53 protein-coding genes (1 of these 53 cut by a window edge) are annotated in these 56429 nt (G+C 72.3%); 30 read left to right on the top strand and 23 right to left on the bottom strand.

Annotation, left to right across the window (positions count from 1 at the left end; all coding sequences use genetic code 11):
* Nucleotides 1-40: 40 nt before the first annotated feature.
* The 5 genes from R4Z62_RS14200 to R4Z62_RS14180 all read left to right on the top strand — a co-directional run bounded on the left by R4Z62_RS14200 (nt 41) and on the right by R4Z62_RS14180 (nt 6249).
* The gene (locus tag R4Z62_RS14200) at nt 41-805 is read left to right on the top strand and encodes a redox-sensing transcriptional repressor Rex (RefSeq protein WP_064534457.1); all 765 of its coding nucleotides are present in this window, start codon (nt 41-43) and stop codon (nt 803-805) included.
* Nucleotides 802-2601, top strand: coding sequence for a glutamyl-tRNA reductase (locus tag R4Z62_RS14195; RefSeq protein WP_491519961.1), 1800 nt, complete (start codon nt 802-804; stop codon nt 2599-2601). The genes R4Z62_RS14200 and R4Z62_RS14195 overlap by 4 nt, the downstream gene beginning before the upstream one ends.
* A complete protein-coding gene (gene hemC / locus R4Z62_RS14190) occupies nt 2598-3557 on the top strand; it encodes a hydroxymethylbilane synthase (protein ID WP_064534459.1) in 960 nt (319 codons plus the stop codon). The genes R4Z62_RS14195 and hemC overlap by 4 nt, the downstream gene beginning before the upstream one ends.
* Nucleotides 3554-5263, top strand: a complete 1710-nt coding sequence (locus R4Z62_RS14185) for a bifunctional uroporphyrinogen-III C-methyltransferase/uroporphyrinogen-III synthase (protein WP_491519960.1) — start codon at nt 3554-3556, stop codon at nt 5261-5263. The genes hemC and R4Z62_RS14185 overlap by 4 nt, the downstream gene beginning before the upstream one ends.
* A gap of 281 nt (nt 5264-5544) precedes the next feature.
* Nucleotides 5545-6249 carry a ricin-type beta-trefoil lectin domain protein gene (locus tag R4Z62_RS14180; RefSeq protein WP_381736833.1) on the top strand — a complete coding sequence of 235 codons (705 nt, stop codon included), beginning with the start codon at nt 5545-5547 and terminating at the stop codon, nt 6247-6249.
* Nucleotides 6250-6337: 88 nt separating this feature from the next.
* Here R4Z62_RS14180 and R4Z62_RS14175 read toward each other — a convergent pair whose 3' ends face one another.
* Entirely contained in the window at nt 6338-6727 is a 390-nt protein-coding gene (locus tag R4Z62_RS14175; protein WP_491519959.1) for a VOC family protein, read from the bottom strand.
* Between the two features lie 82 nt (nt 6728-6809).
* Between R4Z62_RS14175 and R4Z62_RS14170 the strand changes: the two genes are divergently transcribed.
* Both R4Z62_RS14170 and hemB read left to right on the top strand, forming a co-directional pair.
* A complete protein-coding gene (locus R4Z62_RS14170) occupies nt 6810-7766 on the top strand; it encodes a helix-turn-helix transcriptional regulator (protein WP_064534463.1) in 957 nt (318 codons plus the stop codon).
* 122 nt (nt 7767-7888) lie between these two features.
* Nucleotides 7889-8881, top strand: a complete 993-nt coding sequence (gene hemB, locus R4Z62_RS14165) for a porphobilinogen synthase (protein WP_491519958.1) — start codon at nt 7889-7891, stop codon at nt 8879-8881.
* Here the strand turns inward: hemB and R4Z62_RS14160 are convergent.
* Entirely contained in the window at nt 8845-9075 is a 231-nt protein-coding gene (locus R4Z62_RS14160; protein ID WP_382843155.1) for a hypothetical protein, read from the bottom strand. The two genes, hemB and R4Z62_RS14160, sit on opposite strands and share 37 nt — an antisense overlap.
* A gap of 193 nt (nt 9076-9268) precedes the next feature.
* Nucleotides 9269-10027: a DUF4232 domain-containing protein gene (locus R4Z62_RS14155; RefSeq protein ID WP_491519957.1), complete on the bottom strand. Its 759-nt coding sequence runs from the start codon at nt 10025-10027 to the stop codon at nt 9269-9271.
* 236 nt (nt 10028-10263) lie between these two features.
* Between R4Z62_RS14155 and R4Z62_RS14150 the strand changes: the two genes are divergently transcribed.
* From R4Z62_RS14150 to R4Z62_RS14140, 3 genes are all read left to right on the top strand, one after another.
* Complete coding sequence (locus R4Z62_RS14150; RefSeq protein WP_491519956.1) at nt 10264-11673, top strand: helix-turn-helix domain-containing protein; 1410 nt, start codon at nt 10264-10266, stop codon at nt 11671-11673.
* Between the two features lie 82 nt (nt 11674-11755).
* Nucleotides 11756-12658 carry an SAM-dependent methyltransferase gene (locus R4Z62_RS14145; protein ID WP_491519955.1) on the top strand — a complete coding sequence of 301 codons (903 nt, stop codon included), beginning with the start codon at nt 11756-11758 and terminating at the stop codon, nt 12656-12658.
* 34 nt (nt 12659-12692) lie between these two features.
* On the top strand, nt 12693-13595 hold the full coding sequence (locus R4Z62_RS14140) for an SAM-dependent methyltransferase (protein ID WP_491519954.1): 903 nt from the start codon (nt 12693-12695) through the stop codon (nt 13593-13595).
* Between the two features lie 21 nt (nt 13596-13616).
* Here the strand turns inward: R4Z62_RS14140 and R4Z62_RS14135 are convergent, their stop codons facing one another.
* Genes R4Z62_RS14135 through R4Z62_RS14125 form a run of 3 tightly spaced genes read right to left on the bottom strand, consistent with a single transcriptional unit; the run spans nt 13617 to nt 15491 of the window.
* Nucleotides 13617-14393 (bottom strand): DUF4253 domain-containing protein, encoded by a 777-nt coding sequence (locus tag R4Z62_RS14135; RefSeq protein ID WP_381736825.1) that lies wholly within the window; start codon nt 14391-14393, stop codon nt 13617-13619.
* A 34-nt stretch (nt 14394-14427) separates the two neighbouring features.
* A complete protein-coding gene (locus R4Z62_RS14130) occupies nt 14428-14667 on the bottom strand; it encodes a DUF397 domain-containing protein (protein ID WP_355483426.1) in 240 nt (79 codons plus the stop codon).
* Nucleotides 14664-15491: a helix-turn-helix domain-containing protein gene (locus R4Z62_RS14125; RefSeq protein WP_355483428.1), complete on the bottom strand. Its 828-nt coding sequence runs from the start codon at nt 15489-15491 to the stop codon at nt 14664-14666. The genes R4Z62_RS14130 and R4Z62_RS14125 overlap by 4 nt, the downstream gene beginning before the upstream one ends.
* A 112-nt stretch (nt 15492-15603) precedes the next feature.
* Between R4Z62_RS14125 and R4Z62_RS14120 the strand changes: the two genes are divergently transcribed.
* Complete coding sequence (locus tag R4Z62_RS14120; protein ID WP_491519953.1) at nt 15604-16011, top strand: ATP-binding protein; 408 nt, start codon at nt 15604-15606, stop codon at nt 16009-16011.
* 1 nt (nt 16012) lies between these two features.
* Here the strand turns inward: R4Z62_RS14120 and argS are convergent, their stop codons facing one another.
* Nucleotides 16013-17776: an arginine--tRNA ligase gene (gene argS, locus R4Z62_RS14115; RefSeq protein WP_389470910.1), complete on the bottom strand. Its 1764-nt coding sequence runs from the start codon at nt 17774-17776 to the stop codon at nt 16013-16015.
* Between the two features lie 237 nt (nt 17777-18013).
* On the opposite strand from argS, the gene lysS reads away from it, so the two are divergent.
* Nucleotides 18014-19756, top strand: a complete 1743-nt coding sequence (gene lysS, locus R4Z62_RS14110) for a lysine--tRNA ligase (protein WP_491519952.1) — start codon at nt 18014-18016, stop codon at nt 19754-19756.
* Nucleotides 19757-19840: 84 nt separating this feature from the next.
* Here the strand turns inward: lysS and R4Z62_RS14105 are convergent, their stop codons facing one another.
* The 3 genes from R4Z62_RS14105 to R4Z62_RS14095 form a co-directional block, all read right to left on the bottom strand.
* Complete coding sequence (locus R4Z62_RS14105) at nt 19841-21133, bottom strand: DUF2637 domain-containing protein (RefSeq protein WP_491519951.1); 1293 nt, start codon at nt 21131-21133, stop codon at nt 19841-19843.
* Nucleotides 21134-21269: 136 nt separating this feature from the next.
* Nucleotides 21270-22235: a DUF3558 family protein gene (locus R4Z62_RS14100; RefSeq protein ID WP_079159028.1), complete on the bottom strand. Its 966-nt coding sequence runs from the start codon at nt 22233-22235 to the stop codon at nt 21270-21272.
* Between the two features lie 130 nt (nt 22236-22365).
* A complete protein-coding gene (locus R4Z62_RS14095) occupies nt 22366-23256 on the bottom strand; it encodes a DUF3558 domain-containing protein (RefSeq protein WP_491519950.1) in 891 nt (296 codons plus the stop codon).
* 206 nt (nt 23257-23462) lie between these two features.
* On the opposite strand from R4Z62_RS14095, the gene R4Z62_RS14090 reads away from it, so the two are divergent.
* On the top strand, nt 23463-24656 hold the full coding sequence (locus tag R4Z62_RS14090) for an RtcB family protein (RefSeq protein WP_491519949.1): 1194 nt from the start codon (nt 23463-23465) through the stop codon (nt 24654-24656).
* Between the two features lie 43 nt (nt 24657-24699).
* Here the strand turns inward: R4Z62_RS14090 and R4Z62_RS14085 are convergent, their stop codons facing one another.
* The 6 genes from R4Z62_RS14085 to R4Z62_RS14060 all read right to left on the bottom strand — a co-directional run bounded on the left by R4Z62_RS14085 (nt 24700) and on the right by R4Z62_RS14060 (nt 29486).
* On the bottom strand, nt 24700-25533 hold the full coding sequence (locus R4Z62_RS14085; RefSeq protein ID WP_491519948.1) for a hypothetical protein: 834 nt from the start codon (nt 25531-25533) through the stop codon (nt 24700-24702).
* Between the two features lie 141 nt (nt 25534-25674).
* Complete coding sequence (locus R4Z62_RS14080; protein WP_491519947.1) at nt 25675-26940, bottom strand: GNAT family N-acetyltransferase; 1266 nt, start codon at nt 26938-26940, stop codon at nt 25675-25677.
* A 42-nt stretch (nt 26941-26982) separates the two neighbouring features.
* Nucleotides 26983-27219 (bottom strand): hypothetical protein, encoded by a 237-nt coding sequence (locus tag R4Z62_RS14075; RefSeq protein WP_064534480.1) that lies wholly within the window; start codon nt 27217-27219, stop codon nt 26983-26985.
* On the bottom strand, nt 27219-27995 hold the full coding sequence (locus R4Z62_RS14070) for an SDR family NAD(P)-dependent oxidoreductase (protein ID WP_064537567.1): 777 nt from the start codon (nt 27993-27995) through the stop codon (nt 27219-27221). The genes R4Z62_RS14075 and R4Z62_RS14070 overlap by 1 nt, the downstream gene beginning before the upstream one ends.
* Nucleotides 27996-28045: 50 nt before the next feature.
* Complete coding sequence (locus R4Z62_RS14065; protein WP_037887565.1) at nt 28046-28387, bottom strand: YnfA family protein; 342 nt, start codon at nt 28385-28387, stop codon at nt 28046-28048.
* A 133-nt stretch (nt 28388-28520) separates the two neighbouring features.
* Nucleotides 28521-29486 (bottom strand): LysR family transcriptional regulator, encoded by a 966-nt coding sequence (locus R4Z62_RS14060; protein ID WP_382843177.1) that lies wholly within the window; start codon nt 29484-29486, stop codon nt 28521-28523.
* Nucleotides 29487-29786: 300 nt separating this feature from the next.
* On the opposite strand from R4Z62_RS14060, the gene R4Z62_RS14055 reads away from it, so the two are divergent.
* The 6 genes from R4Z62_RS14055 to R4Z62_RS14030 all read left to right on the top strand — a co-directional run bounded on the left by R4Z62_RS14055 (nt 29787) and on the right by R4Z62_RS14030 (nt 36566).
* A complete protein-coding gene (locus tag R4Z62_RS14055) occupies nt 29787-31070 on the top strand; it encodes an MFS transporter (RefSeq protein WP_491521873.1) in 1284 nt (427 codons plus the stop codon).
* 200 nt (nt 31071-31270) lie between these two features.
* A complete protein-coding gene (locus R4Z62_RS14050) occupies nt 31271-32362 on the top strand; it encodes an LLM class flavin-dependent oxidoreductase (protein ID WP_064534482.1) in 1092 nt (363 codons plus the stop codon).
* Entirely contained in the window at nt 32359-33090 is a 732-nt protein-coding gene (locus tag R4Z62_RS14045; protein ID WP_491519946.1) for a CE1759 family FMN reductase, read from the top strand. Before R4Z62_RS14050 ends, R4Z62_RS14045 begins: the two co-directional genes overlap by 4 nt.
* A 181-nt stretch (nt 33091-33271) precedes the next feature.
* A complete protein-coding gene (locus R4Z62_RS14040) occupies nt 33272-34021 on the top strand; it encodes a response regulator transcription factor (protein ID WP_491521872.1) in 750 nt (249 codons plus the stop codon).
* Nucleotides 34022-35473 carry a sensor histidine kinase gene (locus R4Z62_RS14035; protein ID WP_491519945.1) on the top strand — a complete coding sequence of 484 codons (1452 nt, stop codon included), beginning with the start codon at nt 34022-34024 and terminating at the stop codon, nt 35471-35473.
* Between the two features lie 136 nt (nt 35474-35609).
* A complete protein-coding gene (locus R4Z62_RS14030) occupies nt 35610-36566 on the top strand; it encodes an IS481 family transposase (protein WP_491519944.1) in 957 nt (318 codons plus the stop codon).
* On the opposite strand, the gene R4Z62_RS14025 is transcribed toward R4Z62_RS14030, so the two are convergent.
* From R4Z62_RS14025 to R4Z62_RS14015, 3 genes are all read right to left on the bottom strand, one after another.
* Nucleotides 36563-38404: a phosphatidylglycerol lysyltransferase domain-containing protein gene (locus R4Z62_RS14025; protein WP_491519943.1), complete on the bottom strand. Its 1842-nt coding sequence runs from the start codon at nt 38402-38404 to the stop codon at nt 36563-36565. The genes R4Z62_RS14030 and R4Z62_RS14025 overlap by 4 nt on opposite strands.
* A gap of 168 nt (nt 38405-38572) precedes the next feature.
* The gene (locus tag R4Z62_RS14020) at nt 38573-39058 is read right to left on the bottom strand and encodes a hypothetical protein (protein WP_491519942.1); all 486 of its coding nucleotides are present in this window, start codon (nt 39056-39058) and stop codon (nt 38573-38575) included.
* Nucleotides 39059-39150: 92 nt separating this feature from the next.
* A complete protein-coding gene (locus R4Z62_RS14015; protein WP_064534486.1) occupies nt 39151-39810 on the bottom strand; it encodes a hypothetical protein in 660 nt (219 codons plus the stop codon).
* Nucleotides 39811-40039: 229 nt separating this feature from the next.
* On the opposite strand from R4Z62_RS14015, the gene R4Z62_RS14010 reads away from it, so the two are divergent.
* A complete protein-coding gene (locus tag R4Z62_RS14010) occupies nt 40040-40606 on the top strand; it encodes a DoxX family protein (RefSeq protein ID WP_491519941.1) in 567 nt (188 codons plus the stop codon).
* 78 nt (nt 40607-40684) lie between these two features.
* On the opposite strand, the gene R4Z62_RS14005 is transcribed toward R4Z62_RS14010, so the two are convergent.
* Nucleotides 40685-41896, bottom strand: a complete 1212-nt coding sequence (locus R4Z62_RS14005; RefSeq protein ID WP_491521871.1) for a helix-turn-helix domain-containing protein — start codon at nt 41894-41896, stop codon at nt 40685-40687.
* A gap of 1393 nt (nt 41897-43289) precedes the next feature.
* On the opposite strand from R4Z62_RS14005, the gene R4Z62_RS14000 reads away from it, so the two are divergent.
* Nucleotides 43290-43865: a flavoprotein gene (locus tag R4Z62_RS14000; protein WP_491519940.1), complete on the top strand. Its 576-nt coding sequence runs from the start codon at nt 43290-43292 to the stop codon at nt 43863-43865.
* On the opposite strand, the gene R4Z62_RS13995 is transcribed toward R4Z62_RS14000, so the two are convergent.
* Complete coding sequence (locus tag R4Z62_RS13995; RefSeq protein WP_018568226.1) at nt 43844-44281, bottom strand: hypothetical protein; 438 nt, start codon at nt 44279-44281, stop codon at nt 43844-43846. The genes R4Z62_RS14000 and R4Z62_RS13995 overlap by 22 nt on opposite strands.
* A gap of 782 nt (nt 44282-45063) precedes the next feature.
* Here R4Z62_RS13995 and hemL point away from each other — a divergent pair.
* The 8 genes from hemL to R4Z62_RS13955 all read left to right on the top strand — a co-directional run bounded on the left by hemL (nt 45064) and on the right by R4Z62_RS13955 (nt 53497).
* Nucleotides 45064-46380, top strand: coding sequence for a glutamate-1-semialdehyde 2,1-aminomutase (gene hemL, locus R4Z62_RS13990; RefSeq protein ID WP_491519939.1), 1317 nt, complete (start codon nt 45064-45066; stop codon nt 46378-46380).
* Nucleotides 46381-46472: 92 nt separating this feature from the next.
* A complete protein-coding gene (locus R4Z62_RS13985; protein ID WP_051115876.1) occupies nt 46473-47120 on the top strand; it encodes a histidine phosphatase family protein in 648 nt (215 codons plus the stop codon).
* Nucleotides 47121-47348: 228 nt separating this feature from the next.
* Complete coding sequence (locus R4Z62_RS13980) at nt 47349-48647, top strand: hypothetical protein (protein WP_064534492.1); 1299 nt, start codon at nt 47349-47351, stop codon at nt 48645-48647.
* A 66-nt stretch (nt 48648-48713) separates the two neighbouring features.
* Nucleotides 48714-49379 (top strand): TlpA family protein disulfide reductase, encoded by a 666-nt coding sequence (locus R4Z62_RS13975; RefSeq protein ID WP_355481353.1) that lies wholly within the window; start codon nt 48714-48716, stop codon nt 49377-49379.
* Between the two features lie 6 nt (nt 49380-49385).
* On the top strand, nt 49386-50147 hold the full coding sequence (locus R4Z62_RS13970) for a cytochrome c biogenesis CcdA family protein (protein WP_491519938.1): 762 nt from the start codon (nt 49386-49388) through the stop codon (nt 50145-50147).
* Nucleotides 50148-50150: 3 nt separating this feature from the next.
* On the top strand, nt 50151-51953 hold the full coding sequence (gene resB / locus R4Z62_RS13965) for a cytochrome c biogenesis protein ResB (protein WP_491519937.1): 1803 nt from the start codon (nt 50151-50153) through the stop codon (nt 51951-51953).
* Nucleotides 51950-53056 carry a c-type cytochrome biogenesis protein CcsB gene (gene ccsB, locus R4Z62_RS13960; protein WP_389470855.1) on the top strand — a complete coding sequence of 369 codons (1107 nt, stop codon included), beginning with the start codon at nt 51950-51952 and terminating at the stop codon, nt 53054-53056. The genes resB and ccsB overlap by 4 nt, the downstream gene beginning before the upstream one ends.
* A gap of 27 nt (nt 53057-53083) precedes the next feature.
* A complete protein-coding gene (locus R4Z62_RS13955) occupies nt 53084-53497 on the top strand; it encodes an SRPBCC domain-containing protein (protein ID WP_491519936.1) in 414 nt (137 codons plus the stop codon).
* A gap of 16 nt (nt 53498-53513) precedes the next feature.
* Here R4Z62_RS13955 and R4Z62_RS13950 read toward each other — a convergent pair whose 3' ends face one another.
* Nucleotides 53514-53963, bottom strand: coding sequence for a nucleoside deaminase (locus R4Z62_RS13950; protein WP_491519935.1), 450 nt, complete (start codon nt 53961-53963; stop codon nt 53514-53516).
* Between the two features lie 102 nt (nt 53964-54065).
* Nucleotides 54066-54659 (bottom strand): TetR/AcrR family transcriptional regulator, encoded by a 594-nt coding sequence (locus R4Z62_RS13945; RefSeq protein ID WP_491519934.1) that lies wholly within the window; start codon nt 54657-54659, stop codon nt 54066-54068.
* 96 nt (nt 54660-54755) lie between these two features.
* Between R4Z62_RS13945 and R4Z62_RS13940 the strand changes: the two genes are divergently transcribed.
* On the top strand, nt 54756-56429 hold the 5' portion of the coding sequence (locus R4Z62_RS13940; protein WP_491519933.1) for a serine/threonine-protein kinase. 378 nt of this gene lie beyond the right edge of the window; 1674 of the gene's 2052 nt are visible here — the first part of the coding sequence; the start codon lies at nt 54756-54758; its stop codon lies beyond the right edge, outside the window.

Genomic DNA, 56429 nt, shown 5'->3' with positions numbered 1-56429 from the left:
GTATGGCCGCCCAGAGCCCCGCTCTACCCGCAGGAGCACCGTGGCAACTGGCCGAACTCACCGACCGGCGACCCGTAGCCGAGGGATTCCCGAGGCCACCGTCGCCCGGCTTCCGCTGTACCTCCGAGCCCTGACCGCGCTGTCGGAGCGCTCGGTGCCCACCGTCTCCTCCGAGGAGCTGGCGGCGGCGGCGGGAGTCAACTCCGCCAAGCTGCGCAAGGACTTCTCCTACCTCGGCTCCTACGGGACCCGCGGTGTGGGCTACGACGTCGAGTATCTCGTCTACCAGATCTCCCGCGAACTGGGCCTGACCCAGGACTGGCCGGTTGTGATCGTCGGTATCGGCAACCTCGGCGCCGCGCTCGCCAACTACGGCGGCTTCGCCTCCCGCGGCTTCCGGGTGGCCGCGCTCATCGACGCCGACCCCGCGATGGCCGGGAAGCCCGTCGCCGGGATCCCCGTCCAGCACACCGACGAGCTGGAGGCGATCATCCGGGACAACGGCGTCTCGATCGGCGTGATCGCGACCCCCGCGGGCGCCGCCCAGCAGGTCTGCGACCGGCTCGTCGCCGCCGGGGTGACCTCCATCCTGAACTTCGCGCCGACCGTGCTGAACGTCCCCGAAGGGGTCGACGTGCGCAAGGTCGACCTCTCCATCGAACTCCAGATCCTCGCCTTCCACGAGCAGCGCAAGGCCGGTGAGGAGGCCGCCGCCGAGGGTCCGCTGCCCGCCGCCGGAGCCGCCCGCAAGCGCTCCGCCGACCAGGGGCCCGACGGGGACGTCCCCGCCGTGATGCCGGCATGAGCCTGCTCGTCGTCGGACTGAGTCACCGCAGCGCCCCGGTCAGCCTCCTGGAGCGCGCCTCGCTGAACGCGGACGACCGGGCCAAGCTGCTCCAGGACACCGTCGCCGCGGAGCCCGCCACCGAGGCCGCGGTCCTGGCCACCTGCAACCGCATCGAGCTGTACGCCGACGTGGACAAGTTCCACGCCGGTGTCGCCGAGCTGTCCACGCTGCTCGCCCGGCACAGCGGGGTCGGCCTGGAGGAACTCACCCCCTATCTCTATGTGCACTACGAGGACCGGGCCGTCCACCACCTGTTCTCGGTGGCCTGCGGCCTGGACTCGATGGTCGTCGGCGAGGGCCAGATCCTCGGCCAGATCAAGGACTCCCTGGCCCGCGCCCAGGAGCTGCACACCGCCGGGCGGCTGCTGAACGACCTGTTCCAGCAGGCCCTGCGGGTGGGCAAGCGGGCGCACTCGGAGACCGGCATCGACCGCGCCGGGCAGTCCCTGGTCACCTTCGGCCTGGAGCAGCTGTCCGCGGGCGCGCCCGTCGCCGACTGGGCGCGCGGCAAGAAGGCCCTGGTCATCGGCGCCGGTTCGATGTCGTCGCTGGCCGCCGCCACGCTGGCGCGCGCCGGGGTCGCCGAGGTTGTGATCGCCAACCGCACCCAGGAGCGCGCGGAGCGGCTCGCCCGGATCCTCACCGAGGGCGACGACACGCACGTGCCGGCCCGCGCGGTACCGATGGACGCGGTGCCGGCCGAGCTGACACGTGCAGACGTCGCCGTCTCCTGTACCGGCGCGACGGGACTCGTCCTGACGGCCGAGGCGATCGCCGCCGCGATCGAGGGCCGTACCGGAGCACCCGTCGCGGCCCCGCACGACGGTCGCACGGACCCGGCCGCCCCGTACACCGGATCCGCCCGCAGCCGCACCGCCCCGGCGGCGAAGCCGGACGCGCGCGAGACGGCCACGACGCCGCTGCCGCCCGCCGGTGCCGGTGAGGAGAACTGCCCGCTGGACCTGGCCGCCGTGGAGCCCGCCTTCTCCCTGCTCGGCGAGTCCGCCGTGGCGGGCATCGACGCGGCCACCCTGGAGCAGCACGGCGCGTGGGTGGACGGCGGCACCTCGCTGCTGGAGCGGGACCGCACGCGCGACGCGCAGGCGGAGGCCGGCGCGGACGCCGAGCTGATCACCGCGCTCGCCGCGACCGCCGCCACCGCCGGCCGGGTCCCCGAGCGCCGCAGGCCCGAACCGGTCGCCGTGCTGCCGCGCCCCGAGCCGGTCCTCTTCGTCCTCGACCTGGCCATGCCCCGCGACGTCGACGCCGCCGCGCACCGGCTGGCCGGGGCGCGCCTGGTGGACATCGAGTCGCTCGCCGACGCCTCCGCCGACGCGCCGATGGCGGCCGACGTCGACCAGGTCCGCCGGATCGTCTCCGACGAGGTCGCGGCCTTCGGGGCGGCCCAGCGGGCGGCGCACATCACGCCCACCGTGGTCGCCCTGCGCACCATGGCCGCCGACGTCGTGTCCAGCGAGATCGCCCGCCTCGAAGGGCGGCTGCCGGGCCTGGACGACAAGCACCGCGCGGAGATCACCCAGACCGTGCGGCGGGTGGTGGACAAGCTGCTGCACGCGCCGACCGTGCGGGTCAAGCAGCTCGCGGCCGAGCCCGGCGGCGCCGGGTACGCGGACGCGCTGCGCACCCTGTTCGACCTGGACCAGGAGACGGTGGCCGCCGTCTCCCGGGCCGTGAGCGACCCCGTCGCCATCGACGACCACGTGAAGAACGGCAAGAACCGAGGGCCAGCATGAGGAACAAGGCACTGAGACTGGGGACGAGGCGCAGCAGACTCGCCATGGCCCAGTCCGGGCAGGTGGCGGATGCCGTGAGCCAGGTGACCGGGCGGCCTGTCGAGCTCGTCGAGATCACCACGTACGGCGACGTCTCGCGCGAGCACCTGGCGCAGATCGGCGGCACGGGCGTGTTCGTCGCGGCGCTGCGCGAGGCGCTGCTGCGGGGCGAGGTGGACTTCGCGGTTCATTCGCTCAAGGACCTGCCGACCGCGCAGCCCGACGGCCTGGTCCTGGCCGCCGTGCCCGAGCGCGAGGACCCGCGGGACGTGCTGGTCGCACGGGACGCGCTGAAGTTCACCGACCTGCCGCGCGGCGCCCGCATAGGCACCGGCGCGCCGCGCCGGATGGCCCAGCTCAACGCGTACGCCCGCGCCCACGGCCTGGACATCAAGACCGTCGCGATCCGCGGCAACGTCGACACCCGCATCGGGTTCGTCCGCGACGGCGAGCTGGACGCGGTGGTCCTGGCCGCGGCCGGACTCAACCGGATCGGCCGCGCCGACGAGGTGACCGACTTCCTGTCGGTCGACACGGTTCTGCCCGCCCCCGGCCAGGGGGCACTGGCGGTCGAATGCTCCGCGGACGACGCGGAACTGATCGCCGCGCTCGCCGGACTCGACGACCCGCTCACGCGGGCCGCCGTGACGGCCGAGCGCTCACTGCTCGCCGCCCTGGAGGCCGGCTGCAGCGCCCCGGTGGGTGCTTTGGCCGACATCCTGGCCGACGGGCAGACTGTCAAGGAAATGCGCCTGCGGGCCGTCGTCGGCACGACCGACGGCAGCGCGCTGGTGCAGCTGTCCACCACCGGTCCCGTGCCCTCGACGCACGACGCGGCGATGGCGTTCGGTCGCGAACTCGCCACCGACATGCTCGCCCAGGGCGCGGCCGGTCTGATGGGGGAGCGAGCACATTGAGCCCCACCACCCTTCCCGCCGGTCCGGAACACGGGCACGTCACCTTCCTCGGTGCCGGACCCGGAGATCCGGGACTGCTCACTCTGCGCGCCGTGGAGGCGCTGGCGAGCGCGGACGTCCTGGTCGCCGAGCACGAGGTGCTCGACGTCGTACGCACGCACGCCCGCCAGGGCGTGTCGGTCGTGCACACGGACGCCGGTCCCTCGTCGGACGCCGTCCAGGGCACGGGCACGCCGCAGCTGAAGGTCGTTGACAGTACGTCAGCGGCCGTCGGGGCCCCCGCGGTGCGGGATGCCGCACATCTTGTCATGGAGGCCGCGCGGGGCGGCAGGCGGGTCGTCCGTGCGGTGTCCGGGGATCCCGGGCTCGACACGGACGCCGCCGCCGAGATGCTCGCCTGCGCCGCCGCGGGCGTGCCCTTCGAGGTCGTCCCCGGTATCGCGAGCGCCGTCGGCGTGCCCGCGTACGCCGGTGTGCCGCTGCGCGACGCCGAGGGCACCGACGTGCGGTTCGTCGACGCCCGTACCGCCTCCGACCGCTGCTGGACGGAGGTCGGCGCCTCGGACGGCACGGTCGTCGTGTCCACCACGCTGGACTCGGTGGCGGCCACGGCCGGGGAACTCGTCACGGCCGGCCGCAAGCCGGACACCCCGATGACGGTGACCGTCGGCGGCACGACCACCCGCCAGCGCACCTGGACCGCCACGCTCGGCACGGTCGCCCAGACCCTGAAGCAGGCCAAGGTGCTGCCGTCCCCGGACGGCGGCCGGCCGGTGATAGCCGTGGTCGGCGAGCGCAGTGCCGCGGCGGCGCGGCGCGACCAGCTGTCGTGGTTCGAGTCCAAGCCGCTGTTCGGCTGGAAGGTCCTGGTGCCGCGCACCAAGGAGCAGGCCGCTTCGCTCTCCGACCAGTTGCGCTCCTACGGCGCGGTGCCGCACGAGGTGCCGACCATCGCCGTGGAGCCCCCGCGCACCCCGCAGCAGATGGAGCGCGCGGTCAAGGGCCTGGTGACCGGCCGCTACGAGTGGATCGCGTTCACCTCGGTCAACGCGGTCAAGGCGGTCCGCGAGAAGTTCGAGGAGTACGGCCTGGACGCCCGCGCCTTCGCGGGCATCAAGGTCGCGGCGGTGGGCGAGCAGACCGCCAGGGCGCTGATCGCCTTCGGTGTGAAGCCGGACCTGGTGCCCAGCGGCGAGCAGTCGGCCGCCGGTCTCCTGGAGGACTGGCCGCCCTACGACCCGGTGTTCGACCCGATCGACCGCGTCTTCCTGCCGCGCGCCGACATCGCCACGGAGACCCTGGTCGCCGGGCTGATCGAGCTGGGCTGGGAGGTCGACGACGTCACCGCCTACCGCACCGTGCGCGCCTCGCCGCCCCCGGCGGAGACGCGGGAGGCGATCAAGGGCGGCGGTTTCGACGCGGTGCTCTTCACCTCGTCCTCCACGGTCCGCAACCTGGTCGGCATCGCGGGCAAGCCGCACAACGTGACGGTGATCGCCTGCATCGGCCCGGCCACGGCCAAGACCGCCGAGGAGCACGGCCTGCGCGTGGACGTGATGGCTCCCGAGCCGTCCGTCCTCAGGCTGGCCGAGGCGCTGGCCGATTTCGGCCTCAAGCGCCGGGCCGCGGCGCTGGAGGCCGGCGACCCGGTGACGCGGCCGAGCGAGCGGCGGCCGGGTGCGCGCAGGCGCCGGTCGACGACCTGAGCGGGCGTCCTGCCTGAGCGGACGTACGCGCTGAGCGCTACGGCGGAGCGTCCCCCTGCACGGGGGGCGCTCCGCCGTTTCCGTGTCCGGTTCCGTTCCGGCAGGGCATCAACTGAGATGAATGAAGTCCGATAATCGTCCATGTCAGTTGACATTCCTCTCTGGCCCCATCAGGCTTCCGATGCTCCAAAAACGCACTTGCACCGCTTTCGTGAACAGACGTGACCAGACGTGAACGAACAGAGAGGCGCATGACTGTGAGACGTAGCGTCAGACGTACCGTGTCGGCTTCGGGAACGGCTCTGCTGGGAGTGCTGACGGCCGTGGTCGTCCTCCCCGGCACCGCACAGGCCGCGAGCCCGGGGAGCTGTTCGGCCCAGCGCAACGGCCCGGTCGGTGCCGTGTCGTGCAGCGGGGTGGCACCGAGCACGGTGTGGCGGGCGGAGGCCGGCTGCTTCTACGTCCAGGGCGGGACGCCGGTCGACTACAAGGTGTACGGCAGCCTGGTCACCGGCAACGGCACCTCGACGGCCGTCTGCTCGCTGCCGCGCTCCTACGTGGGCAAGCTGCTGGACGCGGTGGTCGTGGGCGTCTCGGGCAAGCAGGGCCGCCTGGTCGGCTACGGCGGCAAGTGCGTGGACGTGAAGGGCGGCAAGACCACGGTCGCCACCCCGGTCCAGATCTACGACTGCAACGGCACGAACGCGCAGTGGTGGACCATCGGCGACGACCACACGGTCCGGGCGCTGGGCAAGTGCCTGAACGTCGTCTGGGCCGGTACCGCCAACGGCACCAAGGTGGAGATCTACGACTGCATCGCGGACAGCCAGAGCGAGAAGTGGGTGCTCCAGAACGACGGCTCCCTGCGGAACGAGAACTCCGGCAAGTGCCTCGACGACCTGGGCTTCAACACCGCCAACGGCACCCAGCTGGGCATCTGGGACTGCAACGGCGCGGCCAACCAGAAGTGGGTCGTGACCCCCTGACCCCGTGACCGGGCGTGAACCGGAGCCGGTCCCGCCCGGGGGGAGCGGGACCGGCTCCTTCGCACGAGGGGGCGCGCAGGCCGGTGCCTCAGACCAGGGTCGTGACGCAGAACGGATGGCCCGCCGGGTCCAGCAGGACCCGCCAGCGGCCGGGGGAGGGCTGGTGGCCGGGCTTCTCCGCGCCCCGCGCCAGCAGATGGGCCTCGGCCGCGTCCAGGTCGTCGACGCCCACTTCGAGGTGGGCCTGCTTGCCCTGGCCGCCGTCCGGCCAGGTGGGGCGGCGGTAGTCGGCGAGGCGGTGGAAACCGAGGCCGGGGGCGCCCTCGCGGGAGAGGAAGAAGAAGTCCTCGGTGGAGAAGGTGACGGGAAGGCCGAGCATCTCGCTGTAGAAGCGGGCCAGTTCGGCGGGGTCGGCGCAGTCGAAGGTGACGGCGGCGTAGCGGAACGCGGGTGCGGATGCGCTGTTCTCGGTGCTCATGCGAGGACCGTAGGACGGAACCCGGACAGTTCCGGTCCTGGTCGTCCGTCCGGCCGTGCGGCGGCTGTGGAAGACTTCCGGCGTGATCAGTGCGTCCGCCCGGCTGCTGCGGCTGGTCTCCGTGCTGGCCGCCCGGCCGTCGTGGACCTGCGCCGAGCTGGCCGAGCGCACCGGGGTCACCGAGCGCACGGTGCGCCGCGACATCGCCCGGCTGCGGGAGATCGGCTACGCCGTCGAGTCCGAACCGGGCCCCTGGGGCGGCTACCGGCTGCGGGCCGGGTCCCGGGTGCCGCCGCTGATCCTGGACGACGAGGAGGCCCTCGCCGTGGCCGTGGGCCTGCGCGAGGCCGCGCTGAGCGGGGCGCTCGGCGGCGACCAGGCCGCCCTGTCGGCGCTGCTGAAGCTGCGCCAGGTGCTGCCGCGCCGGATCGCGGAGCGGCTGGAGGAGATGGACGCGGCCTTCGTGCACACCCCGCGCACCGCCGAGCCGCAGATCACCTCCGGGATGCTGCTGGAGCTGGCCGCCGCCTGCCGCCGGGCCGAGCGCGCCCGGCTGGCGTACCGGGACGGCAAGGGGCGGTCCACCGTCCGGGACGTCGATCCGCACCGGCTCGTGCACACCGGCCGCCGCTGGTACTTCGTCGCCCGGGACGTGGACCGCGACGAGTGGCGCACCTTCCGCGCCGACCGGGTCGAGCGCCTCCAGCCGACCGGGCAGCCGGTGGAGCTGACCGACCCGCCCGACCCGGCCCAGCTCGTCTCCCGCTCCACCGCCAACGGCCCCTACCCGCTGACCGCGACCGTCCGCCTCCCGCTGCCCCTGGAACAGGCGCTGCGGCTGGTCCCGGCGACCGTCGGCACCCACCGCCCGGACGGCCCCGGCGCCACCGTCGTCGAGATCGGCGGCCCGGACCCGGACGGCCTCGCCGGGTACCTGCTCGGTCTGGCCGTACCCCTGCGGGTCCTGGACCCGGACTCCGTGCGCGAGGCGCTGGTGCGCCGCGCCCGCGAGCTGCTGGCCGCCCAGCCGGAGGACTGACCGCCCCGGATCAGGCTCCACCGAGGGGCCGTGCGAGGTGGTGGTTCCGTCGTGCGGAGGGGCCGCCGGGGTCGACAGGGCGTCGGCAAAAGGGCGTCCGGGGCGGGCGTAGCGTAGGGGACATGACGAAGTACGGATCCTTTCCCGGTACGCGACCTCGTCGGCTGCGCACCACTCCCGCCATGCGGCGCATGGTCGCCGAGACCCGGCTGCACCCGGCCGATCTCATCCTGCCCGCCTTCGTGCGCGAGGGTGTCGCCGAGCCGGTGCCGATCACGGCGATGCCCGGGGTCGTGCAGCACACCCGCGACAGCCTGAAGAAGGCCGCCGCCGAGGCGGTCGCCGCCGGGATCTCCGGGATCATGCTCTTCGGCGTGCCGGAGGAGGCCAGGAAGGACGCCGCCGGTACGGCGGGCACCGACCCGGACGGGATCCTCCAGGTGGCGCTGCGCGACGTGCGGGCCGAGGTCGGCGACGACCTGCTCGTCATGTCCGACCTGTGCCTGGACGAGTTCACCGACCACGGCCACTGCGGTGTCCTGGACGCCGAGGGCCGCGTCGACAACGACGCGACGCTGGAGCGGTACGCCGAGATGGCCCAGGTCCAGGCCGACGCGGGCGCCCATGTCGTGGGCCCCAGCGGGATGATGGACGGGCAGATCGGCGTCATCCGCGACGCGCTCGACCAGATCGGCCGGGAGGACGTCGCCGTCCTCGCCTACACCGCGAAGTACTCCTCCGCCTTCTACGGTCCCTTCCGCGAGGCGGTCGGCTCCTCGCTCCAGGGGGACCGCAAGACCTACCAGCAGGACCCGGCGAACCTGCGCGAGTCGCTGCGCGAGCTGGCCCTCGACCTGGAGGAGGGCGCCGACATGGTCATGGTCAAGCCGGCCGGTCCCTACCTCGACGTCCTGGCCGAGGTCGCGGACGCGGTGGACGTGCCGGTGGCCGCGTACCAGATCTCCGGTGAGTACTCGATGATCGAGGCCGCGGCCGAGAAGGGCTGGGTGGACCGGGAGCGGGCCATCCTGGAGACCCTGACCGGCATCAAGCGGGCCGGGGCGCGGAACATCCTCACCTACTGGGCCGTCGAGGTCGCGCAGAAGCTGCGCTGAGGACCGGGCTGGACGGCGGCCGTCGCACACGGCCGCCCCAGCGACGCCGAGTCCGTGGACGGCCCCTCGTCGCGTACGCCCTCACCGTCGTCGCAGCCCGTCAGGGCGGCCGAGGCGGCGAGCACGAGCACCGTCGCGGCGAGCAGCCGGACGCGGGCGCGGGCGGGGCGTGCGCGGGTGGGACGTGCGGACATGGGAGATCCCCCTGAGGCGGGCACGAGCGGTTCTTGTGAGGTGGAGGCCGTGGTCGGCGGCGGGTCGTGCCCAGCTTGATCCGTGGGCACGACCCCGCGCCACAACCGGCCGCCGATGCGGGACGCCGGAACGTCACAACCCCCTGTGACCTGCACAGACGGCGTCCCTCTGGGATGCGGTACGGGACGTGGATCAGAAGTCCACGGCCGGTCCCATGGTGCTCTCCCAGTACGTCACCGTCAGCTTGTCGTCGACGTAGACGCTCCTGCCGGGCAGCGCGACCGTGCCGATGGAGCCGTCGTCGAAGGGGATCGTCAGGGTGTTGACGGTGTGCCCGTGGTCGCCGTCGCCGGACAGGAGCACGCCCGCGTAGCCGGACTGGCCCGGCTCCAGCGTGGTCACCGCCTGCGGCTTGGTCTCCTCGGCCACCGGCGGCACCGACTGCGCCTCGCCGAAGCGGGCCGCCGGGTACATGGGCAGCATGCAGGTCTTCGAACCCGTGTTCGTTGCGGTGATCAGCAGGTGGTTGATGGGACGGGAGACCGTGGCGGCCTTGAAGCGCAGGCTCTTGGCCCCGCACTTCGCGAGCTCCCCGGAGGACGCGTCGGAGTCGCCGGTGTCCCGCGAGCCCGCGCCGGAACCGCCGGTGCTGCCGCTGCCCTTGGATGTGCCGCCGTTCACGGAGGAACCCTTCCCGGCGGCGGAACCCGAGCCGGAACCGGAGCCCGCGCCCGTCCCGGTGCCGGTCTCGCCCGGGGCCTTCGCGTCGGCGGAGGCGGCGCCCGACGGCTGCTCGTTCTGTACGGAACCCGCGGGGGCGGCGGAGGACGCGGCGCCCGCGCCGTTGTCGTCGCCGCCGCTCTGGCAGGCCGTCAGGGACAGGGCCGCGGCGGCGATCGCGGCGGCGGTGAACAGCCGGGTGCGGCGGGTGCGGCGGATGCGAGCGGACATGGGAACTCCTCGGTAGGGCTGAGTGGACGGCCGTGGAGAACGGCGCTCGACCGGTCGCCGTGAGGCGGTGGGCCGGGAGCGCCGTGTTCGGCTGCTCCACAGCTTGTGGGAGGATCCGTCCCAGCGGCCACAGCTGCCGGGGCAACCGGGACGCTGGAACGCCAAAAGCGGGTCTGACCTGCGGGAACGGCAACCGTCTGGGACGCCGTCCGGGGATGCGAGGAGGGGGCTGGAGGGTGACCGGGGACGATTTCGCCGGGCTGCTGCGGGAGCTGAAGGAGCGGTCCGGACTCAGTTACGGGGCCCTCGGCAAGCGCCTGCACATGAGCGCGTCGACCGTGCACCGGTACGTCAGCGGTGACGTCGTACCGACCGACTACGCGCCCGTCGAGCGGCTGGCCCGCCTCTGCCGGGCCACCCCCGACGAACTCCTCGAACTGCACCGCCGCTGGGTCCGCGCGGACGCGCTGCGCGGGACGAAGGGGGCGGGCCCGGCGGCCGGGGAGACGGCGGCCGGGGAGGAGGAAGCGGCGGACGAGACGGCACCCGCCGGCCGTTCCGCCGGGACCGGATCACCGGCCGCGCCGGACCCGGCCTCCGCCCTTCCCGGTCCCGGCTCGAGAGCCGACTCCCGCCGCGGATCCGGTCCCGACTCCGGTCCCGACTCCGGTCCCGACTCCGGTCCCGGCTCCGGCTCCGGTCCCGACTCCGGCTCTCGGGACGCGGGCGGCCCGCGCGCCCGCCGCCGTCCCACCGCCCTGCTCGCGGGCGCCGGGATCGTGGCGGTGGCCGCCGCGACCGCGCTCGTGGTGCACCTGGTGCCGGGCGGCCGCTCCCATCCGTCCGGCACCGCCGAAGGCGCCGCGGCGGCGGTCTCCGCCACCGGCAGCGGCCCCAGCGCCACGCCCCCGGGGGACCCGGACGGCAGCGCGTCCCCCTCCCTCTCGCCCTCGCGCTCCGCCTCCGCCCCGCCGTCCTCCCCGGCCCCCGGGCACACCCCGGCCGCCCCGCGCTCCACCGCGCCCCTCACGAACGGCCGGCCGGACACCGTGCCGATCACGGTCGGCGTCACCCCGTACTACTGGGACGTGCCCTGCGAGCAGAGCTTCCTGGTGGACCGCAGCCCGAAGAACGTGCCGCCGCCGCCCGGACTCCAGGACGTGGTCGGCTGGGGCGCGCCGCTGGGCGCGGTCGCCGCCGACCGCCAGGTGGTCGTGCTCACCGTGCAGGGCAGCGGCGCCGAGACGGTCGTGCTCCAGGGGCTGCACGTGCGGGTGGTGCGCAGCGACGCGCCGCTGACGTGGAACTCGTACGCGATGAGCAACGGCTGCGGCGGCGGGGTGGACACCAAGTCCTTCGACGTCTCACTCGACCTGGGCAACCCGCTGGCCCAGCCCATCGGCGGACAGCGGAACTTCCCGTACAAGGTCAGCGAGTCCGACCCCGAGGTGTTCTACGTCAACGGGCACACCGCCGGGCACGACGTGAGCTGGTACCTGGAGCTGGACTGGTCCAGCGGCGACCGGCACGGCACCGTCCGCGTCGACGACCACGGCAAGCCGTTCCGCACCAGCGGGGCGCAGGGCCGTCCGCGCTACGTCAGCCCGCTGGGCGGCCACGGCTGGGAACGGGAACTGGGGAGCTGAGTGCACCCGGCCCCGGGCGCGGCCAAGTGCCGTGGGCGGCTAGGTTGTTCGCGATCGGACGACTTTTCCAGGGAGACGCGCCATGCCCGGTGATGCCCTCAGCCCCGACTCCGCCGAGCTGCGGAGCCGGATCGACTCGACCAAGCCGCATCCGGCGCGGGTCTACGACGTCCTGCTGGGCGGCAAGGACCACTACCCGGTCGACCGGGAGGCGGCGGCGCGGGCCATCGCCCAGCACCCCCGGGGCTTCCTCACCGCCCGGTACAACCGCGACTTCCTGCGCCGCGCGGTCACCACGCTCGTACGGGACGAGGGCGTGCGCCAGTTCCTGGATGTCGGCACCGGCCTGCCGACCGCCGAGAACGTCCACCAGATCGCCCAGCGCCTGGCCCCCGAGACCCGGGTCGTCTACGTCGACAACGACCCGATCGTGCTGACCCACGCCCGCGCGCTGCTCACCTCCGGGCCCGAGGGCCGCACCGACTACGTCGACGCCGATCTGCGCGACCCGGCGCGGATCCTCGAAGAGGCCGCCCGCACGCTCGACCTCGGCCGGCCCGTGGCGCTGGTGCTGCTCGCGGTGCTGCACTTCATCGAGGACGAGGCGGCCTACGCCCTGGTCCGCGACCTGCTGGCGGCGCTGCCCCCGGGGAGCTGGCTGGTCCTGAGCCATCTGGCCGAGGACCTCAACCCGGCGGGCACCTCCAAGGTGGTCGGCTCCCTGAAGAAGAGCGGGATGACCTTCGTGTTGCGCACGCGCGAGCAGGTCGAGCGGTTCTTCGACGAGAACGGGCTGACCCCCGCCGAGCCGGGCATCGTCCCCGTGCACCACTGGCGCCCGGACGGCGCGGCGCCCGTGCTGCGCGTGCCGGACCCGGAGTACCTGGAGTCCCTGGAGCTGATCGACCGGATCAGGTACGCCGACATCAACGACCCCTCGGCGGGCGACCCCAGCATCCACGCGGCCATCGCCCGCAAGCCCTGACCACACCACCCCTTCGCACCCCAGGAGGAACGACGTGCCCGGTGACGCCCTCAGCCAGGACCCCGCCGAGATCCGGGGCCGGATCGACACGACCAGGGCCCATCCGGCGCGCGTCTACGACGTCTTCCTGGGCGGCAAGGACCACTACCCGGCCGATCTCGCCGCGGCCGCCGCCGGACTCGCCGCCAACCCGCGCGGTTACCTCGACGTCCGGCACAACCGCGACTTCCTGCGCCGGGCCGTGACCACGCTCGCCGCCGAGGACGGCATCCGCCAGTTCCTCGACATCGGCACCGGCCTGCCGACCGCCGAGAACGTCCACCAGATCGCCCAGCGGACCGACCCCGGCGCACGGGTGGTGTACGTCGACAACGACCCCGTCGTCCTCGCGCACGCCCGCGCGCTGCTCACCTCCGGGCCCGAGGGCCGCACCGACTACATCGACGCCGACCTCCGCGACCCCGCGCACATCCTCGAACAGGCCGCGAACACCCTCGACTTCGACCGGCCGATCGCCCTCTGCCTGGTCGCTATCCTGCACTTCGTCGCGGACGAGGAGGCGTACCCGCTCGTCCGCGAACTGCTGGACGCGCTGCCCGCCGGGAGCCGGCTGGTCCTCAGCCACCTCACCGACGACCTCAACCCGGAGAACGTCCGCGCGGTGCAGCGCGCCTACACCGAGCGCGGCTTCACCTTCGTGCTGCGCTCCCGCGCGGATGTCGCCCGCTTCCTCACGGACAACGGCCTGGAGACGGCCGCGCCCGGTGTGGTCCCCGTCCACCACTGGCGCCCCGACCACGCCGCGCCCGTCCCCGAACAGCCCGATCCGGCCTACCTCGACACCCTCGACGACATCGAGAAGGTCCGCTACCGCGCCATCGACGACGTCACCGACGCCGACATCAACGTGTACGCGGCACTCGGCGTCAAGCCGTAGCCCGGGGCGCCGCCGGTGCGCTCAGTCCCACCAGAAGTGCCAGGACCGGCCGCCCGTCAGCGTCCGCGCGTACGCATCGAGCCCTTCCTCCACGCTGTCCGGGCAGAACGCGAAGTGCTCCGCCGCCACCGCCTCCGCCTCGGCGGGGGTGGCGGGCGGCGCGGCCACGGACACGGTGAGGTGGTCGAAGCCCAGCGCCACGACCCGTATGCCGAAGCGGTCCTCCCACGAGCGGAGCACCGCGCACAGCCGGGCCACGTCCTCCTCGTGGTTCACCGGGCCGCTCCAGCCGATCGCCGCCGGTATGTCCGCGCTGCGCCGCGCGGGCACCAGCGCCAGATGCGGGTCCTTCAGCCAGGGCCGCCCCTCCGCGAGCGCGTCCGCCAGCTCCGCCGCCCGTACGTCCGGCGCGGCCGTCAGCGACAGCGGCTCGGCCAGCCCCGGCCACTCGCCCGCCCGCTCCACCGCCCACTCCGGCCAGCACTCCGCGAGCACGTCCTCGGCGTCATGGTCACCCGGATACGACGTCTCGCCGGGCATCAGCTCCCAGTCCTCCGGGCCGCCCTGACCGCCGTTCAGATCCAGCAGCACCGGCAGCAGGCCCACCCGGGCGGCGGGCCCGCCCAGCGCCGCCCAGTTGCCGGGCGCCACGGCGCGCCCGGCGCACCACATCAGCGGTTCGCGCCACGGACCGTCGTCCGTCGCGTCGATCAGGCTCCCGGGCGGCAGTTGCAGCCCGAGGGAACGCCCGCTCGGATCGGCGGCGAGCTTGGGCAGCGGATTCGGAAGAGTCGCCATGCCAGTGACTGTAGGCGCAGCCACTGACAATCCCTCACCTGACCGAGTCGGTGAACGCTTCCCAAGTCGCCGGTGAGACACGGAGGGTGGGCGCGTCCTCCGTGTTCTTCGAGTCACGGATGTGGATGGTGTGGGGGCAGGCGGCGACTTCGAGGCACTGCCCGCCTTCGCTGCCGCTGTAGCTGGACTTCCGCCAGGTGTAGGCGGCTTCAACGCATGCGCCGCCCTCGCTTCCGCTGTAGCTCGACTTGAACCACTCAAGTGAGGTACTCATTGATCTCCTAGCAGACGGTCGAGCAGGCCCTTCGACTCCCCCGGAGTCATGGCCTGTGACCGCAGCATCGCATACTTGCGGGCCAGCACGGACACCTCGTCCGGGGCCGCCACCCACTGGCTCCCGCGCTGCCCTTCCGTGTAGGCGAGGTGCTGGTGGTCCGAGGTCTCCAGCAAGGTGAAGGGACCGTCCAGACCAGCGCTGCTGGGCGCCCGCATGGGCAGAAACTGCAAGGACATACCCGGCCGTTCGGCATACTCGCGCAGGCGGCGCAGTTGCTCGCGGCGGACGCGGTCCCCTCCGACGCGGAGGTGCAGCACCGGCTCCCAGACGATGAAGCTCATCGTCGGCGGACACTTGCGCTGGAGGATCTCCTGGCGGCCGATGCGTCCCGCGAGCTTCGTCGCCAGTTCGTCCTCGTCGTACGCGGGGACCCGCTCGCACAGTACGGCGCGCGCGTACGGCTCCGTCTGGAGCAGACCGGGCAGTACCGCGTTGTCGTACCAGGAGAGCGAGACCGCTTCCCGCTCATGGACCATGTACTGCTCGGCGTACATCGGGAACTGGTCGATCTCCGGCAGCTTGTCCACCCCGGCCGCCAGCATCCCCTTGGTGTCGAGGAGTACGTCCATCGCCTCCGCGACATCCGGCATCAGCGGTCGTCTGCCCTGCTCGATCGAGGCGACGGTCTCCTCGTCCACCATCAGCCGTTCCGCCAGCACGCGCTGCGTGAAACCGGCCGCTTTCCTCGCGGCCTGCACCTGCGCGCCCAGCATCTTCAGCGTCGAGAAGTTCTTCTTCCGTGGCTGCTTCTTGGTGCTCATGCCGGTCCAACTCCCCACGCCCCGCTCGTGGTGACCCTTGCCGACCCGTACAGATTACGCGTACGGGTTCACTCACTGATCCAGCGTAGTGACTCTGCGCGACATTCGTCCCGTGATTCAGTCAACCGAACTCCCCTACCAGCGCGACCAGTTCTACCGTCGTGACCGCCGGTCCGTGCCGGCCGCCCGGCGGCTGTCCGAGTGGGCGCTGCGGTTCTGGGGGCTGGCCGAGTGGACGCGGGCCGAGGACGTGGCCCTGTGCACCAGCGAGCTGGCCACCAACGCGCTGCTGCACGGCGTACCGCCGGGCCGTGGCTTTCTCCTGCGGGTGCGCTACGACGGCGCCGTCGTGCGCGTCGAGGTGCACGACAGCGGTGACGGCGTGCCGCGCATCCCGGAGGGGCCCCCGGACGCGGCCGAGGGCGGACGCGGGCTGCTGCTCGTGTCCGCCCTCAGCGACAAGTGGGGCGTGGGGGAGCGGAACCCGGGCAAGGTGGTGTGGGCCGAGTTCGCTCGGTGACTCAGAGCCGTTCGGGCGCCTGGATGCCCAGCAGGGCCATGCCCTGCCGGAGCGTGCGGCCGGTGGCGTCGGTCAGGAAGAGGCGGTTCTCCACCTGCTCCGGCGTCTCGGCCTTCAGGACCGGGCACTTGTCGTAGAACGTGGTGAACAGGGACGCGAGCTGGTAGAGGTACGCCGTCAGCTTGTGCGGGGCGTACTCGGCGGCGGCCTCCGCGACCGTCTCCGCGAACTGGTCCGCGTGCAGCCCGAGCGCCCGCTCGGCCGGGGACAGCTCCAGCTCGGGGTGGGCCACCGGACGGACCTCGCCCGCCTTGCGCTGGATGGACTGGGTCCGGGCGTACGCGTACTGGAGGTAGACCGACGTGTCGCCGTTGAGCGAGACCATCTGGTCCAGGTCGAACTTGTAGTCCCGGCTCGCCGAGGTCGACAGGTCCGCGTACTTCACCGCGCCGATGCCCACCTGGGCGCCGCGCTCGGCGATCTCCTGCTCGGACAGGTCCCGCGCCTTCTCGCGCACGACCGCCGAGGCGCGGTCGATCGCCTCGTCCAGCAGGTCGACCAGGCGCACCGTCTCGCCCTCACGGGTCTTGAACGGCTTGCCGTCCTTGCCGAGGACCGTGCCGAAGGCGAGCTGCCGGGCCTTGACGTCCGCGCCGAGCCAGCCCGCCCGGCGCGCGGTCTCGAAGACCATCTTGAAGTGCAGGGACTGCCGTGCGTCCACCACGTACAGCAGGGTGTCGGCCTTCAGGCTGAAGACGCGGTCGCGGATCGCGGACAGGTCGGTGGCCGCGTAGCCGTAGCCGCCGTCCGACTTCTGGACGATCAGCGGGACCTTGTTGCCGTCGGGGCCCAGGATGTCGTCGAAGAAGACGCACAGCGCGCCCTCGGAGCGGACCGCGACGCCCGACTCCTCCAGGAGGCGGCAGGTCTCGGCCAGCATGTCGTTGTACCCGGACTCGCCGACGATGTCCGCGTCCCGGATCTCCATGTCCAGCTTCTCGAAGACGGAGAAGAAGTAGATCTTCGACTCGTCGACGAACTTCTGCCACATGGCGAGCGTGTGCGGGTCACCGGCCTGGAGGTCGACCACCCGGCGCCGGGCGCGCGTCTTGAACTCCTCGTCGGAGTCGAACTTCCTGCGCGCGGCCTTGTAGAGGCGGTCGAGGTTGGACATCGCCTCCTCGCCGCTCACCTCTCCGGCCCGGTGGTCCAGCTCGTGCGGGTGCTCGTCCAGATACTGGATGAGCATGCCGAACTGGGTGCCCCAGTCGCCGATGTGGTGGCGGCGCACCACGGTCTCCCCGGTGAACTCCAGGAGCTGGACGACCGCGTCGCCGATGACCGCCGAGCGCAGATGGCCGACGTGCATCTCCTTGGCGACGTTCGGCTGGGCGTAGTCGATGACCGTGGTGCCCGGGTGGTCGGCGTGCGGCACGCCGAGCCGGGCCGCCGGGTCGGTGACCCGCGCGGACAGGTTCTCGATGATCGCCTTGTCGGTGACCGTGATGTTGAGGAAGCCGGGGCCGGAGACCTCGATGTCCCCGATCACGTCACCGGTGACCACCCGCTCCACGACCTGCGCCGCCAGCTCGCGCGGGTTCGCCTTGGCCTTCTTGGCCAGCGCCAGGATCCCGTTGGCCTGGAAGTCGGCCCGGTCGCTTCGTCGCAGCAGCGGGTCCGCGGCGGCGGCCTCCGGCAGGGCGGCCGAGAGCGCGTTCGCGAGACGCTGGTGGACGGAGGCGGTGAGGGACGTGACCGAGGCCATAGGAATGGGTGCCGTTCTCGTCTGGGGATAATGAGTCCCGCTCAGTATCCCACGGGGGGTAAACCGAATTTTCCGTCCGCCCGGTCAACCCCGGGGCGCGTCCCTCCGTCCAACGCCGTGGAAAGGCGTTTTCGTGGATGCCGCCCGGCCTGGGAGAATGGGACGGTCAGCCGTGCGACCGCGTGGGCGGCCCACGGAGAGCTTCCGGAAACTCCAGGAAACTTCAGGAAAGAGGACGTGCCGATCGTGGCTCAGAGCACCGAGACCACCGACTGGGTCTCCCGTTTCGCGGATGAGGTCATCGAGGAGTCGGAGCGCCGGGCCCCTGGCAAACCCGTGGTCGTCGCCTCCGGTCTGTCCCCGTCCGGCCCCATCCACCTGGGCAACCTGCGCGAGGTCATGACCCCGCACCTGGTCGCCGACGAGATCCGCCGCCGCGGCCACCAGGTCCGGCACCTGATCTCCTGGGACGACTACGACCGCTACCGCAAGGTCCCGGCGGGCGTCCCCGGCGTCGACGAGTCGTGGGCCGAGCACATCGGCAAGCCGCTGACCTCCGTCCCCGCGCCCGCGGGCTCCGCCCACCCGAACTGGGCCGAGCACTTCAGGGCCGCCATGGTCGCCTCGCTCGCCGAGCTGGGCGTGGAGTTCGACGGGATCAGCCAGACCGCGCAGTACACCTCCGGGGTCTACCGCGAGCAGGTCCTGCACGCCATGCGGCACCGCGCCGACATCGACGCGATCCTCGCCCAGTACCGCACCAGGCCGAAGACCGGCGGCAAGAAGCAGCAGAAGCCGGCCGACGAGGCCGAGCTGGAGGCCGCCGAGGGCTCGGGCGCCGCCGCCGAGGACGACGGCAGCTCCGGCTCCGCCGGATACTTCCCGTACAAGCCGTACTGCGGCAACTGCGAGAAGGACCTCACCACCGTCACCGCCTACGACGACGACTCCACCGAGCTGACGTACACCTGCACGGCGTGCGCCTTCTCGGAGACCGTCCGGCTCAGCGAGTTCAACCGCGGCAAGCTGGTCTGGAAGGTCGACTGGCCGATGCGCTGGGCGTACGAGGGCGTGATCTTCGAGCCGTCCGGCGTCGACCACTCCTCGCCCGGCTCGTCCTTCCAGGTCGGCGGGCAGATCGTCGGCATCTTCGACGGCAAGCAGCCCATCGGTCCGATGTACGCCTTCGTCGGCATCTCCGGCATGGCCAAGATGTCCTCGTCCAAGGGCGGTGTGCCCACGCCCGGCGACGCGCTCCAGATCATGGAGCCGCAGCTGCTGCGCTGGCTGTACGCCCGTCGCCGCCCCAACCAGTCCTTCAAGATCGCCTTCGACCAGGAGATCCAGCGGCTGTACGACGAGTGGGACAAGCTGGCGGGCAAGGTCGCCGACGGCTCCGCGCTGCCCGGTGACGTCGCCGCGTACACCCGCGCGGTCGGCACCGCCTCCGGCGAGCTGCCCAGGACGGCCCGCCCGCTGCCGTACCGCACCCTCGCCTCGGTCGCCGACATCACCGCCGGCCACCAGGACCAGGCGCTGCGCATCCTCAGCGAGCTGGACCCGTCCGACCCGCTGTCCTCGCTGGACGAGTCCCGCCCGCGCTACGACAAGGCCGAGGCGTGGATCAACACCCACGTCCCCGCCGACCAGCGCACCATCGTCCGCGCCGAGCCCGACACCGACCTGCTGAAGTCGCTGGACGAGCCGTCCCGGCAGTCCGTGCGGCTCCTGCTCGACGGCCTCGCCGAGCACTGGTCGCTGGACGGCCTCACCCACCTGGTCTACGGCGTGCCCAAGGTCCAGGCCGGATTCTCCGCCGACGCCACGCCCAAGGAACTGCCGCCGGAGATCAAGACCGCCCAGCGGACGTTCTTCGCGCTCCTCTACCACCTGCTCGTCGGCCGCGACACCGGCCCGCGCCTGCCCACGCTGCTCCTCGCGGTGGGCCAGGAGCGGGTGCGGACGCTGCTCGGCGCGTAGGCGCTCCGCGGGACGCCGTAAGGCAACGGGAAGGGGGCCCTCCACCCGGAGGGCCCCCTTCCCGTTGCCGCGCGCGTGCGGCGCCTAGGCGATGTGCTCCTCCATCAGCTCGTCGTTGAGACGGGCCGTGAAGCGGTCCATGTACTGGTTCAGCTCGCGGGACTGGAGACGCACCCCGTACGCCGCCTCGACGTTCGCGGCGAAGGTGCCGGGCGTCGGCATACCCTCGCCCTCGATCGAGTACCGGAACACCTGGTACAGGCCCTCCTCGTCCGGCGCCTGCTCGGCCGTGCCGCCGCCGTCGCCCAGCTCACGGGTGCGGTTGGGGCCCGCGGGGACCGGGAAGCCGCCCGTGTCCTCGGGGGAGGGCTGCCGGGGAGCGGACCGCTGGGGGGCGGGCTGCTCCGATGCCTGCTGCTCCGGCTGGCCCGGCTGGTCGGGGTGCCGCTCCTCGTACCACTCGTCGTACGGCGGCTCCGGGCCGTACGACGGCTCCGGCTCGTACGTCGGGTCGTACCCGCCGTGGTAGTCGACCTGCCGCGGCGCCTGGAACCACGGGCTCTCCGCCGGGTCCGGCACATACGCCTGCTGCTCCGGCTCCGGGCCGCGCTCGGCCACCAGCGCGCGCGGCTGCCCGCCGCCCGGCACCGCCGCCCGCTGCGCCTCGGCGGCCACCGCCGGCTGCGGCGCGGGCACCGGCGGCAGCAGCGCGGGCTCGATACCCGCCGCCGCCAGGCCCGCAGGCGCCGTCTCCGCCAGCGGCACGCCGTAGCGGGCGAGCCGCAGCGGCATCAGCGACTCCACCGGAGCCTTGCGGCGCCAGGCCCGGCCGAAGCGCGAACGCAGCCGCGCCTGGTAGACCAGCCGCTCCTGCTCCAGCTTGATCACCTGCTCGTAGGAGCGCAGCTCCCACAGCTTCATCCGGCGCCACAGCAGGAACGTCGGCAGCGGCGACAGCAGCCAGCGGGTGAGGCGGACCCCCTCCATGTGCTTGTCGGCCGTGATGTCCGCGATCCGGCCCACGGCGTGCCGCGCCGCCTCCACCGCCACCACGAACAGCACCGGGATCACCGCGTGCATCCCGACACCCAGCGGATCCGGCCAGGCCGCAGCGCCGTTGAACGCGATCGTCGCCGTCGTCAGCACCCACGCCGTCTGACGCAGCAGCGGGAAGGGGATCCGGATCCACGTCAGCAGCAGATCCAGGGCGAGCAGCACACAGATGCCCGCGTCGATGCCTATCGGGAACACATAACTGAAGTCCCCGAAGCCCTTCTTGATGGCCAGCTCGCGCACGGCCGCGTACGAACCCGCGAAACCGATACCGGCGATGATCACGGCGCCGGCCACGACCACGCCGATCAGTACCCGGTGCATCCGAGTCAGCTGCAATGGCGCGGCCACTCGTACTCCCCTCCCCTTGCCTCCTGTTGCGCGCAACAGAGTGGCACATCCGTGCGGGGAACGGATGGCCGGATCCGGCGGTCCGCTCCGCCCGGCCGCGCGCGGACGGCTACCGAGCGGACTTCGACGCCGACTCCGAGGGCGACGTCGTCGCCGACGCCGAGGCGGAACCGGAGGCCGGCGCGGACGCCTTCCCGGACGCCCCACCGGACGCCTTCCCGGAGGGCGAGGACGCGTCCGAACCGCCCGAAGAGCCCGCACCACCGGCGCCGTTGACCGTCTTCACCGAGGCCACCGCCTCCTGGGCGGCCCGCACCGCGTCCTTCGTCAGGGCCTCAGCGTCCGGCGTCTTGTCACCGGCCAGACCCGCGCCGTTGTAGTCGAGCGTGACCACCACGTTCTCCACCCGGGCCACGACCGTCTGCTGCTTGAAGGTGCCTTCCTTCTTCTTCAGGTCGTAGCGCACCGCCGTCGCCTCGTCGCCCGCCCCGGACACCGGCTGCGACGACGTCTTGCGCGCACCCGACACCGACCGCGCGTCCTGCACCTGCTTGCCGTAGTACTCGCGCGCCTGCGCCTCGCCCGAACCGCGCGCCGTGTCCGACTCGAAACGCAGCAGCGAGACGTTCAGCCAGCGGTACTGGGACCCCTTCACGCCGTTGTTCGTCAGCCCGTTCCACGAGCAGCTCGCCCGCGTCGACACATCGCTGGAGGTGCCCGCCTTGGCGGACTTCTCACCGCCCGGCACCAGTTCGCCCAGCGTCTTCTTCGGCAGCATCCCGCACGGGTCCGGCAGCTTCCCGTAGGCCGCGGCCCGCACGGTCGGCGACGGGCTCGCCGACGCCGACGCCGAGGCGCCGCCCGAGGCCGCCGCGCTCGCCGTGCCGGACGCGTCGTCCGAACCGGAGTCCGAGGAGGACGAACAGGCGGCCGCCGTCAGCAGCAGCACCGGCAGCGCGGTCGCGCACACGACGGCACGGCGCAGCCGCGGTGCCCCCGCGGCACGCCCCTCCCGCTGGTCACGCCGGTCACGCTGTTCTCGCTGAGCTGCTCGCTGCATGGTTCCTTCACTCATGACGCTCGTGGTTCCCTGCGTTTCGGATCACGGTCTGATCAGGTCCGGGGGCCACCGTACGCAATCGGTCAGCGGCGTGGTCCGCCTTCCCGCGCATCCCGGCACCGCGCCAAGTGCCGCGCCCAGGACGTCAACCGCCCAGCGAATCCGCGAGCTGCGCCGCCAGTTTCCGGGCCCTGTCCTGCATTTCCTTGCTGTCCGGGACCGCGCCCACACCGGCCGGCTGCTCCTCGTACTCGATGGTCACGATCACGTTCGACGTGCGGAACGCCACAGTCACCGTCCGCTGCTTGACCGTCGAACCGGAGCTGCTGAGCGCGTCGTCGAGGAACGCCTCGTCGCCGAGGTCGTCGAGGGTGCGGGGCTGGATCTCGGCCGGGTCGGTGACGGGGGCGGAGGCCGTAGAAGAAGGCGCGGAGGGGGCGGAGGGGCCGCCGGTGGAGTGGGAGGAGGGCGCGCCGCCGGGGGTGCCGCCGGACGGCGACGGGGGCGGGGACTGGGATCCGGAGGAGCCGGAGGAGCCGGAGGAGCCGGACTGCGACTGCGAGCCGCCGGACGGGGTGAGCGGCGCGGGCAGGTCCGCGGCGCTCTGCCGGGTGGCGAAGACCGCCTCGGCCTGGCTGTCGTCGCTCACCGCGTTGTCGTAGGAGACGACCCGCTCGAAGTCGATGTGCAGATGGTCGGTGGCCTCGGCGGAGTCCACCTTCCAGCGGCAGCCGACCTTGCGGTCCGTGTCGTAGGTGAGCGTGGCCTCGCCGTCGTACGCCTTCTCGCGCTGCTCCGGGTCGGTGATCTGCTGGATGCCGGGCAGCAGCGTGTCGAGGGTGCCGTGGCCGACCGCGCGGCAGGCCTCCGGGAGCGTGCGGTACCTGCCCGGCTGGGCCGCCGCCGTCGCGGGTCCCGGACCGTCCGGGTTGGCGTCGTCCGCCCGGCCGCCGTCCGACGAGCCGCCGGAGCAGCCGGCCAGCAACAGCGCCGCGAACAACGCGGCGGCGCCGGATACGTACGCCTTCCGCAGCACGGTCAGGCTCCTCTCGACGGGGGTCGGTCACCCGGGCCGCCCGGCGGTTAATCGCTTGCCGGGCGGGGGCGTCTCCTGGAGACAATGTGTATCGCACGCACTGCCGTGGACGCCGGTCCGATGTCCTGTTTCGTCGACCTTGGCGCTGGTATTGCGATTCGCCACTTCTGAGACTTCTGTATGTTTACCGGGGGAATGAGCACGCTATGTCGTACGTGGAAATGCCGGGCGCGAAGGTGCCCATACGCCTGTGGACCGACCCCGCCTCGGTCGAGGACGTGGCGCTGCGCCAGCTCCAGAACGTCGCCACCCTGCCCTGGATCAAGGGCCTGGCCGTCATGCCCGACGTGCACTACGGCAAGGGCGCGACCGTCGGTTCCGTCATCGCCATGCGCGGCGCGGTCTGCCCGGCGGCGGTCGGTGTGGACATCGGCTGCGGCATGTCCGCGGTGAAGACGTCCCTCACCGCCAACGACCTCCCCGGCGACCTCTCCCGCCTGCGCTCCAGGATCGAACAGGCCATCCCGGTCGGCCGCGGCATGCACGACGACCCCGTCGACCCGCACGCCTTCCACGGCCTGGCCACGGCGGGCTGGGACGGCTTCTGGGGGCGGTTCGACGGTGTGGCCGAAGCGGTCAGATTCCGTCAGGAACGGGCGACGAAGCAGATGGGAACGCTCGGAGCGGGGAATCACCATATCGAACTTTCACTCGATTCTGAGGGTTCGGTCTGGCTCACGCTCCACTCCGGTTCGCGGAACATCGGCAAGGAACTGGCCGAGCATCACATCGGCGTCGCGCAGAAGCTCCCGCACAACCAGGACTTGGTCGACCGAGACCTGGCGGTGTTCGTCGCGGACACCCCGCAGATGGCCGCCTACCGCAACGACCTGTTCTGGGCGCAGGAGTACGCCAAGTACAACCGCACGCTCATGATGGCGCTGCTCAAGGATGTCGTCCGCAAGGAGTTCAAGAAGGCGAAGCCGGTCTTCGAGCAGGAGATCTCCTGTCACCACAACTACGTGGCGGAGGAACGTTACGACGGCATGGACCTGCTGGTCACCCGCAAGGGCGCGATCCGCGCGGGTTCCGGCGAGTACGGCATCATCCCCGGTTCCATGGGAACCAGTTCGTACATCGTGAAGGGCCTCGGCAACGAGAAGGCATTCAACTCGGCTTCGCACGGTGCCGGTCGCCGGATGAGCCGCAACGCCGCAAAGCGCCGCTTCTCCACGAAGGACCTGGAGGAGCAGACACGGGGCGTGGAGTGCCGCAAGGACTCCGGTGTGGTCGACGAGATCCCGGGTGCCTACAAGAACATCGACCAGGTGATGGCGCAGCAGCGCGATCTGGTCGAGGTCGTGGCGAAGCTGAAGCAGTTCATCTGTGTGAAGGGCTGACGCGCCGGGGCTCCGAGCGGGTGCTCGGAGCCTCGGTCCCGTGTCACTGAACGCTCGGCCTGGGGACTTGTCCGGTACGCAGCCGCCAGAGGCGGAGACTGCAACTCTGGTCGGTCCTGCCGAGTTTCTGTGCTGCTGCCCGGGGGCTGTTCAGGGTCAGCAGGATCCGGTCATCGCTCTCGGACCAGCGGCGGTGCCTGGAAGCCGCGCGCATGCCGCTGGGGCGGGCCCAGGCGGTGAGTGAGTCGGCCGCTTCTCGCTTGCGGCCGAGAGACAGACAACCTGGGTACCAGAGATGCGCTGCCAGGGCCTGCGCGGTCTCCATCGTGTAGAGGACGTTGTAGATGTCGTCGCGAGTGTTCCTCCTGGAAGCGCGTTCGACGCCGGTGATTTCCCTGGCGTACCGGCACAGGTAGACACTCATCGCCGTGCTGGCGGTGGTGAGGGAGACGAACGGGAAGCCCTTGCCGGTGAAGCCCACGGAACCGTCGGCGTCGATGACTCCGCGCAGGTAGTCGCGGGGGGAGAAGTCTCCGGCCGGGGGAGCGATGGAGGCGGATTTGCGGCCGTAGGGCAGGCCGATTTCGTTGAGCCGGGTCCTTGCCTCCAGGGAGCACAGGGTCCAGACGGCCGTGTGGGACGTCTCCGCGAAGTTCGTGGACCTGCTGCGTTCGGTGACGTTGCTGTAGTACGGCGTCAGTTTCTGGAACGACCGCAGGAGGTCGATGTCTTGAGCGCCGATCTCGACGGTCAGGCGTCCTTTCCTGCCGACTCCTCGGTACAGGGTTCCGTCCGCCTGCAAGAAGCCGAACATGTACGCGTACTCCGGGACGGTGAGGTCCATGAACCGGTGCGCGTTAGGCTCGCGGTCAGCCATGAGGAAGCGATTCCTTCCTTGCTGGTCAGGCCCTCGGTCGGGATGCCGCCCGGCCGGGGGCCGTCGTCTGAGGTGGTGGCGCGAGCCTAGATCGGGAGTTCGGGGTCCGTTCGGGTGATCGCCGAGGTTCACCCCTGTGGGTTATGCGAGCCGCTTCTCCAGCAGGGTCACCGCGTACGGGGTGCCCGTGGGGTTCGGTTTGGCGGGGTGTTCGCCGGTGGCCGTGTAGCCGGCCGTCTCGTAGTAGGCGCGCAGGCGGGGGTTGGTGGTGAGGCAGTCGAGGCGGGCGTAGGGGCGGCCGGTGGCGGTGATGCGGGACTCGGCCTCGGCGAGGAGGCGGCGGCCGGTGCCGGGCGGGGCGGTGTGCGGGGCGGTCATCAGGCGGTGGATGTAGCCGGCGTCGGCGGGGCGGGGGCCCCAGGCGTCGGGGTCGTCCCACCACAGTTCCCAGGCGCCGGCCAGATGCCCGCCCGCGTAAGCGAGCCAGACCTCGCCCTCGCGCATCCGGGTGCGGAAGTGGGCCTCGTCCTTCTCGCCCGGCTTCCACTGGTCGATGCCGCGGGCCAGCTGCCACAGGGCGGCGCTGTCGCGCAGCCGGACCAGCAGCGGCGCGTCGGCGGGGACGGCGCGGCGGAAGGACAGCGGCGGCCGGGTGGCGGGGGCGGGCTCCAGGAGGTGGGCGCGCAGGGTGGCGGCGAGCGCGGACGCGTCGAGTTCCAGGGCGTCGGTGACGTACGCCTCGACGGAGCCGTACTTCTGCCTCAGGGCGGCCAGGAACAGGCGCATCACCGCGGCGGGGGCGCGGCCGTAGCCGGGCCAGCGGGGGGTGCGTCCGCCGTTGCGGGCCCGCCAGTCGGCCAGCAGCATCGGGGTGGCCAGCTCGGTGAGGGAGAAGTCCTCGACGACGGTGGGCTCGGGGACGCCGAGCAGGGTCAGGACCAGCGCGGCCAGTTCGCCCGTGCGGTCCTTGCCGGAGGCGCAGTGGAAGACCAGCGGGGTGCCGGAGACGGCCGCGTCGCGGATCAGCTCCAGGGCGGCGCGGATCTCCTTGGTGCCGTCCTCGGCCACTTCGAGGTAGCGCTCGGCCAGATACGGGCCCGGGTCCACCTCGGGGCCCAGCGCGGGCTGGTCGTAGGGGCGGTGCTCGATGCTGAGGTTGTGGTAGGTGAAGGAGGGGTGCTCCGGGATTCGGCCCTGGCGCTCGGCCTCCCAGCCGTGGCGCAGGTCGATCACGGTGCCGATCCCCAGGGCGAGGAAGCGGTCCCAGTCCGGGGCGGCGCGGTCCAGCTTGCCGAGGCCGTCGGCGCGGTAGAGGAGGCGCGGGCGGACCCGCAGGCCGTCCTCGGTGGCGTATCCGCCGAGGTCACGGACGTTGCGCAGGGCGTCGAAGCGTATGTGTCTGTCCACGGTCGGTCACCCTACGGGGGGTCGACGCGACCGCGCGGGGCCTCACTTGGCGTGGCGGACCGCGTAGATCATGACGAACGCCACCACGTGGATGCCGAAGAGGAAGTAGCCGAGGTAGTACCAGACGTAGCGCTCGCGCTTCTTCTCCTCCGCCAGGCGCCGCTGCTCGGCGGCGGTCCGCTCCCGGGCGGGCGGCCCCTGGGCGGCGGGGCCAGGTCCGGGGGTGTCCGGCCCGGGGGTGTCCGGTCCGGAGGCGTTCTGTGGCGTCGTCATCGTCATCACCGCTCCCGGTGCACCTTGGTGTTCGACGCCTGGGCGCGCGGGCGCACGACCAGGAGGTCGATGTTGACATGGCTGGGGCGGGTCACCGCCCAGGTGATGGTGTCCGCGACGTCGTCGGCGGTCAGCGGCTCGGCGACGCCCTCGTAGACCTTGGCGGCCTTCTCGGTGTCGCCGCCGAAGCGGGTCAGCGCGAACTCCTCGGTGCGGACCATGCCGGGCGCGACCTCGACGACCCGGACCGGCTGCCCGACGATCTCCAGGCGCAGCGTCTCGGCGAGGACGTGCTCGCCGTGCTTGGCGGCGACGTACCCGGCGCCGCCCTCGTAGGTGCCGAGGCCGGCCGTGGAGGAGACGACGACCACCGTGCCGTCGCCGCTCGCGGCGAGCTTGGGCAGCAGGGCCTGGGTGATGTTGAGGGTGCCGATGACGTTGGTCTCGTACATCGCGCGCCACTGGGCGGGGTCACCGGTGGCGACCGGGTCGGCGCCGAGCGCGCCGCCCGCGTTGTTCACCAGGACGCCGATGGTGCGGAAGGCGCTCGCGAACTCGTCGACGGCGGCCCGGTCGGTGACGTCGAGCTGGTAGGCGGTGGCGGAGTGGCCGGCCGCGGTGATCTCCTCGGCCAGCGCCTCGATGCGGTCCTTGCGGCGGGCGGTCAGCACCACGCGGTAGCCCGCGGCGGCGAGCTGCCGGGCCGTGGCGGCGCCGATACCGCTGCTCGCACCGGTGACCACGGCGATGCGGGAGGCGGCGGACGGTGCGGCGGTGGCCATGGGCTGCTCCTCGGGTTCGTGCGCTCGGCTCAGCCCAGCGTAGGCGAACCTCAGCCGCCGTTCCTCGGGGCCCACATGATCAGCGCCATTCCGGCCAGGCAGACCGCGGCGCCCGCGAGGTCCCAGCGGTCGGGCCGGTAGCCGTCCGCGACGACGCCCCACAGGATGGATCCGGCCACGAAGATCCCGCCGTAGGCGGCGAGGATGCGGCCGAAGTGCGCGTCGGGCTGGAAGGTGGCGACGAAGCCGTACGCGCCGAGCGCGAGCACGCCGCCGGCCGCCCACAGCCAGCCACGGTGTTCGCGCACGCCCTGCCAGACCAGCCAGGCGCCGCCGATCTCGAAGAGCGCGGCGACGACGAAGAGGGCGGCGGAGCGGAGGATCAGCGGCATGGGGGCAGCTTTTCATCACGGCGGTCGCGGGGGGCTTCGCGGGGCGGCCGGGCCGGGCCGGTCAGGGGCAGGGGGGTGGCCGGGTGGTGCGGTGGGTCCGTCAGGGGGTGGCCGGGGTGGTGCGGAGGGTCCGTCAGGGGGTGGCCGGGGTGGTGCGGCGGGCCCAGGGCGGGGTCCAGATGTCGCCGGGGGCGCGCCGGGTGCGGGCGGCGCGCAGGAGGTGGTCGCGCAGGGCGGCGAGCGCGGGGTGCGGGTTGTCGCGGTGGTGCAGGAGGCAGTGCGGGTACGCCGGGACCGGGTGGCGCAGCGGGATGCGGCGCAGGTCGTAGTCGGCGGGCCAGAGCACGCGGGTGAGTTCGCCGACGAAGGTGGTCAGGGTGGGTGACTCGGCCAGGACGTCGGGCAGCGGCTCGGTGCCGAAGTGGGGGCCGATCACGTCGATGGTGAGGCCGAAGGCGGCGGCGAGGTCGGCGTAGTAGGCGGCCCACTCGGTGCCGCTGCCCAGCTCGGGCATCCAGATCGGGTGCCCGGCGAGGTCGGCGGGGCGGACGGCGCGGGCGTCGGCGAAGGGGTGGGCCGGGCCGGTGAGCAGGTGCAGGGGCTCGTCCAGGACGGGGACGGCCGCGATGTCGTCGGGCAGGTTCCGGCCGGGCTGGAGGACGGCGCGGAACGAGGCGTCCACGGTGCCGGCGCGGAGCGCGGCCACCGCCGCGTCGGCGTCGTAGAGGGTGACCACGTCGAGCGCGGTGTCCGGGTGGGCGCGCAGGAAGTCGCGCAGCAGCCCGGAGGGGGCGAGCTTGCGGCCGATGACGTCCACGCGCAGCGCGCGCCGGCCGGGGCGTACGGAGGCGGCGGCGCGTTCGGCGGCGCGCAGGAGTTCGCGGGCGTGCGGCAGGAACGCCTGGCCGTCGACGGTGAGCCGGGCGCCGCGCGCGGTGCGGGTGAACAGCCGGGTGCCGAGGGTCTTCTCCAGGGCGGCCACCCGCTTGGAGACGGCCTGCTGGGTGACGGCCAGATCGGTGGCGGCGTCCTGGAAGCGGCCCGCGTCGGCGGCGGCGACGAAGGTGCGTACGGCGGTGAGGTCCAGGTCCGGGTCCACGTCGGCCGACCCTACTGCCACCGTGCCGTCACAACCGCCGGTTGTGGGCCACGTGCCCCGGCGGTTGTTTGCCGGGCGGGACGGGCGGGGGCTTGGATGGGCGGCCGGTCGGCGGCGGTGGACCGGCCGGGCGGCTGCGGGAGGAGAGCGCGCGTGGGGCGTGAACGGGGACAACGGGAACAACGAGGGCAGCGGGAACAACGAGGGCAGCGGGAACAACGGGGACAACGGGAACAGCGACGGGAGCGGCAGGGGCGGCAGGGGCAGCGGCGGCCGGGGCTCGGGCGGCGGTTCGGGTGGCTGTGGGCGGCGTACGCGGCGAGCACGTTCGGGACGTGGCTGGCGTTCGACGCGTTCGCGCTGATCGCGGTGCTGGTGCTGCACGCCGGGCCGGCCGAGGTGTCGGTGCTGGCGGCGGCCGGTCCGGCGGTGGGCGCGGTGCTGGCGGTGCCGTTCGGGCCGTGGGTGGAGTTCCGGCGCAAGCGGCCGGTGATGATCGCCACCGATCTGGCGCGCTGCGCGGCGCTGCTGACCGTGCCGGTCGCCTACGCGTGCGGCGTGCTCGGATTCGTCCAGCTGCTGGTGGTGTCGGTGCTGGTCGCGGCGGCGGACATCGCGTTCGGCGCGGCGAGCGGGGCGTATCTCAAGGCGCTGGTGCCGAAGCCGGACCTGCTGGCGGCGAGCAGCCGGTTCGAGTCGACGATGTGGACGGCGTCGGTGCTGGGGCCGCCGGCCGGGGGGTTCCTGGTCGGGGTGTTCGGGCCGGTGGTGACGGTGGTGGCCGACGCGGTCAGCTATCTGCTCTCCGCGCTGGGGGTGCGCGCGATCGGCGGTACGGAGGCGGCCCCGCGTCCGCGTCCCGTGCGTACGGAGGGGGCGGAGGGGGGCGCGCCGGGGCGGCTGCGGGCGGCCGACCTGCTCGACGGCTGGCGGTTCGTGCTGACGCACCCGGTGCTGCGGCCGCTGTTCTTCAACACCCTGCTGGTCAACGCGCTGATCATGGCGGCGGCGCCGCTGCTGGCGGTGCTGATGCTGGGCCCGCTGGGGTTCGCGCCGTGGCAGTACGGCCTCGCCTTCGCCGTGCCCTGTCTGGGCGGGCTGCTCGGCTCGCGGCTGGCGGGTCCGCTGGTGGCGCGGTACGGGCGGCGCCGGGTGCTGCTCGCCACGGGGGCGCTCAGGGTGTGCTGGCCGGTGGGCCTGGTGTTCGTGCGGCCCGGGGTGCCCGGACTGGCGGTGGTGATGGCGGTCGAGGCGGTGCTGATCACCCTGTGCGGGGTGTTCAACCCGGTGTACAGCGTCTACCGGCTGGAGCTGACCCCGTCGGACCGGGTGGCCCGCACGCTCGCGGCCTGGTCGGCGAGCGGCAGGCTGACCACGGCGGCGGTGACCGCTCTGTGGGGCCTGCTGGCGGTGTTCACCGGGACGCGCGCCGCGATCGGCCTGGCCGGGCTGCTGCTGTTCGTGACGCCGGTGCTGCTGCCGTGGCGGACGAAGGACGGGGTCGGGGACGGGGACGGGGACGAGCGGGGGCGTGGGCCGGAGGGGGAGGCGGAGGCGCTGGCGGCGGGGGCCGGGGCGGCCTGAGCCCGCCGAGGGGCCGAGGGGCCAGGGGGGCTGAGGAGTCAGGGGGGCGAGGGGTCAGGGGGCGAGGCACGTGAAGGGGGGTGAGGGGGTCAGGGGCCGAGGGCCGTGGAGGGGGGTGCGGCGCGGTGCGGAATACCTCCGGGTGGGGGACCGTTCAGCAGGTATAGTTGAACAGTCAACAACCTGGAGGGTGAGCGACCATGCAGTTCGGGATCTTCAGCGTCGGCGACGTCACGCCGGACCCCACCACCGGCCGGACGCCGACCGAGCGCGAGCGCATCAAGGCCATGGTCGCCATCGCGCTGAAGGCCGAGGAGGTCGGCCTGGACGTCTTCGCGACCGGCGAGCACCACAACCCGCCGTTCGTGCCGTCGTCGCCGACCACCATGCTCGGCTACATCGCCGCGCGCACCGAGCGCCTCGTCCTGTCCACCTCGACGACCCTGATCACCACCAACGACCCGGTGAAGATCGCCGAGGACTTCGCGATGCTCCAGCACCTCGCGGACGGCCGGGTCGACCTGATGATGGGCCGCGGCAACACCGGCCCGGTCTACCCGTGGTTCGGGCAGGACATCCGCCAGGGCATCAACCTGGCCATCGAGAACTACGCCCTGCTGCACCGGCTGTGGCGCGAGGACGTCGTGGACTGGGAGGGCAGGTTCCGCAGCCCGCTCCAGGGCTTCACCGCCACCCCGCGCCCGCTGGACGGCGTACCGCCGTTCGTCTGGCACGGCTCCATCCGCTCCCCGGAGATCGCCGAGCAGGCCGCGTACTACGGCGACGGCTTCTTCCACAACAACATCTTCTGGCCCGCCGACCACACCAAGCGCATGATCGAGCTGTACCGCTCGCGCTACGCCCACTACGGGCACGGCACCCCCGAGCAGGCGATCGTGGGCCTGGGCGGCCAGGTGTTCATGCGGAAGAACTCCCAGGACGCGGTGCGCGAGTTCCGCCCCTACTTCGACAACGCCCCCGTCTACGGCCACGGCCCCTCCCTGGAGGACTTCACCGACCAGACGCCGCTGACCGTGGGCTCCCCGCAGCAGGTCATCGAGAAGACGCTGGCCTTCCGCTCGTACGCGGGCGACTACCAGCGCCAGCTGTTCCTGATGGACCACGCGGGGCTGCCGCTGAAGACCGTCCTCGAACAGCTCGACATGCTGGGCGAGGAGGTCGTGCCGGTGCTGCGCGAGGAGTTCGCCGAGAACCGCCCGGCCGGTGTGCCGGACGCGCCCACCCACACCTCGCTGCTCGCCGCGAAGGACACCCCGGAGGTGACCGTATGAAGCTCGTCGTCGTCTCGGCGGGGCTGAGCGTCCCGTCCTCCACCCGGCTGCTCGCCGACCGGCTGGCCGCCGCGACCGCCGACCGTACGGACGCCCGGGTCCAGGTGATCGAGGTGCGCGACCTCGCCGTGGCCATCGCGCACAACCTGACCAGCGGCTTCCCCGGCCCGGAGCTGGCCGCCGCGCTGGACGCGGTGACGGAGGCGGACGCGCTGATCGCCGTCACGCCCGTCTTCTCCGCGTCCTACAGCGGACTGTTCAAGTCCTTCTTCGACGTGCTCGGCGCGCGCGAGAAGGACGCCCTGGCCGGCAAGCCGGTGCTGATCGCGGCCACCGGCGGCACCGCCCGCCACTCGATGGTCCTCGACCACGCGCTGCGGCCCCTCTTCGCCCACCTGCGGGCCGTGGTCGTCCCCACCGGCGTCTACGCCGCCTCCGAGGACTGGGGCGCCGAGGGGCTGCCCGAGCGGATCGAGCGGGCGGCGGGGGAACTCGCGGCGCTGGCCGCACCGGCGGCGCTGGCCGCACCGGCCGCACCGGCCGCACCGGCCGCATCGGCCGCACCGGCCGCACCGGTGGGCGGTGGCGCGGACTCGGCGGGGCGGACCGTACCCGGAGAGCAGGCCGTACCCGGGCAGCCGCCCGTTCCCGGGCAGCAGGGCAGGGCGGCGGACGGCGGTCTGGCCGTGGTGCCGTTCGAGGAGCAGCTCGCCCGGCTGCGGGGCTGAGCGACGCGTCCGCGCCCGCCCGGCGGCGGAGCCCCGCCGCCGGTGAGCGGCGCGAGGACGGCGGGCCCGTACCGCCGGTTGCGCCCGGGACGGTGAGAGCCGGGTAAAAAGGGTGATCACCGGCCCGCTCGCCCCCTTCGTACCACCACCGCCTTGGCAGACTGGTCGCGTGCCCCAGACTGTGCTGCTCGCCGAAGACGACCGCGCCATCCGCCACGCCCTGGAGCGGGCCCTGACCCTGGAGGGCTACGAGGTGACGGCGGTCGCCGACGGCGTCGAGGCGCTCGCCCAGGCCCACCGGACCCCGCCGGACGTCCTCGTGCTGGACGTGATGATGCCCGGCATCGACGGGCTCCAGGTCTGCCGGGTGCTGCGCGCCGAGGGCGACCGCACCCCGATCCTCATGCTCACCGCCCTGGTGGAGACCGCCGACCGGATCGCGGGCCTGGACGCGGGCGCCGACGACTACGTCGTCAAGCCCTTCGACGTCGAAGAGGTCTTCGCCCGGCTGCGCGCCCTGCTGCGCCGCACCGCCCCGCCCGCCGCCGAACCGGCCCCCGCCCCGGCCGCCCCCGCCGCACCGGCCGCCGTCGCGGGCCCGGCCCCGGCCAGGGCGCCGCACCTGCCCGAACGGCTGGTCGAGGCGGCCGGGATCCGGATGGACCTCCAGGCCCGCCGCGTCTGGCGAGGCACCCGTGAACTGGAGCTGACCCGCACCGAGTTCGAACTCCTCGAACTCCTCGTCCGCAACGCCGGCATCGTCCTGGACCACTCCACCATCTACGACCGGATCTGGGGCTACGACTTCGGCCCCGGCTCCAAGAACCTCGCCGTCTACGTCGGTTATCTGCGCCGCAAGCTGGACGCGCCGGGCGCGCCGCAGCTCATCCACACCGTCCGCGGCGTCGGTTACGTGCTGCGGGAGGACTGAGTGGGCCGCCTCGCGCGGCTGACGGACCGGCTCCGGCCACGGCCACGGCCGCGGCCACGGCCGCGCCTCTGGTCGCTGCGGACCACGTTCGCGGTGTCGTTCGCCGTGGTGACCGCCGCCGTCACCGTCCTCGTGGGCATCCTGTCGTACAACTCCGCCGCCCGGCTGGTCCGGGTGGACCAGCAGTCGGTGTTCACCCAGGTCGTGCAGGACGTCCAGGACGAGGTACGGCGCTACGACCGCACCCCGGAGGACTTCTCCTCCTCCCGCCCCGGCCACGAGGTCGTCCGGCCCAGTCGTACCGACGTGCAGGTGCTCGGCGCCGGGGGGCAGGTCGTCGACCACGGCAGCCCGCCGCTGCCCGTCACCGTCGACGACCGCGAGCTGGCCGGTGACGCCGTGGCGGGCAAGACCATCGAGTACCAGGACGTGCCCGTCGCCGACGACGTGTACCGCATCGCCACCGTCGCGCTCGGCGACGGCCGCGGCGCCGTCCAGATCGCCCAGGAGTTCAGCGACACCGAGGACCTGCTGCGCGCGCTCCAGCAGCGCACCCTGGTGCTGATGGCGATCGTGGTCATCGCGGCCGGGCTGTTCGGCTGGTGGCTGGCCCGCCGCATCACCCGGCGCCTGGTGGTCCTCACCGCCGCCGCCGAGGACGTCGCCCGCACCCGGCGGCTCGGCGTCCAGGTCCCGGTCACCGGCTACGACGAGGTCGGGCGCCTGGGCCGCGCCTTCGACCGCATGCTCGGCCGCCTCGCCCAGTCCGAGGAGGACCAGCGGCGCCTGGTCCAGGACGCGGGCCACGAACTGCGCACCCCGCTCACCTCGCTGCGCACCAACATCTCGCTGCTGCGGCGTATCGACGAACTGCCGCCCGCCACCCGCGAGGACCTGGTCGCCGACCTCACCCAGGAGGCCCGCGAACTGACCGACCTCGTCAACGAGCTGGTCGACCTCGCGGCGGGCCAGTCCGACAGCGAACCGCCGCAGCGGGTGGACCTCGCCGACATCGCCGAGGACGTGGCGGGCCTCGCCCGCCGCCGTACCGGCCGTGACATCGTGATCCGGGCGAGCGGCGACACGACGACCCACGGCCGGCCGGGCATGCTCCAGCGGGCCCTGTCCAACCTCGTCGAGAACGCCACCAAGTTCGACCGCGGCGGCACGGCGCCCATCGAGATCGCCGTCCTCGGGCCCGCCCGGCCGGGCACCGTGCGCGTCGAGGTCCTCGACCGCGGACCCGGGGTCGCGGAGGCCGATCTGCTCCGCGTCTTCGACCGCTTCTACCGGGCCGCCGACGCCCGCTCCCTGCCCGGCTCCGGCCTCGGCCTGTCCATCGTGCGCGAGGTCGCCCTCGCCCACGGCGGCGCGCCCTTCGCCTACCGGCGCGAGGGCGGGGGTGCGGTGATCGGGTTCACGGTGGGGGCGGAGCGGGAGGCGGGGGAGTGACCTCCGGAGGTCACTCCCCCGGCCACAGCACTAGTTGTATTGATCACGAGCGTTGTTGACGCGCGTGGGTGCTTGATCATGGCGAAGACCTCCGGTGTGGTGGAGCTGTCTAGGACCGCACCACACGGAGGTCTTCGTGTCCCACCGTAATGCCCGGCTGACCGTTCACGGCAGGCGGCTGCTCGTCGAGCGTGTCCGCTGCGGCCGCCCCGTCGCGCACGTCGCCGCCGAGATGGGCGTCTCACGCGCCACAGCCCACAAGTGGATCCGCCGCTGGCGTACCGAGGGCGAGGCCGGCCTCGCCGACCGCTCCAGCAGGCCCCGAACCACCCCGCACCGCACGCCGGCCGCCGTCGAGGCCCGGGTGTGTCACGAGCGGCAGGTCCGCAAGCTCGGTCCCGCACGGCTGGGGCCGGTCCTGGGCCTGCCCGCCTCGACCGTGCACCGGATCCTGGTCCGCCACGGCCTGAACCGGCTGGCCCACCTGGACCGGCCCACCGGACAGCTCATCCGCCGCTACGAACGCGACCGGCCCGGCGAGCTGCTCCACGTGGATGTCAAAAAGCTCGGCCGCATCCCCGACGGCGGCGGCCACAGGGTACTGGGCCGCCAGGCCGGCCGCGCCCGCCGCAGCGGCATGGGATTCGACTACATCCACTCCGCCGTCGACGACCACTCCCGCCTGGCCTACAGCGAGGTCCACCCGGACGAGAAGGCCGTCACCTGCGCCGGCTTCCTGCGGCGGGCCGCAGTCTTCTTCGCCACCTGCGGCATCACCCGCATCGAACGCGTCCTGACCGACAACGCGTGGCCCTACCGCAAGAGCTTTGCCTGGCGGCGAGCACTCGCCGATCTCGGCGCGGCCGGCAAGCTCACCCGCGCCTACCGGCCGCAGACCAACGGCAAGGTCGAACGCTTCAACCGCACCCTGCTCGACGAATGGGCCTACCAGCGGCCCTACACCAGCAACACCGAACGCACCGACGCCCTGACAGACTTCCTGCACACCTACAATCACCACCGCTGCCACACCGCACTCGGAGGCAAGCCCCCAATCAGCCGTGTGAACAACGCTGCGAGTCAATACAACTAGTCGGTAGGCCCGGTCGGACCGCCCGTCCGCGCGGAGGACGCCTCCGGCGCGGTGGACGCGTCGTGGCGCCGGCCCCGGCGGACGAAGGACGGCAGCGCGGGCGGGGTGAGGAAGCCCTCGGCGCGGGCGCTGGCGAGGCCGATCCGCGGGATGTCGGCGCTCTTGGCGAACAGCAGGAACCGCGGCTCCCACACCGGCCGGTACTTGGCGTTGGCGCGGTACAGCGACTCGATCTGCCACCAGCGGGAGAAGAAGGTGAGCACCGAACGCCACAGCCGCAGCACCGGACCGGCCCCGAGCCGCGCCCCGCGCTCGAAGACCGAGCGGAACATCGCGAAGTTCAGCGAGACCCGCCGTACGCCGATCTCCCCGGCGCGCAGCAGCAGTTCGACGACCATGAACTCCATCAGGCCGTTCTCGCCCTCGCGGTCGCGGCGCATCAGGTCGAGGGAGAGGCCGTGCTCGCCCCAGGGCACGAAGCTGAGCAGCGCGCGCGGCTCGTCGTCCGCGTCCCGGCACTCCAGCATCACGCAGCGGCCGTCGCCCGGGTCGCCGAGGCGGCCCAGCGCCATGGAGAAGCCGCGCTCGGTGGCGCCGTCGCGCCAGTGGTCGGCGCGCTCCACGAGCAGGGCCATCTCGTCGTCCGGGATGTCCTCGTGGCGGCGGAGGGTGACGGTGTAGCCGGCCCGCTGGACCCGCTTGTGCGCCTGCCGCACGCCCCGCATGGCGCGTCCGTCGAGGCTGAAGTCGGCGACGTCGACGATGGCCTCGTCGCCCAGTTCGAGAGCGTCCAGCCCGTGCCGGGCGTAGATCGTGCCGGCCTCCTCGCTCGCGCCCATGACGGCGGGCGTCCAGGCGTGCCGCCGGGCCTCGGCCAGCCAGGCGTCGATGGCGCCGGGCCAGGCTTCCGGGTCGCCGATCGGGTCCCCGGAGGCGAGGCTGACCCCGCCGATGACGCGGTAGGCCACGGCGGCCTTGCCGGTGGGGGAGAAGATCGCGGCCTTGTCGCGGCGGAGGGCGAAGTAGCCGAGGGAGTCGCGTTCGCCGTGCCGGTCCAGCAGTTCGCGCAGCCGGGTCTCGTCCTCGGCGCCGAGCAGTGCCAGGCCGCGCGGCGAGCGGAAGCAGACGTACAGCACCAGCAGGAAGGTCCCCGCCATCAGCACGTTGATGAGGATGTCCACCCAGCGGGGTGACTCCACGGCGGGGACGCGGTCGGCGAGCGGGCCGACGCTGACGCTGCGCAGCAGGGTGTAGGCGACCTTGTCGGTGAGGGGCGCGCCGGACACCTTGTTGGTGGCGTCGACCAGCCAGGTGCCCAGGCCGCCGCTGACCAGGATGCCGACGGCGCCGACCGCCAGGGCGAGCCGGGGGTTGGAGCGGTCGCCGATGGCGTTGAACTCGGTGCGGCCGACCAGCAGCGCGAGTACGAACAGGCCGGTCAGGGCCGCCGAGAGCCAGTTGAAGGGGTGTTCGCGGAAGCGCTCCTGGGTGAGCGCGAGCACGTAGAGCGCGAACAGCGGTCCGGCGAGCAGCAGGTTGAACACCCAGGCCGCGCGTTTGCGGCGCCGCATCACCATGGCCAGGAAGAGCGCGAGCGCGGCCGAGACGAGGCCCGCGGTGGCCAGGTACGGGGTGAAGAACTCACCGCCGTTGTGCTCGTGCACCTCCTCGCGGAACGGCAGCGAGAGCACCGCGACGATGTTGAGCAGCGCGAGCACCCGCAGGTACCAGACGGTCGCCGCGGCGGCGCCCGCCCGCAGCCGGGGGCCGGGGGAGGGGCGCGCGGACGTACGCGGGGCGCGCTGCGGGGGGATGAGGACGGACTGCCGAGCGGGCATGGGTGACGGGTCACCTCGGGGACGGGCCGGATGGGGGCCGATGGGACGGACAGGGACGGACGGGGACGGACGGGGTCTGGCGGTGGCTGGGGGTGGTGGCCGGGGCGGTGGCTGAGGGGCCTTGGCCCCAGTGTTTCGGGAGAAGGTAAGGAGTGGACGGGTGTGTGCTTACTCGCCGGGGCCGGGAGGATGAACCGCGGCGGAGACGCACGGAGCATGCGGGGTACCCGCGGAGCCTGGACCGACACCGTCGCTGCGGTCGCTGCGGTCACTGCTGTCCCTGCCGCCGTCACCCTCGCCCTCGCCCTCGCCGTCTCCTCCGTCGTCCCCGGCACCGCGGCCGTCAGGGTCATCGGACTGGTCACTCAAGGTGAGGGCGGTGTGCCTGAGGGGCGCCGTCAGGATCCAGGCCAGGTTGCCGACCGCCGCCCCGGCCGCCACCGTGGCGACGATCACGCCGGCCGTGGCGAAGCCGTCGCTGAACAGATGGGGCCGGTGGTCGAGGCTGTGCAGCCCGAAGCCGCTCAGCTCGTACACCCCGACGGCGGCGACGGTGAGGCTCACGACCAGGGCGGCGACCGTGGGCGCGAGCCCGCCGTCCCGCTTCTGGCCGGGCGGTGGAGCACCGGGCGCCGGACAACGCGCTTCCTGCATGGATCCCCCGTGGACGATGGAGAAGGGCGAGCGGGACCCTACAGTACGTAGTGCCGGGCGCGGAGGAAAACCGGAGGCTTGGTCACTCTCCGTCACTTCTTGCGGGCGGCGCGGGTGAGAGCGCGGACGACGGCCTGCTCGTCCTTCCCGAGCAGGTCCTTCTCCAGGCTGTGGTCGTCGGAGCGGGAGAAGAGTTCGCCGCGGGCGACGTCGTCCTTGCCCAGGACCCGCCCGCACCACTCGCCCGACCCGGCGGTGTGCCCGTCGAACGGTACGGAGGCTCCCTCGCCGAGCACCACCCAGGCGCCCTCCGACCAGCGCAGGGCCAGGAGGTAGGTGTGGCCGGTCTCCAGGCGGGGGGCGTCCCCGGTGGTCCGCTTGATCCGGGCGCCGCCCGCCCGCAGCACCCGCCAGCCGGGAGCGACCAGCGCGAAGTCGCCGCCCAGCGCGTGCCGGGGCCGGGCGGCGGACCACAGGCGGCGATCGGTGCGGAAGGTCACCTTGCGGTCGGTCTCGTAGCTCACCGGGCCGCTCTTGTAGTCCCGCCGCCCGGTGTCCTCCTCGCCGACCGGCGCGGCCACCACGACGTGGTCGGCCTGCGTCACCCAGTCCCGTGCGGTCTGGTCCGGGTAGGTGTGTTCGGCGGGGCCGCAGCCCATCACCGTGTCCAGCCCGGAAGCGCCGACGAAGACGCCCCCGGCGATACCGGCGAGAGCCACGACGAGCGCGACGACCGAGGCCGTCCGTGTCACTGCGCACCCCCCGATGCGTCCTCGTGCCGCCCGCGGACGGCATCCTCCAGCAACGGCCGTGGTCGGCGGCCGCAGCCGTCATGATCACACGGCCTGTTCCGTCCTGTACATCGGCGACGACGGCGGGCCCGCCGAGTCCCCGCCGGACCCGCCCCGACATGCGCGATGTCCGCCCGTCCGGAAACGTGGAGGACGCCCCCTTTCCTGCCCTGCCCCTCCGGAGCTTCCCATGTCCGCGAAGCGCATCCTGAACCGCTCGTCGTCCGCCACGGAGCCGACGACCCACCACGGCACCGCCTCCGCCCGGCCCCGCTCATGGGCTGCCGACTGGGGTCTGCTGCTCCTGAGGCTGGCCTTCGGCCTGCTGCTGGCCGGGCACGGCTCCCAGAAGCTGTTCGGCCTCTTCGGCGGCGGCGGCCTGGCGGCGACCGGCCGCGGCTTCGAGGCGATCGGCTACCGTCCCGGCCGCGTCTACGCCGTGATCGGCGGCCTCTCCGAACTCCTCGGCGGCCTCGGTCTGGCCCTCGGCCTCCTCACCCCGCTCGCCGCCGCCGCACTGATCGGCGTCATGATCAACGCCATGGTCACGGTCACCGGCGCCCACGGCTTCTGGGACACCGACGGCGGCATCGAGTACAACATCGCCATCGCCGTCGTGGCCCTGACCGTCGCCGCCACCGGCCCCGGCCGCCTCGCCGCCGACCGCGTCTTCCCCTGGTCCACCGGCGGCTGGCCCGAAGCAGCCCTGGCGGCGGGGCTGGGGGGAGCGGGGGCGGCGATCACGCTGGCGCTGTGAACACGAATTCAGCCGCCTGAACTCCATGGTCAATGCAACAGGGTTGAGCCACCTTGCTGCCCCAGGGCGTCACCGGTGTCAGTCCGTATCCTCGGTGGGCAAAGGGTCTGTCGCGGTGACTGTTAGGGAGTTCGTGCCAACCATGAGTTCATAGGAAGAGCTCAGGTTGATGGGCAGCGGGCTCTTGGACTTGGAGGCTGCCACCACTTCGCGTGTGGCCTCCAAGGTCAGTTGAGGTACGACTAGGCGCTCGCCTCGGCCGGGAAGGGAGAACGTCTCTTCTCCCACTCCGTTGTGGATCTTTGAGTTCGCCCGCGGGCGGAGACGTACAGGTTTACGTGCGCCGGGGTACAGCGCCGCGTACAGTCCGGCATAGGTAGCAACGTGGCTGGCTCCTGCCGTGGAAAGTCGGCAGACCCTGACGTCGTCGATGTTCCCCTGCTCCACCAAATAGGGGGGCAGGGCCTGCGGCTCAGCGGACAACAGCTTGGCGACTGCCCAGTTGCCGGCATCTGGGCGCTGTGCTGCATCTACATTGTAGAGATCGACCAAGCGTTGCCATACCTCTGACGGCTGGGCAGTTCGGTGGAAGCGCTCCAGGCGACGTGGTATCCGGCTCAGGGTTTTATCGAAGAGCTCGTTCCAGCGATCTAGCGCGTAGCGCGCGCCGGCCTGACGGGCTCGGTCGGTGTCGTAGTCCGCAACGACCCGCTCGCGCTCGGCTCGCACTTGTCGTTGTCGCAGTTCGCCCAGCTCATAGGTGAGGACTCGGCGAAGACGCTGTACAGGACGGCCGTAGGCTGCCGCCAGCTCGATCAGGCGCGGGTCGTCGGCTGCGGGGCCTCGCCATGGTCCGGGTGCGGGGACGTAATCCATGGCCATGGCCACAACCAGTTCCGCGACCCGAGTCTGGCGACGCTGCACTGCCGGCGTCCCGTCTATGGCGAACTCCACTAGCCTGCGGGGCATCATCAGAGCAGAGGCCACCTCATCGATGAACTGGGGGCGTCGGCTAGGCACGATGCCTTCGTTCTCGAACCGCCGGTAGTTCTTTGGAGAGATGCCCAGGCGCTCTACGACATCCTGGGCTCGCAGCCCCGATGCACGCCTGAAGTCAGCGAGAGACCACGTCTTGCGGTCATCAAGATTCATGAGCTGCCAGGGGTGGATCTTCAACGCTCGGGCGAGAGCACGCACACGAGGTGGGTCTGGCACTCGGTGCCCATTCTCATAGGCCAAGATCTGGGCCTTTGTCGCCCCGACTGCCTCCGCCAGGCACTCGGCTGTCATCGATCCTCGGTCCGTCCGTGCGTCGACGTTCATCCGGTGTGCTCGCAGCTCAGCGGGGCGAAAGTTAGTCAGTCCCCGTGCCATCCTCATGCTCACTCTCGTCGTCGGGACCACTTTAGGGGTACCATTTAGGAGCCACGGATGAGTCGCGGCGAGGCTTCCACAGGTCTCCTCACCAGGCCCGACGTGTTTTTTAGCGGCAGAACTGGTGGATGGCGACGCGGAAATGCGCGACGTTGGACGCCGTCGGCCGCATGGTTGAGAGATCGCGGTCCACGTGTGTTGGTTATGTGTGAGGCCCTGTACCTCCGCGGTTTGCAACTCCGTTGGAGGAGGCACAGGGCCGGCGTCTGGGAGCTGGCTCCCGGTTAGGCCCTCTGTTCCAGCAGGGGGCCTAAGACGTCTAGAAGAGCTTGTCGATCAGGTGACGTACCCAGACACTCAGTGCCTGAAGTGTCAGCCAAGCGAACGCCTTCTTGACGATCTTCCGGTTGTTTCGCTCCCCGCTCTCTGGCGGGTTTTCCATACGCAGCACCTTCCCTCGGTTCGCGGAACCGATCGGCCCCGATCGGGTCAACCGATCGACGGGATGCGCCACGGGAGAAGGTGTTGGGAAGAGCCTACCGGTTCCCACGCACAACACGGGCCCTCAGATGGCTCGCCTCGAATCAACTCCGTCTATAAATCGGACTGTGACGGTCAGTTGATCTGACGGGTTACCCACTCGTAGGGGCCCTGGGCTTCGCGGCCGCGCTCGAAAGGGCGTTGTTGAGGGGTAGTTCACGCAGTTCGTGGTGCCCGGCGGACAGGGTTCGAGGGGAGATCCTGCGCACGTTGGTGCAGGCGCTTTCATGGTCCGAGCGCGGGGAACCAGGTGATGTGGGATCCGTCACTCGTGCGTGTCTTCCCGGCCGTAGGGGGCTCTGGGGTGGGGGCACGCCTTCTCCACTCGCCGGTCGGCTGGTGGTCGCTGTAGTACTCAGTCTTCGAGTCTCAGCCACACGTTTACCGGAATCCACCGAGCTACCCGTTGATCAAGGCGCCGAAGGCGCTGTCGAATCGTTGGGACAAGACGAAGCCCTGTCGTGGCGCAGAGGGCATGCACGTACTTCGTTTGGCTCGGAGGAATCGAGTGCAGTACAGCACGAGTTGAGATTCGCCGCCGTACAGGACCCGTCCATCATGTTCAGAAGCCGGTGACATGCGTCGTCGGAAGTTCTTTGACACGAGCATCGTGGTACTTGCACTCTCAAGTGGCTAACGGGCCCGATACGTTTCTGAGTTTGCGCCGCCCAGAGCTTTCGTAGCCGTAACGTCCCCTGGCCGCGCGCGACCGCCGCCGCCGTACTCTGCCAGAAACGCACCGCCTCAGCCGTCAGTTGGGAGTGCCCGCGTGACCGAAGAACCGACCGCCCCGGACAAGAAGCCCTTCCTCTACGTCGTCGTGTGCGCGGCAGGCGTCGCCCGTGACGTCGGCAAGCTCATCACCACCGCGCAGGAGGCCGGCTGGGACGTCGGCGCCGTCGCCACACCGCAGGGTCTCGGCTTCATCGACGCCAAGGCGGTCGAGGCGCAGACCGGCTACCCGATCCGCTCCGCCTGGCGCTCGCCGGGAGATCCCCGCCCGCTGCCGCCCGCGGACGCGATCGCCGTGGCTCCCGCCACCTTCAACACGATCAACAAGTGGGCCGCCGGGATCTCCGACACCCTCGCCCTGGGCATCCTGTGCGAGGCGTACGGCATGGGCGTCCCGGTCGCCGTGCTGCCGTACCTGAACTCCGCCCAGGCCGCCCACCCCGCGTACCGCCAGAGTCTGGAACGGCTTCGCGGGATGGGTGTCCTGATCGGCTCGTACGAACCCCACCGGCCGAAGGCCGGCGGCGGGGCGGAGCGCTACTGCTGGGAGGAAGCGCTGGAGCTGCTGAGCGCCGGTGGTGTCCGCACGAATCAGGGCCACACCAGGCAATAGGCCTGATGCCCCGCCTCATGCAGCCGATGGCTGAAGTCCTGCCACTCGTGCAGCAGCTGGTACACGTTGAACGCGTCGCGCGGGCCGCCGCGGTCCGGGACCGTGGACCAGATGAAGGCGGCGGCGCCGACCGCTTCCTCGCCGATGTCGCGGAGGGGGTCGACGACGGTCATGGGGAGTCTGACGACGGCGTAGTCGGGGTGGAGGACGACGAGTTCGAGGGGCGGGACCCGGTGCAGGGGGACGCCCTCGATGCCGGTGAGGACCATCGCGGCCATGGTCTCCGGCTTGATCTTGGTGAACATGCCGTTCATGCCCAGCTCGTCGCCGCCCAGTTCCTCGGGGCGCATGGAGATCGGGACGCGGGCCGCGGTCGCGCCGTCGGGGGCGCCGAAGTACTTGTACGTCACCCCCACCCGACCACCATTCCTGCTCCCCGCCCGCAGGCGATCGGCCCGGCGTCCCGCCCGGTCGTCGGTCCGCCGGTCGGAGCGCTCGGATTCGCCGGGCGCGCCCTGCGCCTGACGTGCTTCGGCGGTCTCCTCCGCTTCGCGCCGGTGCCTTCCCCGCCGGGCACGCCGAGGACCCAGGTCGTCAGTCCCCTCGCCCAGTCCGCCACCGCGATGCATATCTCCACCCGACTGCTTTTCTAGGACGCGTGGCCCCGGCCGCGCAACCCGATCATCGTGTCAGTGACCTCCCCCACGGCCGCACGCCGAAACGTACGCCGAAACATCTCGCCGCGGGATCTTCGTGGCCGTCGGCACGACCCTGCCACGACTCTTCCTCCTGTCCGTCCGCCCGCACGCATCCGTCCCTGTGTCTGTGCGTACGTACGAGGAGGCCAGTTTCTCAGATGGGCCGGGCCTGAGCCGCTTCTTCGGCCACTGCCACGGCCACCGATACCGATACGGGATCCGCCCGCGCGCGGGGGCCGGGAGCGGACCGGGAGCGCCACCCCGCTCCGCTCCCGGCCCCCCGCGCCCCCTGGCCTACCCTGAACAGGTCACCGGAGTGGTCACCGAACAGGTCGGCGAACAGGTCACCGGGCCGGTGGCCGGACAGGACACGCCCGCCGGACCGCTGATCGGACCGCGGCCGTCCGCCCGAGCGCCGGAAGCCCGGACGCCGGACGGCCGGCCCCCCGAGGGACCGACCCAGCGCCGGGAGAACCGAGAAATCGGAGAAGTCGCAGGCCATGAGCGAACTGCCATACCCATACGAAGCCCCCGCCTCGCAGGCGCTGTTCGACCGGGCGGCGACCGTCACGCCCGGCGGCGTGAACTCGCCGGTGCGCGCCTTCCGCGCCGTGGGCGGCACGCCCCGGTTCATGGTGTCCGGCAGCGGGCCGTACCTGACGGACGCCGACGGCCGGGAGTACGTCGACCTGGTGTGCTCCTGGGGGCCGATGATCCTCGGGCACAGCCACCCCGAGGTGATCGCGGCCGTGCAGGACGCGGTCGCGCGCGGCACCTCCTTCGGTACGCCCGGTGAGGGCGAGGTCGCCCTCGCGGAGGAGATGGTGGCGCGCATCGCGCCGCTGGAGCAGGTCCGGCTGGTCTCCAGCGGCACCGAGGCCACCATGTCCGCGATCCGCCTGGCCCGCGGGTTCACCCGGCGCGCCAAGGTCGTCAAGTTCGCCGGCTGCTACCACGGGCACGTCGACTCGCTGCTGGCCGCGGCCGGCTCGGGCGTCGCCACCTTCGCGCTGCCGGACACGCCCGGCGTCACCGGCGCCCAGGCGGGCGACACCATCGTGCTGCCGTACAACGACCTCGACGCGGTGCGCGCCGCCTTCGCCGCGCACCCGGACGAGATCGCCTGTGTGATCACCGAGGCATCGCCCGGCAACATGGGCGTCGTGCCGCCGCTGCCCGGGTTCAACCAGGGGCTCAGGGACCTGTGCCGGGACAACGGCGCGCTCTACGTCTCCGACGAGGTCATGACCGGCTTCCGTACCAGCCGGGCCGGCTGGTACGGCGTCGACGGCGTCGAGCCCGACCTGATGACCTTCGGCAAGGTGATGGGCGGCGGCTTCCCGGCCGCGGCCTTCGGCGGCCGCGCCGACGTGATGGCGCACCTCGCCCCCGCCGGGCCCGTCTACCAGGCCGGCACGCTCTCCGGGAACCCGGTCGCCACCGCCGCGGGCCTCGCCCAGCTGCGGCTGCTCGACGACGCGGCCTACGCCAAGGTGAACGCCGTCTCGCAGCAGATCCAGGCCATGGTCTCCGAGGCGCTCACCAAGGAGGGCGTCGCGCACACCCTCCAGAACGCCTCCAACATGTTCTCGGTGTTCTTCACCGACCGGCCGGTGCGCGACTACGACGACGCCAGGGCGCAGGAGTCGTACCGCTTCACCGCCTTCTTCCACGCGATGCTGGCGCACGGCGTCTATCTGCCGCCCTCGTCCTTCGAGTCGTGGTTCGTGTCCACCGCCCACGACGAGCGGGCGCTCCAGCGGATCGCCGACGCCCTTCCGGCGGCGGCCCGCGCGGCGGCGGAGGCCACGGCATGAGCGAGCAGCGGGACACCGAGATCACCGAGATCACCGAGGACGTCAAGAGCGCCGGGAGCGGTGGGGGCAGTGACGTCACCGTCGTCCACCTCATGCGCCACGGCGAGGTGGAGAACCCGACCGGTGTGCTCTACGGGCGGCTGCCGGGCTACCACCTGTCCGAGCTGGGGCGGCAGATGGCCGAGCGGGTCGCCGAGCACCTGGCCCCGCGCGATGTGACGTACGTCGTCGCCTCGCCGCTGGAGCGGGCGCAGGAGACGGCCACGCCGATCGCCAAGGCGCACGGGCTCGACCTCGCCACCGACGAGCGGCTGATCGAGGCGGAGAACGTCTTCCAGGGCAAGACGTTCGGTGTCGGCGACGGCGCGCTGCGCCGCCCGGCGAACTGGAAGCACGTGGTCAACCCGTTCCGGCCGTCCTGGGGCGAGCCGTACATCGACCAGGTGGTGCGCATGATGGGCGCGCTGAACGCGGCGAAGGACCGGGCGCGCGGGCACGAGGCCGTCGTCGTCAGCCACCAGTTGCCGATCTGGATCGTGCGGTCCTACGTGGAGCGGCGGCGGCTGTGGCACGACCCGCGCAAGCGGCAGTGCACGCTGGCCTCGCTGACGACGTTCACGTACCAGGGCGACCGGATCGTCTCCGTCGGCTACAGCGAGCCGGCCCGTGATCTGGTGCCGGCGCATCTGCTGGCGGGCGCCCGGCCGGTGAAGGGCCAGGGGAAGGCCTTCGGGGCGTAATGCACCTAGCGGGGCATATCGCCCATTGCGCAGCACTCCGCTCTGATCGCGATCAACTGCGGTCTCCCGTAGTACACAGAGCGTAAGTAGGCCGTAAGTCATCGGTCACATGCGGACAATTTCGCTACGTTTGTTGTGAAATTCATACCGCGTCACGCAACCCTCGCGGCCGTCACGCCCTCTGAACGAGTGACCACCATTCAGCGGACGTGACGGATCGAGGGACTCATGCGCACCTTCTCCCGGAGGGGAATACTCGGCCTCGGCGCGGGCACCGCGGCTGCCGTAGGACTCGCGGGCTGCGGCGGCCTCACGTCTTCGGACAGCTCGGACGACGCCGGCGGTTCCGGATCCGGTGCGGGTTCGCAGGGCAAGGACACGCCGCCGCCCGCCCGGCCGATCGGCGACGGCTCCACGTCGTTCACCGGCAAGCAGCCGCACCAGCCCGCCAAGCCGGTCCCGCTGGAGCCGGGCCAGACCCCGCCGCAGTTCGTCGTCTTCTCCTGGGACGGCGCCGGCGAGGTCGGCAACGGCCTCTTCCCCCGCTTCCTCGACCTCGCCAAGCAGCACCAGGCGGGCATGACCTTCTTCCTCTCCGGGCTCTATCTGCTCCCGGAGTCCAAGAAGCGCATGTACGACCCGCCGAACAACGCGCGCGGCGCCTCCGACATCGGCTACCTCACCGACGAGCACATCAAGGCCACCCTCACCAACGTGCGCCGTGCCTGGCTGGAGGGCCACGAGATAGGCACCCACTTCAACGGCCACTTCTGCTCCGGCCATGGCACCGTGGGCGACTGGACGCCCAAGCAGTGGCGCAGCGAGATCGACCAGGCCAAGGCGTTCGTGAAGCAGTGGCGGACCAACACCGGCTGGACCGACCTGCCCTCCCTGCCCTTCGACTACGACAAGGAACTGGTCGGCGGCCGCACCCCCTGCCTGCTCGGCCAGGACCACCTGCTGCCCACCGCCAAGGACCTCGGCTGGCGCTACGACGCCTCCTCGCCGGGCGGCCGCCAGGTGTGGCCGGTCAAGAAGCTCGGCATCTGGGACCTCCCGCTCCAGCAGGTCCCGTTCCCCGGCCGGAAGTTCGAGGTCCTCTCGATGGACTACAACATGCTGGCCAACCAGTCCCTGAACTCCACCAAGGCCCCGCCGGTCAACTACCCCGGCTGGCGCAAGCAGTCCGCGCAGGCCTACATCCAGGGCTTCGAGCGGGCGTACCAGACCAACCGCGCGCCGTTCTTCATCGGCAACCACTTCGAGCAGTGGAACGGCGGCATCTACATGGACTCCGTCGAGGAGGCCTTCAAGCACATCGCCGCCGAGCGCGACAAGGGCGCCGATGTGCGCCTGGTCTCCTTCCGGCAGTTCGTCGACTGGATGGACGTGCAGAAGCCGGAGGTGCTCGCCAAGCTGCGCACCCTGGAGGTCGGGCAGCAGCCGACGGGCGGCTGGAAGGAGTTCCTGAAGACTCCCGCAGGCACGGGCACCGGGACCGGGAAGGGCACCGCCGACGGCGCCTGATATGCGGTTTTCCGCCCGGGAGGGGGGCGGGCAAGATCCCCGGAACAGGCATGCGAAACTTTTCACATGAGTGCCGCCAGCCGCGCCCCCCAGTGCTCCCGCCGGGCGAACCGCACGTCCGCACCGCACCGCACGCGCACGCCCCGTGCCCGCGGCCGCGCCGTCCTGCTCGCCGCCGGGACCGCGGCCGCGGCACTCGTCCTGACCGCCTGCGGCTCCGGGGGCACCTCCGGCGGCTCGGGCAACACCAACTTCATCACCGGCTCCGACGGCATCGCCACGGTGAAGAAGGGCGACCGCAAGCCCGCCCCCGAGCTGTCCGGCAAGACCATCGACGGCAAGGAACTCGACCTCGCCTCCTACAAGGGCAAGGTCGTCGTCCTCAACGTCTGGGGATCCTGGTGCTCGCCGTGCCGCGCCGAGGCGCCCAACCTGGTCAAGGTCGCCGGGGACACCGCCGCCGAGGGCGTGCGGTTCGTCGGCATCAACACCCGCGACACCAGCACCCAGCCGGCCCAGCAGTTCGAGAAGAGCTACGCGGTGCCGTACCCGAGCCTGTACGACCCCACCGGCAAGCTGATGCTCCGCTTCAAGAAGGGCACCCTCAATCCGCAGGCCATCCCGAGCACCCTGGTCATCGACCGGGACGGGAACATCGCGGCGCGCGCCCTCCAGGCGCTCAGCGAGGAGAAGCTGCGCAAGATGCTCGACCCGGTCCTCGCGGAGAAGTGAGCCGCCGTGCTACTGGCCGCAGCCACCGATCCCAACCAGACGGTCTTCAGCGGGGCCCTGCTGCTCGCGCTGCCCGTCGCCGTCCTCGGCGGACTCGTCTCCTTCTTCTCGCCGTGCGTCCTGCCCCTCGTCCCCGGCTACCTCTCGTACGTGACCGGGGTCACCGGCACCGACCTGGCCGAGGCCCGGCGCGGCCGGATGGCCGTGGGCGCCTCGCTGTTCGTGCTCGGCTTCACCGTCGTGTTCGTCAGCGGCGGCGCGATGTTCGGCTTCTTCGGGCAGACCCTCCAGGAGTACAAGGGGACCCTGTCCAAGGTGCTGGGTGTGCTCATGATCCTCATGGGCGTCTTCTTCATGGGCCTGGTGCCCTGGCTGACCCAGCGTGAGTTCCGCTTCCACCGGCGGCCGGCCACCGGCCTGGTCGGCGCACCCCTGCTCGGCGCCCTGTTCGGCGTCGGCTGGACGCCGTGCATCGGCCCGACGCTGGCCTCCGTGGTGGCGCTCTCCTCCAACCAGGCCAGCGCCGGGCGCGGTGCCCTGCTGACCGTCGCCTACTGCGCCGGGCTCGGCATACCGTTCGTGCTCACCGCCATCGCCTTCCGCAAGGCCCTCGGCGCGTTCGGCTGGGTCAAGCGCCACTATGTGTGGGTGCTGCGCCTCGGCGGGACGATGATGATCGTGACCGGTGTGCTGCTGCTCACCGGCGCCTGGGACCGGCTGGTGCAGGAGATGCAGACCTGGTCCAGCGGCTTCACTGTGGGGATCTGATCCATGAGCAAGACGACACCCGGTACGCGCGCCGACGAGAAGCCGGCCGCGCCGCCCCCCGGTGAGGACGACCTCGGCGCGGCCGGCTCCCAGCTGTCCACCGCGCCCGCCGAGACGGCCGTGCCCGGCTCCTTCGGCGGCCGCCGCGCCCCCGGCGCGGCCGGCTGGCTCGCCTGGACCGGCCGCGAGTTCATCGGCTGGGTCCGCTGGTTCTGGCGGCAGCTGACCTCCATGCGGGTCGCGCTGCTGCTGCTGTTCCTGCTCTCCCTGGGCGCCATCCCCGGCTCGCTGATCCCGCAGACCGGCAGCGACGCGACGAAGGTCGAGGCGTTCCGCCAGGCCCACACCACGCTCGCGCCCGTCTACGACCGGCTCGGCCTGTTCCACGTCTACAGCTCGGTGTGGTTCTCCGCGATCTACATCCTGCTGTTCGTCTCCCTCATCGGCTGCATCGTGCCGCGCACCTGGCAGTTCACCGGCCAGCTGCGCAGCCGCCCGCCGGGCGCGCCCAAGCGGCTGACCCGGCTGCCCGCGTACGCCACCTGGCGCACCGCCGCCGCGCCCGAGGAGGTCCGCGAGGCCGCGCTGAGGACGCTGCGGCAGCGCCGCTTCCGCGCCCACCTCTCCGGTGACGCGGTCGCCGCCGAGAAGGGCTATCTGCGCGAGGCGGGCAACCTGCTCTTCCACATCGCGCTGATCGTGATGCTGATCGCCTTCGCCTGGGGCCAGTTGTTCAAGACCGAGGGCAACAAGCTGATCGTCGAGGGCGACGGCTTCGCCAACACCCTCACCCAGTACGACGACTTCAAGTCCGGGAACCTCTTCGACGACGACGACCTCGTCCCGTTCAGCTTCACCCTGAAGAAGTTCACCGGCACCTACGAGCCGAGCGGCCCCAACAAGGGCACCCCGCGCACCTACCAGGCGGACATCGACTACAGCGTCGGCGCCGACGGCGAGGAGCGGCACCGGACCGTCAAGGTCAACGAGCCGCTGGAGATCGACGACGCCAAGGTCTACCTGGTCAGCCACGGCTACGCGCCCACCGTCACCGTGCGCGACGGCAAGGGCCGGGTGGTCTACCGCCAGGCCGTGCCGCTGCTGCCGCTGGACCCCAACGTCACCTCGCAGGGCGCGATCAAGGTGATGGACGGCTACCGGAACGCGCAGGGCAAGAGCGAGCAGCTCGGCTTCGCCGCGTTCTTCGTGCCGACCTTCGCCGGGGCCGGCAAGGGCACGATGTTCTCCCAGTTCCCCGCGCTCCAGTTCCCCGTGCTGTCGCTGGGCGCCTACCACGGCGACCTGGGCGTGGACGCGGGCACCCCGCAGAACATCTACCAGCTCGACACCAAGAACCCGAAGCTGAAGCCGTTCAAGGACGCCAAGGGCAACATCCTCAAGAGCCGCCTGCTGCCCGGCGAGACGCTGACGCTGCCCGGCGGCGCCGGTTCCATCACGTTCGACAAGGACATCAAGGAGTGGGCCGGCTTCCAGATCGTCCAGCAGCCGGGCACCGGCTGGGCGCTGACCGGAGCCGTCGCCGCGATCTTCGGCCTGGCCGGATCGCTGTTCATCCAGCGCCGCCGGGTCTGGGTGCGGGCGGTGGCGGGCGCCGACGGGGTGACGGTCGTCGAGGTGGCCGGTCTGGGCCGCAGCGAGTCGGCGAAGCTCCCCGAGGAGATCGGCGCCCTGGCCGCCCTGGTCCACGACAAGGCACCCACACAGCCCGAACAGCCCGACGCCGGCTCCGACCCGGAGCAGAGCGCCGCCACCCCCGTACCCGCCGAAGGGGCTGAGAAGAAGTGACTCTCGCCGCCGCAACCGAGCTCGCCACGGCGACCAACGAAAACCTGGCGCACACCAGCAACGCGCTGATCTACTCCTCGATGGCCGTCTACACCCTGGCCTTCCTCGCCTACATCGCGGAATGGCTCTTCGGCAGCCGCAGCAAGGTGGCCCGCACGGCTGCCGCGCTGACCGCCGGCGACCAGAAGGCGGCCGGGGCCGCGGGCCCGGCCGTGGCGGTGAAGTCCGCCGGGGGCACCGCCGTACTGGAGCGCCCCCAGGTCGTCGTGCGGTCCGCCGCCGGCGCCCGCGACGTGCCCGACGGGCCCGGCGCGCACGGCGGTGACGTGCAGGGCGACCTGTACGGCCGGATCGCCGTCTCGCTCACCGTGCTCGCCTTCCTGGTGGAGCTGGCGGGCGTCGTCGCCCGCGCGGCCTCCGTGGAGCGGGCGCCGTGGGGCAACATGTACGAGTTCAACATCACCTTCTCCACGGTCGCGGTCGGCGTGTACCTCGCGCTGCTCGCCCTGAAGAAGAACGTGCGCTGGATCGGCCTGTTCCTGACCACCACGGTCCTGCTGGACCTGGGCCTCGCGGTCACCGTCCTGTACACGGCCAGCGACCAGCTCGTCCCGGCCCTGCACTCGTACTGGCTGTACATCCACGTCTCCACCGCGATCTTCTGCGGCGCGGCCCTGTACGTCGGCGCGGTCGGCACGCTCGCCTACCTCTTCAAGGACTCCTACGAGAACAAGCTGGCCTCGGGCGGCGAGCCGGGCTCCTTCGCGAAGTCGGTGCTGGAGCGGCTGCCCGCCGCCGCCTCGCTGGACAAGTTCGCGTACCGGATCAACGCGGCCGTCTTCCCGCTGTGGACGTTCACGATCATCGCGGGCTCCATCTGGGCCGAGTCGGCCTGGGGCCGCTACTGGGGCTGGGACCCCAAGGAGACCTGGGCCTTCATCACCTGGGTCGCCTACGCCTGCTATCTGCACGCCCGCTCCACGGCCGGCTGGAAGGGCCGCAAGGCGGCCTACATCGCGCTGATCGCGTTCGCCTGCTACCTGTTCAACTACTACGGCGTGAACATCTTCGTCGGCGGCAAGCACTCGTACGCGGGCGTCTGACCGGCCGCCGCGGGGAACCCGGCCGGTATGACCGGTTCCTTCGGCGGTTCCATCGAACAGGGCACCAGCCAGACGCACGGCAGTACGCACATCCTGGGCTTCCTGGTCCGCTTCCCGCGGCCCATGGAGGCCGTCTGGCCCGCGCTGTCCACCCCGGACGGGCTCGCGGGCTGGTTCACCCCCGCCGACGAGCTGGAACCCCGGCTCGGCGGCGCGGTCAGCCTGCGCGGCCTGGGCAGCGGCCAGGTCACCGCCTGGGACGTCGACCGGGTCGCCGAGTACACCCTGGCGGACGGCGGCCGGATCCGCTTCCACCTGGAACGGGACGGCGCGGACGGCTGTGTGCTCCGCTGCACCCATGAGTTCGGCGGCGAGGGCGCCTCGGAGCGGGCCTGGCGGACCCGCTTCGAACATCTCATCGAAAAGCTGGCGGAAGAGTAGCCCTCGGGGGCGGTGATCACTCCCCGATGTCCTCCCGCCACAGCTCCGGGCGCTCGCGCACGAAGCCGCGCATCAGTTCCACGCACTGCGGGTCGTCGAGGACCACGATCTCCGTGCCGTGCTCCGCCAGCCACCCGTGCCCGCCGTGGAAGGTGACCGCTTCCCCGACGACGACCCGGCCGATCCCGAACTGGCGGACCAGCCCGGAGCAGTACCAGCAGGGCGAGAGCGTGGTCACCATCGTCGTGCCCCGGTAGGACCGCTGCCGTCCCGCGGCGCGGAACGCGGCCGTCTCCGCGTGCAGCGACGGGTCGCCGTCCTGCACCCGCCGGTTGCGGCCCCGCCCCAGCAGGGTGCCGTCGGCCGCGTAGAGCGCCGCGCCGACTGGGATGCCGCCCTCCGCGAGCCCGGCGCGCGCCTCAGCGAGCGCCAGGCCGAGCCATGCGCGTGCCTGGGCCTCGTCCATGGACCCACTGTGCGGGCAGCCGGTGCGCTGCGGCAACGGCGCGTCCGCGGCCCCGCGGCCCCGCGGCCCCGGGGCCCGGGGGCTGCCGCGGCCCGGGGCCGTTCAGGGCGCCAGCGAGCGGCAGATGCGGTCGGGCAGCAGCCGGGCCGCCTCCTCCAGGTCGACCTCGCCGGCCCCGGACAGCCAGCGCCGCGCCGTGGCCACCACCGGACCCATCACCAGCGCCTCGATCAGCGGCGCGGGCAGCGGCGCGATCTCCCCGGCGGCGACGCGCGGCCCCAGCCAGCCCGCCAGCTCCGCCAGCCGCGCCTCCTGTGTCTCGTGCACCTGCCGCCCGTGGCGCATCGCGTCCCGCGACGTCCCGGAGGAGTGCAGGAACAGCGCCGCGTCCCGGTGCTCCTGGATGAAGGCGAGATACGCCCGCACCAGCGCCCGGACGCCGGTGTGCAGCGTGCGGGTGGGGAGCAGCGCCGTCAGCAGGGCGTCCAGCAGGCGGGAGTTCCAGCGGGTGTGCAGCGCGGTCGACAGCCCCTCGATGCTGCCGAAGTGGTGGTACAGGCTGCCCATGCTCACCCCGCTGGCAGCGGTGACCGCGGTGACGGTCAGGCCGTTGTCGCCGGTCACCGCGTACACGCGCAGCGCCGCGTCCAGGAGCAGGTCGGCGGTGGCCTCCCCGCGCTGCTGCTTGGGGCTCATGGTTTCCAGTGTAACTTTCTAGAGAACTCTTCCAATTCCGGGGGTCGCGACGGCACACTGACAGCGCTTGTTGCCGACGGCCGGACGGGGAGAGACGTGGTGGAGCTGAGTGGCGGCGGGGCCGAGCCGCTGTCGGAGGGGGACCCGCGGCGGATCGGCGCGATCCCGCTCGTCGGGCGGCTCGGCGCCGGCGGCATGGGCCGCGTGTACCTGGGCGTGCACCAGGGGGAGTACGCCGCCGTGAAGCAGGTGCTGCCCTCGGTCTTCGCCGAGGATCCCGGCTTCCTGCGCCGGTTCGGGCAGGAGCTGGACAACCTGGCCCGGCTGCCCGCCGACGTGACCGCGCCGCTGCTGGCCAGCGACCGCGAGGCCCGCCCGCCGTGGCTGGCCACCGCGTACATCCCCGGGCTCACGCTCAGCGAGGTCGTCGAGGAGCACGGCACGCTCTGCGCCGACGCCCTGTGGTTACTGCTGCGCGAGGCGGCGGCCGGGCTCGCCGCGGTGCACGACGCCGACATGGTGCACCGCGACCTCAAGCCGTCCAACGTCATGCTCACCGGCGACGGCGTCACCCTCATCGACTTCGGCGTCGCCCGCGCCGCCGAGCAGAGCCGGCTGACCCGCACCGGCGTGGTCGTCGGCACCCCCTCCTACATGTCACCCGAACAGGCGTCCGGGGCCCGGCGGCTGACCGGCGCCACGGACGTCTTCGCGCTGGGCTCCCTGCTCGCGTACGCGGCGACCGGGCACTCCCCGTTCGGCGAGGGCGCCGGGGTCGACCTGCTCTACCGGATCGTGCATGACGCGCCCGACCTGAGCGGCCTGCGCGAGGTCGACGCGGACCTCGCGGACCTGGTGGCGGCCTGTCTGGAGAAGGACCCCGAGGTCCGGCCCGGCGCGGCGGAACTGCTGGAGCGGGCGCGCGGGCGCGACCTGCCCGAGCGGGCCGCCTGGCCCGAGGGCGCCGGGGAACGGCTCGCCGAGCGGGCCGCGTTCGCCGCGGCCCCGCCCCGGGGCACGGAACTGGCGGAGCTGGAGAAGCTCGCGCGGTCCGCCACCACGGCCGGGGGGCCGGGTGCGGCGGCGGGGGAGGGCGGCGGCGCCGGGGGTGGCCGTAGCAGCGGGGGCGGGGGTGACGGCGGGGTCGCCGGGCCCGGCTCGGACCCCGGTTCCGGCGGCAAGGACACCGCGCCGGACCGCGAGCCCGCCCACCGGGGCCGACGGCGCGTGCTGCTGGCGCTCGTCCCGGTCGTGGTCACGGCGACCGGCGCCACTCTCGCCCTGCAACTGCTGCCCTACACGGCCGCCACCAGCGACGGCGCGCAGGCCGCCCCCACCGTCTCGGTGCCGGTCACGGGACCGGCCGGCCCGTCCCCGTCCGGCGCCTCCGCTCGGGCGACGGCGACGCCGTCCGGGTCCGCGTCGCCGGGCAAGGGCGGGAAGAAGGGCAAGGACAAGGACGACGGCAAGGGCAAGGACAGCGCGGCCGGGCAGCCGGGGGAGAAGGACGCGGACGGGGCGGACGGCACGGACGGCGCGGGCGGCCGGGGCGGGCAGCCGGGCGGCGGCGGCAAGGCCGGGGGCGGTGGCACGACCGGCAAGGAGAGCGCGGGCGGCGGCTCCGGGAGCGGCGGCGGGAGCGGCGGTGGCGGGGGCGGGAGCACCAAGCCGTCGGGCGGCGGCTCCGGAGAGGGCGGAAGCGGGGGCTCGGGCGGGAGCGGGGGCTCCGGTGGAAGCGGCGGTTCCGGCGGCAGCACCGGCGAGCCGCCC

This window comes from Streptomyces sp. PL-25 (assembly GCF_058344915.1).
This window is presented reverse-complemented; position numbering and strand designations above follow the sequence as displayed.

Bases quoted from the DNA above. Each gene is read 5' to 3' on its own strand.
- R4Z62_RS13980 (WP_064534492.1), top strand. From the start codon at position 47,349: ATGCGCACCTTCTCCCGGAGGGGAATACTCGGCCTCGGCGCGGGCACC.
- R4Z62_RS14125 (WP_355483428.1), bottom strand. From the start codon at position 15,491: ATGAGCACCAAGAAGCAGCCACGGAAGAAGAACTTCTCGACGCTGAAG.
- hemC (WP_064534459.1), top strand. From the start codon at position 2,598: ATGAGGAACAAGGCACTGAGACTGGGGACGAGGCGCAGCAGACTCGCC.
- R4Z62_RS13955 (WP_491519936.1), top strand. From the start codon at position 53,084: ATGACCGGTTCCTTCGGCGGTTCCATCGAACAGGGCACCAGCCAGACG.
- hemB (WP_491519958.1), top strand. From the start codon at position 7,889: ATGACGAAGTACGGATCCTTTCCCGGTACGCGACCTCGTCGGCTGCGC.
- R4Z62_RS14155 (WP_491519957.1), bottom strand. From the start codon at position 10,027: ATGTCCGCTCGCATCCGCCGCACCCGCCGCACCCGGCTGTTCACCGCC.
- R4Z62_RS13945 (WP_491519934.1), bottom strand. From the start codon at position 54,659: ATGAGCCCCAAGCAGCAGCGCGGGGAGGCCACCGCCGACCTGCTCCTG.
- R4Z62_RS14020 (WP_491519942.1), bottom strand. From the start codon at position 39,058: ATGCAGGAAGCGCGTTGTCCGGCGCCCGGTGCTCCACCGCCCGGCCAG.
- R4Z62_RS13985 (WP_051115876.1), top strand. From the start codon at position 46,473: ATGCGCCACGGCGAGGTGGAGAACCCGACCGGTGTGCTCTACGGGCGG.
- argS (WP_389470910.1), bottom strand. From the start codon at position 17,776: ATGGCCTCGGTCACGTCCCTCACCGCCTCCGTCCACCAGCGTCTCGCG.
- R4Z62_RS14175 (WP_491519959.1), bottom strand. From the start codon at position 6,727: ATGAGCACCGAGAACAGCGCATCCGCACCCGCGTTCCGCTACGCCGCC.
- R4Z62_RS14050 (WP_064534482.1), top strand. From the start codon at position 31,271: ATGCAGTTCGGGATCTTCAGCGTCGGCGACGTCACGCCGGACCCCACC.
- R4Z62_RS14085 (WP_491519948.1), bottom strand. From the start codon at position 25,533: ATGGCTGACCGCGAGCCTAACGCGCACCGGTTCATGGACCTCACCGTC.
- R4Z62_RS13950 (WP_491519935.1), bottom strand. From the start codon at position 53,963: ATGGACGAGGCCCAGGCACGCGCATGGCTCGGCCTGGCGCTCGCTGAG.
- R4Z62_RS14045 (WP_491519946.1), top strand. From the start codon at position 32,359: ATGAAGCTCGTCGTCGTCTCGGCGGGGCTGAGCGTCCCGTCCTCCACC.
- R4Z62_RS14135 (WP_381736825.1), bottom strand. From the start codon at position 14,393: ATGGCGACTCTTCCGAATCCGCTGCCCAAGCTCGCCGCCGATCCGAGC.
- R4Z62_RS14105 (WP_491519951.1), bottom strand. From the start codon at position 21,133: ATGCACCGGGTACTGATCGGCGTGGTCGTGGCCGGCGCCGTGATCATC.
- R4Z62_RS14160 (WP_382843155.1), bottom strand. From the start codon at position 9,075: ATGTCCGCACGTCCCACCCGCGCACGCCCCGCCCGCGCCCGCGTCCGG.
- resB (WP_491519937.1), top strand. From the start codon at position 50,151: ATGAGCAAGACGACACCCGGTACGCGCGCCGACGAGAAGCCGGCCGCG.
- R4Z62_RS14195 (WP_491519961.1), top strand. From the start codon at position 802: ATGAGCCTGCTCGTCGTCGGACTGAGTCACCGCAGCGCCCCGGTCAGC.
- R4Z62_RS14075 (WP_064534480.1), bottom strand. From the start codon at position 27,219: ATGACGATGACGACGCCACAGAACGCCTCCGGACCGGACACCCCCGGG.
- R4Z62_RS14010 (WP_491519941.1), top strand. From the start codon at position 40,040: ATGTCCGCGAAGCGCATCCTGAACCGCTCGTCGTCCGCCACGGAGCCG.
- hemL (WP_491519939.1), top strand. From the start codon at position 45,064: ATGAGCGAACTGCCATACCCATACGAAGCCCCCGCCTCGCAGGCGCTG.
- R4Z62_RS14130 (WP_355483426.1), bottom strand. From the start codon at position 14,667: ATGAGTACCTCACTTGAGTGGTTCAAGTCGAGCTACAGCGGAAGCGAG.
- R4Z62_RS14100 (WP_079159028.1), bottom strand. From the start codon at position 22,235: ATGAGTGAAGGAACCATGCAGCGAGCAGCTCAGCGAGAACAGCGTGAC.
- R4Z62_RS14090 (WP_491519949.1), top strand. From the start codon at position 23,463: ATGTCGTACGTGGAAATGCCGGGCGCGAAGGTGCCCATACGCCTGTGG.
- R4Z62_RS14065 (WP_037887565.1), bottom strand. From the start codon at position 28,387: ATGCCGCTGATCCTCCGCTCCGCCGCCCTCTTCGTCGTCGCCGCGCTC.
- R4Z62_RS13975 (WP_355481353.1), top strand. From the start codon at position 48,714: ATGAGTGCCGCCAGCCGCGCCCCCCAGTGCTCCCGCCGGGCGAACCGC.
- R4Z62_RS14025 (WP_491519943.1), bottom strand. From the start codon at position 38,404: ATGCCCGCTCGGCAGTCCGTCCTCATCCCCCCGCAGCGCGCCCCGCGT.
- R4Z62_RS14005 (WP_491521871.1), bottom strand. From the start codon at position 41,896: ATGACAGCCGAGTGCCTGGCGGAGGCAGTCGGGGCGACAAAGGCCCAG.
- R4Z62_RS14145 (WP_491519955.1), top strand. From the start codon at position 11,756: ATGCCCGGTGATGCCCTCAGCCCCGACTCCGCCGAGCTGCGGAGCCGG.
- R4Z62_RS14070 (WP_064537567.1), bottom strand. From the start codon at position 27,995: ATGGCCACCGCCGCACCGTCCGCCGCCTCCCGCATCGCCGTGGTCACC.